Raw genomic sequence first — 57,671 nt, 5'->3', positions numbered from 1 at the left:
GGCAATGCGCGGCGCGCTGACGAGCAGCGAGATCGCGGCGGTGGTCAGCTATGTGCGCGGCGCGTGGGGGAATCGGGCGGCGCCGGTGTCGGAACGGGAGGTGAGGCGGTTGCGGGAGGCGATACATCGGTAGCGGCGTGCCGCACCGTTCGATGCCGACCGGATCAATACGGGTGGGCCGGCGCGAAGTTTGCAGCCCCTTGAGGACATCATCCGTGGGCCGCCGCACGTGCGTGCGAGCGCGCGCGCGAAGTCGGTTCAGGCGCGGGTGCGGCTTCGGCGGTCTGCGTGGTCGGCGCAACGGTCAGATGCAATCCCAACGCGGCGACAACCTTCATGATCGTTGCAAACTCCGCGTTCCCACCCTCCGACAACGCACGGTAGAGCGCTTCACGCTTCACACCGGACTCCCGCGCCAGCGCCGTCATGCCACGCGCCTTCGCGACGTTCCCGAGCGCGGCCTGGATCAGTCGAGGATCCCCGTCTTCGAACGCCTGCGCCAGATAGTGACGAATCGCTTCCTCATCCTTCAGGTACTTCGAGCCATCGAATTCGGCCAGTTCGCTGATTTTCATATTCAATCCTCCAGTTCGGCGGCGATTTGCTTCGCCGTCTTGATGTCCTTCTTCTGCGTCGACTTGTCCCCGCCACACAACACCACGACGATGATCTTTCCGCGCCGCACGAAGTAGGCCCGATACCCCGGCCCTACGTCGATCTTCATTTCATTGACGCCATCGCCGATGGTACGCCACTGGCCAAGGTTGCCGAGCTTTGCCCGCTCGAGGCGCAGGCTGATCGCGGCGCTGCCGACCGGGTCGCGAAGGCCGTCAAGCCATTTGTCGAATTGGGGGGTGGTCAGGACTTTGAACATGAATCGATTGTAACTCATGGGGGACAATTCGACTACTGCTCCGCGTTGCTCATCAGATCCGCAGGCACCGTGGACGCGCACTGGGCACGGCGCCGGGCATCGCAATCATTCGACGCTTGTCCGGTCCGACCGATCAGGTTCCGAAGTTATCGCTACCGGCTCGCAACAGCCTGCGCTTCCGGCGCCTGCCACCCACCGCCGAGCGCCTTGAACGCCGCGACCGCCGCGCGCGCCGATTCGGTTCGTGCCTGCACGCGCTCGTCCGATGCGCGCAGCAGGCTTTCATCGGCCTGCAACACTTCGATCAGGCTCACGACGCCTTTCTGGTACGCCGCAAATGACGCCGCCCTCGCGCGGCCAAGCGAATTGACGCCGTCGGCCAGAACGGCCGCCTGCTCGTCACGCTTGACGAGCGCCGAGAACGCGTTCTCGACGTCCTCGGTCGCATGCAATGCCGCGAGCCGATACGCGGCCAGCATTTCGGCATCCTGCCCTTTCGCCTGCGCGATTTGCGCATTGATCCGGCCGAAGTCGAACAGACGCCAGCGCAGGCCGAGCACGCCCGCCGCCTGGTTCGCGCCGCCGGCAAACAGATTGCCCGCGCCCATCGTGGTCGCGCTGCCGATCAGTCCGCTCAGCGAGAACTTCGGGTAATACTCGGCGATGGCCACGCCGATGCGGGCGTTCGATGCCGCCACACGCCGCTCGGCGACGATCAGGTCGGGTCGGCGCCGGAGCAGTTCACCGGGCGTGCCCGTCGCCGCGATCCGCGGCGCGACCGGAACTTCGCCGCCGGCGAGCAATGCCGCGCGATGCGTGCCGGGCTGTGCGCCGAGCATCACGTCGAGCGCATTCATCGCCGCGTCCAGCGCCGCTTCGAGCACCGGCACCGTGGCGCGAACCTGCGCGAGCGCGCCCTCGGCCTGCCTGACCTGAAGTTCCGCCGCGAGGCCCTTTCCATAGAGCAGATTGATGGTCGACAGCAGGTCCTGCTCGGTCTGCACCTGGTGCCGTGCGACTTCGAGGCGGCCCTGCAACCCGCGAATCGTGATGTAGGTGTCGGCGGTTTGCGCGGCGACCGCGAGCCGCGTCGCGACCGCCGCCGCTTCGGAGGCCTGATAATCGGCGAGCGCCGCTTCGCGGCCGCGGCGCAATCCGCCGAATACGTCCAGCTCCCAGCTCGCGTTGAAATCGGCCTCATAGTCGTTACCGTGACGGTCGAAACCGGGCGTCGCATTCAACACGCGCCCCAACGGTGTCTCGACCGACTGGTAGACGCGCGCCGCCTGGCCGCTCACGTTACCCGACGGCAGCAGCGCGGCATTCGCCGCACCGAGCCCCGCGCGCGCTTGCTCGACGCGCGCCGCGGCCTGGGCCAGATCGAGGTTCTGCGCGAGCGCGAGCGAGACGAATCGCGTCAGTTGAGGATCGCCGAAACCCGCCCACCACGTCGCGAGGTCGACGTCGGCAGCCGCGTGGCGCTGCTCCACGGCGCCCTGCCCCTGGAACCGCTCCGGCATCGCCACTTCCGGCCGCACATAGTCGGGACCGACGGCGCACCCCGCCGACAAGATGGCGGCCAGCGCCGCGGCAACGATGGGTTTGGGTAGCATGTGGGCATTAGCAAGAATCCGGTTGTGACTATAATACCAAATAGTCACTCGTTGTCCATTCCTGTCTGTTGCAGCCCATGAAAAAAATCGACCCTTCCCCGGCGCCCGCGCGCGGCCCGGCCGACCACGACGTCCGCGACCAGATCGTGGCCGCCGCCACCGAGCACTTCAGCCGGTACGGCTATGAAAAGACGACCGTGTCGGACCTCGCGAAGGCGATCGGCTTCTCGAAGGCCTATATCTACAAGTTCTTCGAGTCGAAACAGGCGATCGGGGAAATGATCTGCGCGAACTGCCTGCACGAGATCGAAACGGACGTGCGCGCGGCCGTCGCCGAGGCCGAGCTGCCCACCGAAAAGCTGCGCCGGATGTTCAAGGTCTTTACCGAAGCGAGCCTTCGGCTGTTCTTCCGCGACCGCAAGCTGTACGACATCGCCGCGTCGGCCGCCACCGGAAACTGGCCGTCGGTGCAGGCCTACGAGGCGCGCGTGCAGAAGCTGCTGCAGGACGTGCTGCAGGAAGGCCGGCAAAACGGCGAGTTCGAACGCAAGACGCCGCTGGACGAAACCGCGATGGCGATCTATCTGGTGATGCGCCCGTACCTGAATCCGCTGCTGCTGCAGTACAACCTCGACACCACCGACGCCGCGCCCGCTCAACTGTCCAGCCTCGTTCTCCGCAGCCTCGCGCCCTGATGCGTCACCACATGTGACCATTGACTATATTGGTCACTAGATACACAATGAAAGCCCCGATCACTTCGTCACTGGGTCTTTCATGGTTCGGCGTCGCCTCGCTCTCTTCGCAGTCGCTTCCGCACTGCCCCTCGCGCTAGCCGCCTGTAGCGGAAAAGCGCCTTCCGATCCGCGCACGGAGGCGCCGCTCGTGCGTACCGCCATCGTGCAGGCGGCCGTTCCCGCGTCCCGCGCGTTTACCGGAATCGTCGCCGCACGCGTGCAGAGCGACCTCGGCTTCCGGGTGCCCGGCAAGGTGCTGGAGCGGCTCGTCGATACCGGGCAAACCGTCCGGCGCGGCCAGCCGCTGATGCGGATCGATCCCGTCGACCTGAAGCTGGCGGCGCGCGCACGCGACGAAGCGGTGGCCGCCGCACGGGCACGCGCGCGGCAGACCGCCGAGGACGAAGCGCGCTACCGCGACCTGCGCGGCACCGGCGCGATATCGGCATCGGCCTATGACCAGGTCAAGGCGGCAGCCGATGCGGCGAAGGCGCAGCTGAGCGCCGCCGAGGCCGACGCCGACGTCGCGCGCAATGCGACCGGCTATGCGGACCTCGTCGCGGACGGCGACGGCGTCGTGATGGAAACGCTCGCGGAACCCGGCCAGGTCGTCAGCGCCGGCCAGCCGGTGGTGCGACTCGCGCACGCGGGCAGCCGCGAGGCCGTGATCCAGCTGCCCGAAACCCTGCGCCCGGCGGTCGGGTCGGTCGCGCAGGCCGGACTGTTCGGCAAGCCGGACGTCAGCGTCCCCGCGACGCTGCGCCAGCTTTCCGATACCGCGGATCCGGGAACCCGCACTTTCGAAGCGCGCTACGTGCTGCAGGGCACGCTGGCGAACGCACCGCTGGGCGCGACCGTCACGATCCGCCTGCCGGACGACGCGCGCACCGCATCGCAAGGCGGCCTGCAGGTGCCGATCGGCGCGCTGCTGGACGCGGGCAAAGGGCCCGGCGTGTGGATCGTCGCCGGCGAACCGGCCAAGGTGGCGTGGCGGCCGGTCAAGGTCGAGCATCTCGACGACGACAGCGCGCGCGTGTCCGGTGCGCTGAAGCAAGGCGAACGCGTCGTCGCGCTCGGCGCGCAGCTGCTGCGCGAAGGCGAGCCGGTCCGCGTGTCCGCGCAGGCCATCGCGGTCGCGGACGAAGGAGTACGGCCGTGAGCGAACGCCGCTTCAACCTGTCGGCGCTCGCCGTGCGCGAGCGTGCGATCACGCTGTTCCTGATCTGCCTGATTTCGCTCGCGGGGCTCGTATCGTTCTTCAAGCTGGGCCGCGCGGAAGACCCGGCATTCACGATCAAGGTGATGACCATCGTCACCGCGTGGCCGGGCGCCACCGCGCAGGAAATGCACGATCAGGTCGCCGAAAAGATCGAAAAGCGCATGCAGGAGCTGCGCTGGTACGACCGCACCGAGACCTATACGCGTCCCGGCCTGGCGATCACGACGCTGACGCTGCTCGACAGCACGCCGCCATCGGAGGTACAGGAGCAGTTCTACCAGGCGCGCAAGAAGATCGGCGACGAGGCGAACGATCTGCCGGCCGGCGTGATCGGCCCGATGGTCAACGACGAATACGCGGACGTGACGTTCGGGCTGTTCGCGCTGAAGGCCAGGGGCGAACCGCAGCGCCTGCTGGTGCGCGACGCCGAAACGCTGCGCCAGCGGCTGCTGCACGTGCCCGGCGTGAAGAAGGTCGACATCATCGGCGAGCAGCCCGAGCGCATCTACGTCCAGCTGTCGCACGAGCGGCTCGCGACGCTCGGCGTGAGCCCGCAGGAAGTGTTCGCCGCGCTCAACGGCCAGAACGCGCTGACGCCGGCCGGCTCCGTCGAGACGCGCGGGCCGGAGATCTTCATTCGCGTCGACGGCGCGTTCGACAAGCTGCAGAAGATTCGCGACACGCCGATCGTCTCACGGGGCCGCACGCTGAAACTGTCGGACATCGCCACCGTCGAGCGCGGCTACGAAGATCCGTCGACGTTCGTGATCCGCAACAACGGCGAACCCGCGCTGCTGCTGGGCATCGTGATGCGCGACGGCTGGAACGGGCTCGACCTCGGCCGCGCGCTGGACCGCGAAGTCGGCGCGATCAATGCGGGGCTGCCGCTCGGCATGAGCCTGACCAAGGTCACCGATCAATCCGTGAACATCAGCTCGGCCGTCGACGAGTTCATGGTCAAGTTCTTCGCCGCGCTGCTCGTCGTCATGCTGGTGAGCTTCGTCAGCATGGGCTGGCGCGTGGGCCTCGTCGTCGCCGCGGCCGTGCCGCTGACGCTGGCCGCGGTATTCGTCGTGATGGCCGCCACCGGCAAGAACTTCGACCGCATCACGCTCGGCTCGCTGATCCTCGCGCTCGGCCTGCTGGTCGACGACGCCATCATTGCCATCGAAATGATGGTCGTGAAGATGGAGGAAGGCTACGATCGCGTGGCCGCGTCGGCCTACGCGTGGAGCCACACGGCCGCGCCGATGCTGGCCGGCACGCTGGTGACCGCGGTCGGCTTCATGCCGAACGGCTTCGCGCGCTCCACCGCCGGTGAATACACCAGCAACATGTTCTGGATCGTCGGGATCGCGCTGATCGCATCGTGGGTCGTCGCGGTGGCGTTCACGCCGTACCTCGGTGTGAAGATGCTGCCCGAGTTCAAGAAGATCGAAGGCGGTCACGATGCAATCTACGATACGCCGCGCTACAACCGCTTCCGCCGGTTGCTGACCCGCGTGATTGCACGCAAATGGCTGGTTGCCGGGTCCGTCGTCGGCCTGTTTGTACTCGCCATTCTCGGGATGGCCGTCGTCAAGAAGCAGTTCTTCCCGATCTCCGATCGCCCCGAGGTCCTCGTCGAGGTGCAGATGCCGTACGGGACGTCGATTTCGCAGACGAGCGCCGCCGCGTCGAAGGTCGAAGCGTGGCTCGCCAGGCAGAAGGAAGCGAGGATCGTCACCACGTACGTCGGCCAGGGCGCGCCGCGCTTCTATCTGGCGATGGGACCGGAGCTGCCCGATCCGTCGTTCGCGAAGATCGTGGTACGCACGGACAGCCAGGACGAGCGCGACGCGTTGAAAGCGCGGCTGCGTCGCGCCGTCGCCGACGGCCTCACGCCCGAAGCGCGCGTGCGCGTCACGCAGCTCGTGTTCGGCCCGTATTCGCCGTTCCCGGTGGCGTATCGGATCACCGGCCCCGACCCCGACAGGTTGCGCGGCATCGCGGCCGAGGTGCGGCACCTGATGACCGGCAGCCCGATGATGCGCACCGTCAACGCCGACTGGGGCACGCGCGCGCCGACGCTGCACTTCACGTTGCAGCAGGATCGCCTGCAGGCCGTCGGGTTGACGTCCAGCGCGGTCGCGCAGCAGTTGCAGTTCCTGCTCACCGGTGTGCCCGTCACCGCGGTGCGCGAGGATATCCGGACCGTGCAGGTGATCGCGCGTTCGGGCGGCGACGCGCGGCTCGACCCGGCGCGGCTCGACGACTTCACGCTCGCCGGCGCGAACGGGCAGCGCATTCCGCTGTCGCAGGTCGGCAAGGTCGACGTGCGGATGGAGGAACCGATCATGCGCTGGCGCGATCGCGTGCCGACGATCACGGTGCGCGGCGACATCGCCGACGGCTTGCAGCCGCCGGACGTATCGGCCGCAATCACGAAGCAGCTGCAGCCGATCATGGCCAGGTTGCCGAGCGGTTATCGAATCGAGGAAGCGGGCTCCATCGAGGAATCGGGCAAGGCGACGACGGCGATGCTGCCGCTGTTCCCGATCATGCTGGCGATCACGCTCGTCATCATCATCTTCCAGGTGCGCTCGATCTCGGCGATGGTGATGGTGTTCTTGACGAGCCCGCTCGGGCTGATCGGCGTGGTGCCCACGCTGATCCTGTTCCGGCAGCCGTTCGGCATCAACGCGCTGGTCGGCCTGATTGCACTATCGGGGATCCTGATGCGCAACACGCTGATCCTGATCGGGCAGATCCATCAGAACGAACAGGCGGGACTGGATCCGTTCCATGCGGTCGTCGAAGCGACCGTGCAGCGGGCGCGCCCGGTGATCCTGACCGCCATGGCCGCCGTGCTCGCGTTCATTCCGCTCACGCATTCGGTGTTCTGGGGCACACTCGCGTACACGCTGATCGGCGGCACGTTCGCCGGAACCGTCCTCACGCTGGTGTTCCTGCCGGCGATGTACGCGATCTGGTACAGGATCCGGCCGGGCCATTCCGCCGGTGCGCGCCACGGCCGGCATGAACCGGCATTGCCTGCCGAACCAGCACTTCAGACCGCGCTGGATGCGCGTAATTGACCCCCCATTCATCGCATCGAAGGAAACAGCCATGTCGAACTCCATCGTTGTCGTCGTGACCGGCGTGTCGTCGGGCATCGGGCGCGCCGCCGCGGAAAAATTCGCCAGACGCGGGTGTCGCGTATTCGGCACCGTGCGCAGCATCGCCCGGACGGCACCCGTCGCCGGCGTCGAGCTGATCGAGATGGACGTGCGCGACGATGCGTCCGTTCGCGCCGGAATCCAGACGATCATCGAGCGAGCCGCGCGTATCGACGTGCTCGTCAACAACGCGGGCACGAGCCTGATCGGCGCGGTGGAAGAAACGTCGGTGGACGAAGCGGCCGCCCTGTTCGACACCAACGTCTTCAGCATCGTGCGCACCGTGCAGGCGGTGCTGCCTCACATGCGCGCACGGCGCAGCGGACGCATCGTCAACGTGAGTTCGGTGCTCGGCTTCTTGCCGGCACCGTACATGGGGCTCTATTCGGCGTCCAAGCATGCGGTCGAAGGGCTGACCGAAACGCTCGATCACGAGGTGCGCCAGTTCGGCATCCGCGCGACGCTGGTCGAACCGTCGTTTACGCGCACCAGTCTCGACGTCAATGCGCCGCGCGCGAACGCGAAGATCGCCGACTACGACCGCGAACGCGCGCTGGCGTCGCAGGCTGTCGTCGACGGCGTGCAAGCCGCGCCCGAACCCGACGGCGTCGCCGCCACCATCGTGGACGCGGCGCTCGGCGCGTGGCGGATGCGGCGCACGCCGAACGGCGAGGCATCGCTATTGCGCCAATTGCGGCGCTTCATGCCGGCCGGCCCGGTCGATTCGAGCCTGCGGAAGAAATTCGGGCTCGGGTGACGGGACGATAGATGACGCGATATCGGCGGCAAGCGCGATGCCCGTCGATCAGCCTCGCAGCACCGCCACCGCCTTGATCTCGACGATATAGCCGGGCGAGCCGCCCAGCATGTGCGCGCCGACCGCCGTCCATGCCGGCTTCGGATGCGCGCCGAGATAGCGGTCGCGCACCTGCATGAAGAGCGGCAGGTCGCGCATGTCGGTATGGAACGTGGTCAGGTCGACCACGTCGTCGAACGATGTGCCGGCCGCTTCCAGTACCTGCTTCAGGTTCTCGAACGCCTGCACGATCTGCGCTTCGCGGCCTTCGACCAGCTGCATCGCCGCGTCGCGGCCGATCTGGCCGGACACGTACAGCGTGTCGCCGACCCGAAGGCCCGGCGCGTAGCCGATTTTCTCGTACACCGCTTCCATTCCCGCCGGAACGACGGCTTTGCGATCACGCATGGATGTCTCCGTAGCCGGCGTCGGCGCGCCGGCCGTGTGGTTGTCGATGAGGGTTGTCGATGAAGTCTGTCGATGAACGATGGCAAGCGGCGCGCCGCTCAACCCGTATCGCCGCCCGCGACCGGCAGCACCGTGCCGGTGATGTAGCTTGCCTCGTCGGACGCGAGGAACAGGATCGGCGCGATCTGCTCGTCGAGGCTGCCGTAGCGCTTGAAATACGACGAGTCAGTCACCTGCTGCACGGCCTCGCCCATCCACGCCTGTTCCTGCTCGGTGTCGCCCGCCGCATTGCGCGGCACGCGGCGCGGCGGCGCTTGCGTGCCGCCGGGCGCGGTGGCCACGACGCGAATGTTGTGTTCCGCGTACTCCATCGCGAGCGCCGACGTCAATGCATTGACGCCGCCTTTCGCCGCCGAGTACGGCACGCGGCGGATCCCGCGCGTCGCGTTCGACGACACGTTGACGATCGTGCCGCCGCCGCGCGCGAGCAGGTGCGGCAGCACCGCGTGACAGGCATAGAGTGTCGGCATCAGCGAGCGGCGGATTTCCGCGTCGATCTGCGCCGGCTCGAATTCGGCGAACGGGCGCATGCGAATCGCGCCGCCGACGCCGTTGATCAGGATGTCGATGCCGCCGAACACCTGCGCCGCGTACGCGATCGCCGCGTGCGCGCCTTCGTAGGTTTCGAGATCGGCGACGAAGCCGGCCGTCTCGCCGCCGGTCGCCTCGGCCGCCACCTCGGCGACGAAGTCTGCACGATCGACGAACAGCACCCTGCCGCCCTCGGCCGCCGCGCGCAGCGCGACGCCTCGGCCGATGCCCTGTGCCGCGCCGGTGACGACGACGACCTTGCCGGAGAATCGTTGCATGGTCATGCCGCCTTTGCCGTGACGTTGGGGGTGAACTTCTCGTAGTGGAAGCTGTTCGGCTTCACGCCTTCGTCGTCGAAGTACTTGCGCACCGCGTCGACCATCGGCGGCGGCCCGCACAGGTACACGTCGACATCGCCGTCGTTCAGCGCATCGGCCGGGATGTGCTGCGTGACCCAGCCCTTGCGCGGATGGCTCGACGCGGCATCCGCGACGACCGTCGAAAAGCTGAAGTTCGGCAGTTTCGCCGCAACCGCTTCGATCGCGTCGACCAGCACGAGATCGAGATCGCGCGTCACGCCGTAGATCAGGTGCACCTTCTGCTGCGAGCCGCTGCGCGCCAGCACTTCGAGCATCGACAGGAACGGCGCGAGGCCCGTGCCGCCGGCGAGGAACAGCAGCGGCCGCTGCACGTCGCGCAGGTAGAAGCTGCCGAGCGGGCCGTGCAACTGCAGCGTGTCGCCCGGCTGCGCCGATTCGAGCCACGTGCTCATCACGCCGCCGGGAATCTTCTTGATCAGGAAGCTGACCTTTGCGTCGGCCGGTGCCGACGAGAACGAATACGAGCGGTGCTGGCCGCTCGCGGGCACGTCGATGTTCACGTACTGCCCCGGCAGGAACACGGGTGCGGCCGCGCCGACGTCGAGTTCGAGCACGACGGCCGCATCGTTGTGCTGCTCGACCTTCGTGACCGTCGCGGCAAAGCCGCTCTGGCCGGTCTTGCACGCGACCGACGAGGTCGGCACCGCGATCACGCAATCGCTCTGCGGCACCATCTGGCACGTCAGTACGAGGCCGCCGTCCTTCTCGTCCTCGGTGAGCGCGTCGTCGATGTAGTCGTCGCCGAGGTCGTAGCTGCCGCTTTCGGCGCGGCACTTGCAGGTGCCGCATACGCCGTCGGAGCAATCCATCGGCAGGTTGATCTTCGCGCGGAAGGCCGCGTCGAGAACCTTCTCGCCGGCCTTGCAATCGATGAAGCGGGTTACCCCGTCCTCGAAATTCAGTGCAATCTTGTAGCTGGACATGGCGTCACCTCCACTTCCTTTCATGACATGGCAACGAGCGTCAGACGTGATACACGTCGAGCACCTGCCGGATGTAGTCGTTCTTCAGCACGATCTTCTTGTGCGAAATCAGCAGCGCATCGCCAGCCCGGCGCAACGTGACGAACATCGTGCCGAAGAAGTGATCGGTCACGCGGTAGCGATGGTTCAGCGTGTGAAAGTTGTAGCGCACGTCCACTTCGTCATCGCGCTCGGCCAGCACCTCGACGTTCGTCACGTTGTGGCTGGTACGCGGCTCGGGCGTCGACGCGCCGCTGCGCTCGGTCTTGATCCGGAACACGCGATCCTCGAGGCCGCCGCGGTCCGGGTAATACATCAGCGAGATCTGGCTCTGGTGATCGTCGGTCGGTCGGTCGTCGTCGTCCCATGCGGGCATCCAGTACGTGACGTCTTCCGTGTAGCAGGTCAGCCACTCGTCCCACTGACGATCGTCGAGCAGGCGCGCTTCGCGATACAGCGCCGCGCAAATGGTCCGGTAATCGAAGCTCATGCCGCCACCTCCCCGCGTTCCTTCTTCAGCGCATCGCGCATCACGTTCACCCAATGTTCGTGCTGGCACACGAACAGCCCTTCGTCCTCGCTGCGCTCGCCCGAGATGCGCGGGTTCAGCCCCATCTTCTTCGCGTTATCGTCCGGCCCGTGTACCCACAGCGGCGCGCCGCGCGACAGGTCGTTCCACATCGCCGTGATGCCCGCATAGCCGGCCTGGCACGCGCGGAATTCTTCCAGGTCGTCGGCCGTGCCCATGCCCGTCACGTTGAAGAAATCCTCGTACTGGCGAATCCGCGTCGTGCGATCGGTTTCGCTCTCGCCCTTCGGCGCGAAGCAGAAGATGCTGACTTCGGTCTTGTCGACATCGAGCGGCCGCACCACGCGGATCTGCGTGCTGAACTGGTCCATCAGGAACACGTTCGGGTACACGCACAGGTTGCGCGTCTGGTTCACGATGAAATCGGCCTGCACGTCGCCGACGCGCGCCTTGATTTCGTCACGATGCTGGTACACGGGCCGCACTTCCGGATTCATCGTCTTGGTCCACAGCAGGATGTGGCCGTTGTCGAACCCGTACACGCCCGCGACCGACTTGCTCCAGCTGTTCGCGTCGACAGCCTTGGTGCCGTCTTCCTTGCGGCGGCCCATCGTCGCCGCGTAGTTCCAGTGCACGGTGCTGACGTGGTAGCCGTCGCAGCCGTTCTCCATCTGCATCTTCCAGTTGCCTTCGTAGATGTAGGACGAGTTGCCGCGCAGCACTTCGAGCCCGTTCGGCGCCTGGTCGACGATCTGGTCGATGATCACGCGCGCTTCGCCGAGGTAGTCCTCGAGCGGCAGCACGTCGGCGTTGAGGCTGCCGAACAGGAACCCGCGATAGTTCGCGAAGCGTGCGACCTTCTTCAGGTCGTGCGAACCATGCGTGTTGAACTGCACCGGATACTCGGTCGTCTTCTCGTCCTTCACCTTCAGCAGCTTGCCGGTGTTCGAGAAGGTCCAGCCGTGGAACGGGCAGGTAAAGCTGCCCTTGTTGCCGTGCTTGCGGCGGCACAGCATCGCGCCCTTGTGCGCGCACGCATTGATGACCGCATGCAGCTCGCCGGTCTTGTCGCGCGTGATCACGATCGGCTGGCGGCCGATCCACGTCGTGTAGTAGTCGTTGTTGGCCGGAATCTGGCTTTCGTGCGCTAGGTACACCCAGTTGCTCTCGAAGATGTGCTTCATCTCGAGCTCGTACAGTGCCACGTTCGTGAAGATGTCGCGGCGGCAACGGAAAATTCCGTTCTCCTTGTCATCCTGCACGGCGGTTTCCAGCAGGTGATCCAGCTCGTTGGTGTGGTCGATCGTGGCGGACATGTTGACTCCTCCCATGCGCGTGCCGCGTCCTGCAAGCACGCTCGCATCGGTTTCGGTTGAATCTCGGGGGACCGGCCGGCAGCGGCGGCGCATGCGCGCCACCCTGCCGCCGGCGGTTATACCGTGGCGGAAGCGCGCAGGCGTTCGACGATCTGGTTGTCCTTGCCCTGCACGAGCGGCGTCAGCACGAAGTTGAACTCGATGTCCTGGTACGCATCGGCCTTCATGCCGAGCGCCGTGCCGCCGGTCTTTTCGACCACGGGCGGAATCAGCTCCTCGCGCGTCGCATACGCGAAGTCATCCCAGATCAGCGGATCGCCGGCGATGTTGAACTGCGTCGTCAGCTTGCGGTGATCGTGGCTGTCGACGAAGAAGTGCACGTGCGCGGGGCGGTTGCCGTGACGGCCGAGGCCGTTCAGCAGTTGCTGCGTCGCGCCGTGCGGCGGGCAACCGTAGCCGACCGGCATCAGCGTGCGGAATTCATACTTGCCGTCGGCGCCCGTCTTCACCGCGCCGCGCAGGTTGAAGTCGCTCTGCTTGCCGGTCGGGTCGAAGTGCGAATAGAAGCCGTGCGAATTCGCGTGCCAGCATTCGACCAACGCGCCGGCCACCGGCTTGCCGTCGAGATCCTTGACCGTGCCGTGGATCACCAGCGGGCCCGCGCCTTCGTCCGCGTCGAGGTCGATCTTCGCGACGCCGTCGCGCACCGGTGCGCCCGCGACGTACAGCGGCCCCTCGATCGTGCGCGGCGTGCCGCCGTCGACGCCGAGTGCCTTGTCCTCGGCATCCATCCGGATGTCGAGATATTTCTCGAGACCGAGGCCGGCCGCGAGCAGCGCGGCTTCGCCATCCTGACCAAGCTTGTTTAGATAGTTCACGCCGGCCCACACTTCGTCGGGCGTGATGTCGAGATCGTCGATCGCCTTGAACAGGTCGCCGAGCAGGCGCAGCACGACCTGCTGCGTACGTGCGTTGCCGCCCTTCGCACCGTTCCCGCCCGCGTTCGACGCAGCCTTCAGCAGATCCTGCACTTCCCGGGTTTCGAAAACCTTGACGCTCATGATGGTGTCTCCATGTGTATTTGGGGGATGACGGTCTTTGCCCGACTCGATTACCGCGCGACTTTCGTCAGCCTGTCGCACGTAGGACGGACACGTCGATCGTGCGCTTCATCGCTTCCGGGCGTTCCGGACCGTAGGCCCTCCCCGCGACGGTCGTGCCTTTACCGATACCGGTCACGTCGCCGCCGCGGGTTTCGATGCGTTCGATGGTCGCGGAGAACATGGGGCGCGCTGCGTGGGGGCTGTTCATGGAACGGATTTATACGCGGCGGGGAAATGGAGCGTCCAATACTTTTGATTGCGCTTTTTGATACCTGACGGGTATTGAAATCGCGCTTACAACGCGAAATATTGCGGCGCGCCATACCTTTCTTGGCTAGGTATGCGGGCTGGAAGGCTTGATGGAGCGTGGCCGCGGGTATTCGCGCCATCGCGTGGTTGCGGGTGCGATGTGGCCGCCTGCGGCATCGGGAAATCGGCTTGAAACCGGCGCTCTACCGGGAGAATCAGGGTTTTCCTGAGGGGAAAACGAGCGGCGGTGCCGGCTCGGCTTCCGGCTTGGGCGACGAAGAACGATCGGGACGCTTCGCGCGAGCCACTCGAGGCCGCTCAGTTCACGTTGAAATGCACGCGTACGTCCTGTCGGCTCTCGACGGGGCGGCCGTTTTCCATCGCGGGGAAAAAGCGCCACCGGCGCAGCGTCTCGAGCAGGATCTGATTGAGCCGGGGATTCGCTGTCGGTTTGACGAGGTCGATGTCGAACGTGCCGTCCGCGTGAACGAGAAAGCGCGCCACCGCGACGGCTTGATAGCCGTCTTCACGCAGATCGTCCGGCAGCACGGGCAGCGGCTGCGAGATCAACCTTGCCTGCGCGTTTCCCGCTGCGGCCGAATGCGTTGCAGCGGATGCCGCATTCGGCGCAGACGCGAGCCGCGCTTCGTCGGTCGATGCTTTGGCGGACTGTGCCTGATCCGGCCGCGCCGGTTGCCGAGCGGGCGGCACGTCATGCGACGGTGTCGCTTCAGCCTGTTTCGCAGGCGTGGCGGGCCGAACCGGCAACGCCTTCGATACAGGGTTCCGCGCAGGTGCTGCCTTCGGCGCCACATGCACAGGCTGCGGCGCATTCGGCGCCGGCGGGGGCAGTTCGACCAGTTGCATCTGAATCGCCTTCGGCGCCTGTCGAACCGGCGCATCGCCGGAAAACAGCCGCGTCGAGCTCAGGAGAAATGCGCACCAGATTGCGCCGGCGACCACGACGGTGCCCGCGAACCGATACCCGGACGGGTCGAGCTGCGAACCTGCTTCGAGCGGGTCCCTAGTCACGATGAACCGCGACGAGAAAATGCTCGGCCCCGGCGCGCCGGGCTTCGAGCATCGCCTGCACGACGATGCCATGCGTCGCGCCGTCGTCCGCCGCGATCACGATGTCGTGGTTCCGTCCGAGCAGACGCGCGACGGCATCGTTGACGCGGTCGAGCGGCACCGGTTGCTGATTGATGAAGATCTGGTTCGTGCGGTTCACGGATAGCGTCAATGGCCGCTCCGCCTGCAACTGCTGCGCGCGTCCGCGGGGCAGATCGATCCCCAGCGCGTCGAGACGCTGCATCGCGAGCGAAGTCAGCATGAACGTCGCGAGCAGGAAGAACATCACGTCGATCATCGGAATGATCTCGATACGACCGCGCTTCGACGCACGCGAGCGGCGCAGCTTCATGACGAAGCTCCCGCGTGCTCGCGCGCGAGCCTCAGTTCCACGAGCCGTTCGTTCGCATGCGATTCGAGATCGTCCATCAGCCTGTCCACGCGCCGCGAAAAGTAGTTGAACGCGAACAGCGAAACGAGCGCGATGACGAGGCCGATCGCGGTCGCGACGAGCGCTTGCGCGATGCCGCCCGACACACCGGCAGGGCTCACGAGCCCGTCTCCGCCGATGAGCCGGAACGAATGCATCATCCCGACGATCGTGCCGAGCAGGCCGAGCAGCGGTGCCGCCGTCACGATCGTCTCGAGCAGCCACAGGCCGCGGCTCATGTCCCGCTCGATCTGCTGGGCGGCAGCCTCGAGCTTCGCCTCGACATGCCAGAGCGGCGTCGCACCGTGATCCAGAATCACTGCGAGCCGTTGCATGACGTGCCGGTCCGGCAACGTGGACGCAGCGCCGACCCGACCGCTCGCATGGCGCCAGAACACATACGCGCGGTCGAGCATGATCGTGAGCGCGACAACCGCGAGCACGCTGAGCGGATAAACGACCCAGCCGCCGATGCGCACCGCATCGGCGAGACTTGTCTATTCATTCATCGTGTCACCTCGTTCAAGTCGGGGAATCAGAAGTGCTTGGTCAGCCCGGCATAGATCGCGCGCCGCGGCCCGAATTGCGGCGCGCCGACGCCGATGCCCGAGCCGTCCCGCAGTTGATAGACACGGCCGAACGTGTTGACGAGCGCGACGCGCGCATCGAATTTGCCCACGATCGGTTCCTCGAAGTGCTCGAGCACGCCGAGATTGACCTGTGCGTACCATGGCAGGCGATCGGTATTCGCGAAGCCGCTCCGCAGGCCGCTTCCGACGATCCCGTCGGCGCTGAAGGTCGTCTTGCCGAGCGTATACGCCCCGCCGAACGACGCCGTGATGCGCTGATCGTGATCGAGGTAGACCCAATGGTTCGCGATGTAAGCGAGCTCGTCGGGGCCGAAGTTGAATTGCGCGGATTCGATGTTCTTGCCCTGCGCGCGGCTATACGCGACGTTCAGATAGGCGGAAACGTTGCCCTGCTTGTAGCTCGACGTGAATTCGAGGCCGTACACGCGACCGTACTGGTAGTTGAACGGCGTGTAGATCAGCGCGTTGCCGAACTGGCCTTCATCGAGCAGATCGGACACCTTCTTGTAGTACGCGTCAAGTCCGACCGTGAGTGCCGGGGTGAGCCGCTGCGCGATGCCGACGTCGAAATAGTGGCTGCGCTCGGGCTTGACCGGATCGTTCTGCGTGTTCGGGCTCTGGTTCGTCGTTCCATTGAAGGTGCCGATCGTCGAATCGGACACCAGTTCGAACGCCGGCGGCGTGAAATAACGCGCGTAGCCGGCGTGCAGCGTCGTCGATTCGGTCGGCCGATAGACGAGGCCGATGCGCGGGCTCAACTGGCCGGCCTGCACGTATTCGTTCATGCGATCGATACGCAGTCCGTAGTTCAGCGTCAGCTTCGGCGTGATCTTCCACTCGTCCTGCGCATAGAGGCTGACCAGATAGCCGGACTTGTCGTGCGAATCCGAAATCGTGGTCGGCTGATCCGACAGCGGATTGCCGTTGCCGTCCACAGGAAACACGGCGACGTTGTCGTTGAAGACCGCGTGCTCGCGCTCGAACATCAGGCCGGCGCGCAACGTATGGCTGTCGTTCAGGCGATAGGTGAAGTCGGCCTGTACGCCGTTCGCCCGGTTGCTGTGGAAATCGTCGGACGCGACGCCGTTGAAAATCAGATCGCCGACCGGATCAGGATTGAATTTCGTGCGCGTGTAGCGCGTGAACAGCGCGACCTGATAGTCGAGTGCACCGCCATTCGTGCCTTGCAACGCGAACACCGCGAAGTTGTTCAGTTCCGCCTGCGTCTCGTTGAGCGCGGCCGAGTCGAACGTCGAGTTCCCGTTGAGCGTAAATGCGGGCGCGACGCCGGGGGTGTTCGGGATCTCGAAGCGGTTGCTCGTTGCGCCGAACATCAGGCTCGCGCGCGTGAGCGGATTCAGCAGATACGAGATGTAGCCGAACGCGTTGCCTTGCCGCGTGTGATCGTGCAGCGGATTCCCGTTCGACGTCGGCGCCTCGATGCCGAGATTGTTCTCGCCGAGCGTGCCGGAAAAGTAATAGCTGAGCGGGCCGCTCGAACCGAATACGTCGGCGCTCGTCTGGATCGTCTGATGGCTGCCGCCGTAGACGTCGATCGTGCCGCCGTTACCGGTGTCGCCGGACTTCGTGCGGATGTCGACGACGCCGGCCGTCCGATAGCCGTATTGCGCAGGCAGTGCACCGGTGACGAAGTTCACCTGGTCGACGATCCGCGTGTCGAGCGACTGGCCGAACCCGCTGATCGGCTCGGGGATGATGATGCCGTTCAGCCGGTATTGCAGGTTCGCGTGATCGCCGCGCACGTGCAATTGACCGTACGAATCGTAGGCCACCCCCGGCGCCTGGAGCAGCACCTGGTTGAGCGGCGTGTTCTCACCTTGGGGCAGCGTGTCGATGTCGGCCTGCGAGAACCGGTAGACGCTGGCGCCGACGTCCGGCAGCAGCCCGTTGCGCGCGCGATCGAGCCGTTTCGCGTTGACCGTCACGTCGAGCGTACCGGTGTCCTTGCCGAGTTTGACGTCGAGCGGCGCGGGCGTTTCGCCTTGTGCGACCGTCGCGATGCTCGTGCCGGTCGCATAACCGGCGGCGTCGACGACTGCCGCATAGGTACCGGGCGCGACGTTGTCGAACCGGAAGTGGCCGTCGGCGCCAGACTGCACGTGCGCCACTGCGTGGCCATCGGCGTCCTGGAGCGCGACGCGGGCGTGGGCGAGCGCGTGCCCTTGCGCATCAGCGACGGTGCCGGCGAGCGTGGTGCCGGCGTCGGCAGCAAACGTCTCGGCCTGGAGGACCGCGGTGAACGCCAGGACGGCAGCCCGGGACAGTAGCAAGCGATGGAGATTCATGGTGCGCTTCGGGATGGGGTCGTTTGTTCCCGTGAGAGCACGATGAAGCGTTACGCTGAAGAATTGGATACGATATAACGTATCGTTTTCAGCGTATTACTTCTCGCTTACGGGAGGCTTTTTGCCGGCGTAAGCATATGAAACGACCGCGTCGCGCCGGAATTTCGCGATGATATAACATTGCATTCGTCGCGCACAATGCCCCCTTTTGTTGCGGATGGACGCGCTCTGGCGAGTGCAGTGGACGGCACGGAAGCACCGGCTGGTATTCATGATGGGCCGCGAGTATGCTGACCGGAAGCGCCTCACGTGCTCCGGTTTCGTGACCTGTGACAGTGCAGTTCTCCGTCGGGCGCAATCCCCCCGTCGAAGCGTGCTTCGATGGCGCGCAGACAGGTGTCCGTCGATCGTCTCGCGCGGCCAGGCAGACATAGGAGACAAGCATGAGTACGTGCAACGAAGCTCATCATGCCCGCCATGACCATCAGCACGGCCCGGGCTGCGGACATACCGCAATCAAGCATGGCGACCACGTCGACTATCTGCACGATGGCCATTTGCATCATCCGCACGGCGATCATGTCGACGAACACAAGGTCGAGGTCAGTGCAAACAATCCGGACCAGTGCACGTCGAATTGCGGCGGCCACGAACCGGGCCACGTCCACGGTCCCGGCTGCGGACACGAGGCGGTACCGCACGGCGATCACGTCGACTACCTGGTCGACGGGCATCTGCATCACCCGCATGGCGATCACTGCGACGATCACGGTCCGGTGGAACTCGCGTGAGCAGGATCGTCGATTGACGGGCGAGCTGCGCCGGTTTCATGTCACGGGTGGTGACCGACTGCCTTCGGCCATGAGCGGACATTTGCGGCGGGCTGGCGAACGTCTGTTGGCGAGCGACGAGCTGCCCATTTTGCAAAGCGACGACCGACGATTCGGCGAACTGACCTACGCTCGGCGGTGATTTCCGCTTGAGCGGGTTTAAGTTTCACTGCTGTGACGCCCCACTCATCTTCTATCTAGTTCGGCTTCACGCCAAGTCTCGCCCATGCCATGGGATGAATAAATACTTCCGAGTTGGCCCGAATTTGCCCGTCACCAGGTGCGTTGATATCCATATATGCCCAAATCTGACTATTAAAAGACGCCAGCTTTAGACCCACCACACCTATTGAGTAAAGTGCTTTTATAAGTTCAACACGGAACGCATGAGTGTTATCATTATTTATAAATGCAAATCCGGCCCGAATTACCGGGTCGACGGCATGTTCACCGTCGAAACACTTGGCAACAGCAAACTCATTGATACGATCTTTGTGGATTTGAGATAGCCTAAATTTAGATGGCATTTGCTCTATCAGCGGCAAATATTCCAAGAAATCCGGGAAATGAGAAGTCCATTCGAAACTTAGTGCATTCATTCGTGTTGTCGAATATTCTATTTCCGCATTTCTAACTGTCTGAACTGTAACCTGCCCCTTACCCTCTGAGCGCTTTAAGCATTCGTTTATAAATGAGATCGCGTCTCTCGGGCGGTAGTGAGTTCGCTCTAGCAGATAATCAACGAACACCTCTTTTCCAATCGTTTTTGGAAACAAATCTACTAACTCAATTGGTGATAAAGTATATTGCTCCCGCACCAACCGTATAATTCGCTCATTGAGCATCTTTATCAAAAGATTCTTTTCCCACCGAAGTTGCAAAAAAAGCGCAGCGTACTTTTCTTCTTGGAACCCTGCATCGCGGGTCCTTTCAAACACCGTTTGAACGAGATCTTGACGCAAAGCCACAATTATTTTTACATTCACAACACTTCGAAATGTCTTCACACACTCAATCAAAGCGCGAATTAGCCTGTATCGGAGATCGTCATCAACCCAGTTTTCATCAAGTCGATCAATAACAAGATAATATTTTTGCTGGGGGTCTGTAAATATTTCTTCGTTCATTAACGCGATCACGTCGGCAAGCGCTTTAATTTGAATCGAATTTATAACGGTCTGCGCCTTGTTAACAACCTCCGTCTTACGCTCATCCATCCTTTTGAGGCTACCGCTCACATCCGCCTTCAATGCGCCGATTTCTGCCCCAAGTTTCGACGTAATTTCCCCCTCAAGCTTTTCGGTAACTTCCTTCACCCGATATTCGGTCTCTTGCCAAAAAGTATCGCCCCATGTAGACAAGTAGTTAAAAGCGCGTTCCTTGGCCTGATCTTTTCGCTTCAGCGTGGGAATAAACCCCGCGATCCAGCTACGCGTCTTCTCTTCGTTAGTAAGATGGCAACGTCGCTTTAGTAGCTCAACGGCAAAAACATGCTTCCAAAGCAATCCGTAGAAAATATCCAGCTTAACCCCAGCTTTTTCTAGGGTAACAAGAATATCGGAATTTGAAAGATAATTAAGGGAAAGGTTTTCTGGGGATACTACGATGACGTTAGTTATATTTTCAATCAAATGATTGATCAGTGCAGTCTTCCCTGATCCCGTCCGTCCGACAATTATGCGGTGTGGAGACCGGCAGTCTTTCAGCGTCTCGAAGTCTCCCGTATCCACGAAACAGGACGACAAAAAATCGCCATCTGACTCGGCGTCAAGCTCCCCGATTGATGCACCGCGGCGAAGCCGAAAGTGAAAACCGTGATTGGTCTCTATCATTTCAGTTCGAGTTTTTGTGTCGTTTTATCACTTCGCTTGGCGCATGGTGCGACTCTGCAAACGAAGGCTTTCAGCGTACAGAATATCGGAAAATGTGTAACGAACAAACTACCACGATCTGAAAAACGAAAAGGAGTCAGCTTCGGTGACGGAGGGGAGGTGCTGCGTCGCGCACGAGGGCACCTCAGTTCGTTTCGCTGAGTATGCCAAGCTTGGCTTCCATCCGCAAAGCTTTTCCACTCGGTGCGGATCCATCCGATATTCGCTGGCGCCACCGTTCGACGGAATAGAGCTAATTCTTAAACAGGAGTTGTCAAGCCCCCCGCGGGGGGCGTAGTCGGGATGGTAAGGTCCGTTTTTGGTGAGGCCGAGACATTCGGAGAAACTCACCGACGTGCCGCAAAGGGTCGGTAACTGCCGCTCCGAAGAAGTGTGAGCGCACGTTTGCACGCTGAGCCGTCGGATACGGCGCACATCGCGCTGCACGAGTCATATCCGCCGTGTCACCAGACCACATGCGGCAACAACCCGCCCAACAACTGTCCAATTTCCGCACACCCAATCGCGAACGCCCCCCACTCCACGCGCCCTCCGCGCGTGGGAACAAACCCGGATACCCCCGTTTCGCCCGCCCGCCTACCCTCGCGCGCATGCCGGTCGATGCCCACGCAACAAAACCGACCCGGCCGATCCGAATTCACCAGGAGCGCACATGGATAGCAGCAGCACCCCCGCATTGTTCGACACCGACATCTGGCGCGGCAAGACCTTCAACGGCCAGTGGCACGCAAGCCCGCAATCAGCCGACGTGATCGAACCGGCGACCGGCAACACCCTCGGCCGCATCGGCGTCGCCGACAGCGCGGCCATCGCAGAAGCATCGGCTACCGCGCATCGCGCGCAGCCCGCATGGTTCGCCCTCCCCTACGACGACCGCGCAGCAGTCCTGCGCCGCGCGGCGACAGTCGCCGAAACGCACTTCGACGCGATCGTCGACTGGCTCGTGCGCGAAAGCGGCTCGACGCGCGCGAAGGCGTCGTTCGAAACGTCGGTCACGATCAAGGCGCTGCACGAAGCGGCCGGCCTGCCGTCGCGCGCAGCCGGCGAAGTGCTGCCGTCGGCGGCCGGCCGGCTGTCGCTCGCGCGCCGCCGTCCGCGCGGCGTAGTCGGCGTGATCTCGCCGTTCAATTTCCCGCTGTACCTCGCGATACGTGCGGTCGCGCCGGCGCTCGCACTCGGCAACGCGGTCGTACTGAAGCCCGATCCGCGCACCGCCGTGTGCGGCGGCGTCGCGATCGCCCGCGTGTTCGAACTCGCCGGCTTGCCCGAAGGCTTGCTGCACGTGCTGCCCGGCGACGGCGCAGCCGGCGCGGCGCTGGTCGCCGATCCGCACGTCGCGATGATCCAGTTCACCGGCTCCACCGCGGCCGGGCGCAAGGTCGGCGAAGCGGCGGGCCGCCACCTGAAGAAGGTATCGCTCGAACTCGGCGGCAAGAATTCGCTGATCGTGCTCGACGATGCCGACCTCGACCGCGCGGTCGCCAACACCGCGTGGGGCGCGTATCTGCATCAAGGGCAGATCTGCATGGCGACCGGCCGCGTGCTCGTGCAGCGCGCGATTCACGACCGCTTCGTCGCGAAGCTCGTCGAGACGGCGCGAAGCCTGCGCGTCGGCGACCCGGCCACCGGCGACGTCGGCCTCGGCCCGCTGATCAACGCCGCGCAACGCGACCATGCGGCGAGCGTGGTCGACGCGGCCCGCCGCGCGGGCGCGCGCGTCGAGACGGGCGGCGGCCATCGCGGCCTGTTCTTCGAGCCGACCGTGCTGAGCGGTGTCGCGCCGGGCAATCCGGCATTCGACGAGGAAATCTTCGGGCCGGTCGCGATCGTCGTGCCATTCGATACCGACGAAGACGCGATCGCGCTCGCGAACAAGACCGAATACGGGCTGTCGATGGCGATCCTGTCGGCCGACGTCGGCCGCGCACTGAGGATCGGCGAGCGCTTGAACACGGGGCTGCTGCACATCAACGACCAGACGGTCAACGACGAAGTGATCAACCCGTTCGGCGGCGTGGGCGCCTCGGGCAACGGTTCGAGCATCGGCGGTGCGGCAAACTGGGAGGAATTCACGCAGTGGCAGTGGCTGACGATCAAGGGCGAAGCGCCGCTGTATCCGATTTGACGAGGAGACCGACCATGTACACCGAAAACGATACGCGCGCCGTCACCGCGGCCGTCGCGCGCGCCGCCGGCGCGCCCTTCTCGATCGAAGCGGCCCGCATCCGCGCGCCGCGCGGCGACGAGGTGCTGGTGCGCGTCGTCGCGACCGGCTTGTGCCATACCGACCTGATCGTGCGCGACCAGTACTATCCGGTGCCGCTGCCGGCCGTGCTCGGTCACGAAGGCGCCGGCGTGGTCGAGGCGGTCGGCCCGAATGTGAAGACGCTCGCCGCCGGCGATCACGTCGTGCTGACCTACGGTGCGTGCGGCCATTGCGCGTCGTGCGTGGGCGGTCACGGCGCGTACTGCCGGCAGTTCTTCGCGCTGAATTTCGGCGGCGCCGACGCCGACGGGCAGACGGCCATCCGGGACGAAGCCGGACAACCGCTGAACGATCATTTCTTCGCGCAGTCGTCGTTCGCGAGCTACGCGCTCGCACGCGAGAACAACGCGATCAAGGTGCCGAAGGAAGCGCCGCTCGAACTGCTCGGCCCGCTCGGCTGCGGGATCCAGACCGGCGCGGGCGCCGTAATCAATTCGCTCGCGGTGCGCACCGGCAGCAGCTTCGCGAGCTTCGGCGCGGGCGCGGTCGGCATGAGCGCCGTGATGGCCGCGCGCATCGCCGGCGCGACGACGATCATCGCCGTCGACATCGTGCCGTCGCGGCTCGCGCTCGCGCTGGAGCTCGGCGCGACGCATGCAATCAACAGCCGGGAAGTCGACGTCGTCGACGCGATCCGTGAGATCACCGGCGGCGGCGTCGACTTCGCGCTCGAGTCGACCGGGCTGCCGGCCGTGCTGTCGCAAGGGATCGACGCGCTCGGCTCGCGCGGAACGATGGGCGTGGTCGGCGCGCCGAAGCTCGGCACCAAGGCCGAATTCGACGTCAACAGCCTGCTGCTCGGCGGCCATACGATCCGCGGCATCGTCGAAGGCGACAGCGTGCCGCAGACGTTCATCCCGCAGCTCGTGCAACTGTACCTGCAAGGGCGGTTCCCGTTCGACCGGCTGGTGAAGTTCTATCCGCTCGAGCAGATCAACCAAGCCGCCGAGGACAGCAGCAAAGGCATCACGCTCAAGCCGATCCTGCGTTTGCCGCATTGAACGCAAAAGGCGCCGCCGGCGGCACGCCGACGCAAATCGGCCGCGCGCGGCGGCGCCTCTTCTCGTGAAAATGCCCTGCTTTGGGGACCGGGCTATATTACGCATTCGCGCGACACGCCAGCCCGGCACGTCCGGCCCGGCCCTTCGACCCAAACTGGAGCGCAGCGTGAATACAGCCCCCGAATCCCTTTCACGGCCGGTCGACCTCGACCGCCTCCGCGCCCGCTTCGCGGCGGGCGAGCCGCTGCCGGAAGCGGCGTTGCCGGCCAGCGTCGCGCGCTCGTGGCTGCGTTCGCGCGACGCCGGGCTGCGGCCATGGCAAACCGCCCGCTATGAAATGCAGCGCGAGCACGACGAATCGCGCGCGGACCGGCGGCTCTACCGCTGCGTCGCGCAGGAGATCGAGCCGCTGTGGGCCGCATTCGGCGGCAGCGAATGGACGATCATGTGCGTCAATCCGCACGGCACGATCATCCATGCGCGCCGCAGCCCGCAATGCGACGACGCGCTGCTGACGCCGATCGTCGCCGGGCGCCGGATCGTCGAACCGAACATCGGCACGACCGCGCCGAGCTGCGTGATTCACGACGGCGCCGAAGCCGTCGTCGCGGGCGCGCAGCACTATCTCGACGAGCTGTCGCGGGTGTTCTGCCTCGCGGTGCCGCTGGTGGGCTTCAACGGCGAAGTGATCGGCGCGCTCGATATCACCGGCATCGGCAGGCGCAACGTCGTGCAGCTGCGCGAGCCGTTCCGGCACGCGTCGCTGTCCGCCGAGCAGCGGCTTTATGCGATGCTGCGCGACTGCCATCTGCTGCAGGTGCAATTCGATCCGCGCTGGCTCGGCACGCCGCTCGCCGGCGTCATCGCGCTCGACGCAGCGGGCCGGGTGCGCGCTGTAAGCCGGCTGGCGCGTCAGATGCTCGACCTCGCGGCCGTCGGGACGGTGGCCCCGTACGATCTCCGGCAACTGTTTCCCGGCGCGACGCCTGCGCAGCGGCGCCGTTTGCTGACACCGGCCCGCACGCCGCAGCGGATCGCGCGCGACGATGGTAGCCACGTATGGGTACGCACCGTGCGTGCGCCGCTCGATCATGCGGCGACGGCGCGTCACGCCGATGTGCTCGAAGAAGCCGCCGATGTATGCCATGCGGTGCCGGCCGCCGGCCCACAGGCAAGCCTGCACGAACAGTCGCTCGATGCGATCCGGCGGGCGCTCGACGAGCACGACGGCAATGTGTCGGCGGCCGCGCGGCAGCTCGGCATTTCACGCACGACGCTGTACGCGAAACTGCGGCAGCGCGAAGCGGCGGGGATCGGGCGCGACGGGGCGCATTGACGGTTCGGCAGGATGCGGGCCGTGGGCGATGGCCCGGTGCCACTGCCCGCCACACGTGCCGCTGCAACGCGAGCCACGCGAGCCCGGCCGCGAACGCTGCCGACCACGCCGTCGATGGCGTCGATCCACGGCAGCACGGAGTCGCCCGCGATCACCGCATGCGGGTGCGGCGACACCATGACGATCCCGCAGCGTGTCGGCGGACGGCACCGCAGCGGCGGCCCCTACTCCCGCCATGTCGCCTCCGCGAGCTTCGCCACCAGTTCGTCGTACACCACGCGGATACGCCGGGGCATCGGGCCGCGCCGCGGCCGATAGACGTGCAGCTTCCACGGCTCGGGTTCGAGACTCGGCAACAGGCGCACCAAGCGCCCCTTCCGGACATACTGCCGGACCAGGTACTCCGAGCACTGGCCGAACCCGGCTCCGGCACACACGGCCTCGATCTCCACCTCGGTGTCGTCCGTCAGATAGGCCGGCGACGACGGAACGAAGTGTTGCTCTCCCCGAAAGATCCACGGCCACGCGCGACCGCTCGCGCGGTCGATCAGGCACGTCACCGGCATCGCTTCGAGTGCCTTGCGGTTTTTCGGCTCGCCCAGCCGCTCGATCAGCGACGGCGCGCCCACGACCCACATCGGCAGCGGCCCGACCATGCGCGCGACGAAGCGGTTGTCGCCGATCGCGCCGACGCGCACGCCGATGTCGATCTGCTCGTCGACCACCGGCGACGGCACGTCGGACAGCCGCAGATCGGGCACGAGCCCCGGATACTGCTGCATGAGGCCGGTGAGGATCGGCTGCACGTAATGCCGCCCCATGCCTGACGGCGCGGTGATCCTGACGATGCCGACCGGCTCGTCGACCTGGCCGGCCGCGGGCCCGAACAGCCCGTCGACGGCGGAAAGCGCCGCCTGCGCGTCACGCGCGAACGACTGGCCGAATGCGGTAATCCGGATGCTGCGGGTCGTCCGGTGAAACAACGTTTCGCCGAGCATCTCCTCCAGCTCGCGCACCGCGCGCGTCACGACCTGCGGCGATACGCCGAGACGCGCCGCCGCCTCGCGGAACGTGGGGGCCGCGGCAGCCGCGGCAAAGATCTTGAGGAGATCGAGTCGATTGAGCATGGCGAACCCTTCTGACGCACCGGAAACTGCGCACTTAATTCCTGAATCAGGAATTCTGAATGCGTAATTGTTCCATTTTATTGCGACGATCGAGCGCCCACAATGGGCACCAGACGTCGCATTGACGTGGACGGTCAACCACTCTGGAGAAACGCATCATGAACGCAAGCACTCAACCTGCCCAACTCGAAGGCCGCATCGCCGTGGTGACGGGCGCCAGTTCCGGCATCGGCCGCGCATCGGCGATCGAACTCGCGCGACGCGGCGCGAAGGTCGTCGTCAGCGCCCGGCGCAAGACGGAACTCGATCGACTGGTCGACGAGATCGCGACGGCCGGCGGCGAAGCCCGCGCATTCGCGGCGGACGTCGCTAACGAAGACGATCTGCGCAAGCTCTTCGACTTCGCGGTATCGACTTACGGCCGCCTCGACATCGCGTTCAACAATGCCGGCACGGAAGGCGTGTTCGCGCCGCTGCTCGAGCAGAACGCGGAAAGTTTCGACAAGGTGTTCGAGCCGAACGTGCGCGGCGTCTTCAACTCGATGAAGTTCGCGGCCGAAATCATGCTGCGCCAGGGGTCGGGCAGCATCATCAACAACGCGTCGATGGGCGGCCTGATCGGCTTCGAGAACGCGTCGGTCTATATCGCGAGCAAGCACGCGGTAATCGGGATGACGAAGACGGCGTCGATCGAGTGGTTCAAGCGCGGCGTCCGCGTCAACGCGCTGTGCCCCGGCCTGATCGAAACGCCGTTCCATCACCGCGGCATCTGGCCGTCGGACGAAGCGCAACAGGCGTTCGCCGCGTCGACACCGGCAGGACGGTGGGGTTCCGCCGAGGAAATGGCGACGATCGTCGCATTCCTCGCGTCGGACGACTCAAGCTACGTGTCGGGGCATGCACTCGTGGCCGACGGCGGCTATTCGGTGGCATGATCCACGGGGCGCGAGCCGCGCAGCGGCTTCAAGGTGCGGGGGCCGCGACCGCCGCTTCCCGTTTCGCGTGCAGCCGCAACGCGGCCCACGCGATCCCGGCCGCGAAGATCGCGACCACGCCGCCGAAGGTGCCGATCCACGGCAGCCCGAAGTCGCCCGCGATATGGTTGCCGAGCAGCGCGCCGGCGCCGATCCCGACGTTGTACAGCCCGGAGTAGATCGACACGGCCAGGTCGGTCGCCTCCGGCGCCAGCTTCAGCACCCACGCCTGCATCGCCAGCCCGAAACAGACGATCGCGCCGCCCCACACCAGCGTATGCACCGACAGCGTGACGATGTTCAGCGCGCACGGGAACAGGATCAGCAGGCAGCCTGACAGCGCCACGATCGACGCCAGCAGGAAATCGTCGGGCCGGTGCGGATAGACGCGATTGAAGCAGACCGCGGCCGGCAGGCCGGCGACGCCGAACAGGATCAGTACGTACGTGATCCGGCTGTTGCTCGCGTGGTTGATGCTCTGCACGAACGGTTCGATGTACGTGTACGACGTGAAGTGCGCGGACACGACCAGCACGGTGATCGCGTACAGCGCGACCAGCGCGGGCTTGCGCAGAAATACGCCGATGCTGCTCAGCGATCCGGCGCCCTGGCTCGGCAGCAACGGCAGCGTGGCGCGCAGCAACAGCAGCGCGACGCCCGCCGCGCCCGCGATGATCAGGAACGTGACGCGCCAGCCGAACGCCTCGCCGATCACGCGGCCGAGCGGAATCCCGGCCACCATCGCGATCGCCGAGCCCATCGCGATCAGGCTGAGCGCACGGCTTTTACGGTCGCTCGGCGCGAGCCGTACCGCGAGCGGGATCGAAATCGACCAGAACACCGCATGCGCGCACGCGATGCCGAGCCGGCCGATCATCAGCACGGTGAAGTTCCACGCGAAGCCGGTCACGACATGACTGCCGATGAACACCAGCAGCGCCACGCTCAACAGCTTGCGGCGCTCGACGTGCCGCGTGACGAAGGTCAGCGGCAACGAGACGACCGCGACGGCCCACGCGTAGATCGTCAGCATCAGGCCGACGGCGGTCGGCTGCATCTGCAGGCTGTCGCCGATCGCGCTCAACAGCGCGACGGGTACGAATTCGGTGGTGTTGAAGATGAAGGCGGAGAGCGCAAGGGCCAGAACGCCCCACCACGATTGTTCGGAACTGACGGCGTCGGGGGTTGCCATACGGGGATTCGACGAAGGTTGGGCGCGCGCGGGCGGCCCGCCCGGCGCATCGGCGCGATTGTACCAGCGCCGTTCGACACGCTGCCGCCGGGCGCGGCGCGTGCGGCATGTGCGGCGCGGGACATGGCGGTGACACGGCCGCGCACCGATAATGTAACGAATGGGTTTTTGCCGACGATTTGCCCGAACGCTACCGGACCAGGAGATTCACATGCGCATTGAAACGTCATTTCTGTTCGATCTCGACGGCACGCTCGTCGACAGCGTCTATCAGCACGTGCTCGCGTGGAAGGAGGCGCTCGATGCGGAAGGCATCGAACTGTCGGTGTGGCGCATCCACCGCAAGATCGGGATGAGCGGCGGCCTGTTCCTGAATCAGCTGCTGCGCGAGACGGCCGGCGACATCGACGCGGAGCGCGTCGAGCGGCTCGCGCGGCTGCATGCGGCCGCCTACCAGCGGCTGCGCGCGCAGGTGCGGCCGCTGCCCGGTGCACGCGAGTTGCTGGCCGCGCTGACGAATGCCGGCATTCGCTGGGCCATCGCGACCAGCGGGCGGATGGAAACCGCGGCGATCAATCTGGAAGCGCTTGGCGTCGATCCGGCGAAGAACGTGGTCGTCACGCGCGACCAGGTGAAGTATGCGAAGCCGGACCCCGACCTGTTCCTGACCGCGGCCGCTCAGTTGAATGTGCCGATCGAACACACGGTGGTGGTCGGCGACAGCATCTGGGACATGCTCGCCGCGGCCCGCTGCCGCGCACTCGGCGTCGGGCTGCTGTCGGGCGGGTATGGCAGCGACGAACTGGAACGCGCGGGCGCGCTGCGCGTGTATGACGATCCGGCCGATCTGCTGTGGCATCTGGACGAGATTGCGGCGCGGCCGTAGGTGCCGGCCGGCCTGTCGACGGTGACAACGGGTCTACACGACGGGCCGTGCAGCACACAACTGTCCGGCAGCTTGCGTGGGCGACAAGCTCGACGTGAAAGGTGCGCGCCCAAGCGAAATACATCGTGGCGCTCTGCGCGGCGGCATCGGGCACTACGCGCACCGCCCTCCGATAGCGCAGCCGCCGTTCAGCTGTCGAATTAAGCCTGGGCGAAATATGCAGGTCACCAGAAAAAATTCAATCGTGATCGCGCTCGTTTTGGCGCTGGCGATTCCGTTTCTTACGTTGCGAAAATCATACGAGGGCTGCGAAAGCTTTACTCAGGCTCTTAACGGAGGAACGAAAGAGTTCGGTGGCGAGAAATACAAAATCGGGCTGTGTGGGGCACGTCGCTCGTTTGGCGACGGCGACGAAATTCGGATCCAGGTGATAGGACCGGCAGGAGATGTGCTGGCGGAGCGGTATTTCGCGGTGCGCACGATTAACGATGCAGCCCCTCGGGAACTAGAGTACGGCGACGACAATATTTTCTACTACGACCAATCGAAGTCGTCTCGGTTGCGCTTCATCGCCATGCCGCCTTCCAGGATGGACGGGTGGACGGCGCGAGTACCTTTGCTGCAACGACTGATCGCGTTATTTTCATGACGAGCAGCATGCGATCGTCAGGATTCACGTCGATCTCGTAGCGCCAAACATGAAGGGTGCGCGGATCGCTCGTCGATTCTTCCCAGCGCGGGCCGACATGCAAAGACGAAGGCCCGTCGCCGCAAGCGCCACGCCGGTCAGTCGTCATCCACGCGCTTGTCGATCAGATAGCGGCCGCGCTCGACACCCGCGCGCAGCGCCTCCACCTCGGTCAGCCATTCGGGGCCGGCCGGCTCGGGAACATACAGCTCGATGCGTGCGCCGTCCACATACACCTGCACCTCGTCGCGCCATGCGCCGCTTTCGTCGCGCCGCGCCCAGACGAGAATCTCGTGACCGCGATATGGGTCCCGAACCTGCGCATCCTGTTGATGTTGCACGGTGGCCTCCTGTCCTTATCTGCGATTCCGATGCAAAAAATGCGCGCCGCATGGTCGCCGCGCACGCCGTAGGCCTTGTGCGCACGCGCCGTGCCCGGCCGGCACGCGGCTTGCGTCCCCTTGGTGCATCGAATCGCCGCCGCGCCGCCACGCGCGTGCGGGAAGGAGTGCACATCATGATCGGCCATCTCGAACTGCTTGGACGCCTGCTGCTGGCCGCACTGCTCGGCAGCGTCATCGGGCTCGAACGCGAGCGCCTGAACTGGGCCGCCGGGCTGCGCACGCACATGCTCGTGTGCGTGGGCTCCGCGCTCGTGATGCTGGTGTCGACATTCGGCTTCGAGGACGTGCGCGGGCAAAACGGCGTCGTGCTCGATCCGTCGCGGGTCGCGGCGCAGGTGGTGTCGGGCATCGGCTTTCTCGGCGCCGGCTCGATCCTGCTGCGCGGCGAAGTCGTGCGCGGACTGACGACGGCTGCGAGCCTGTGGGCGGTGGCCGGCGTCGGCCTTGCCACGGGCGGCGGCATGTACCTGGCGTCGATCGGCGCGACGGCGATCGTGCTCGCGATCCTCGCGGGCGTGAAGCCGCTCGAACGCCGCTTCATCGCCCAGCGCCAGCAGCGCACGCTGCAGCTCGTGGCCGAGCGCGGCGGCCTCACGCTCGGCACGCTGCACGAAGCGCTCGGCCCCGGCCGCGTGCGCGTGAAACGGTTCATCGTCCAGCAGTCGGACGACGATCCCGACACCGACGACATTTCGGTGTCCTTCTCGCGCACGAGCGGACCGGAATTCGCCGCGATCTGCGAGACGCTGCAGAACATCGCCGGCGTACGAACCTGCCAACCCGACAACGCGTCAAGGAGCCTCGCGTGACCCGCACCGACCTGCTCTCCTATCTCGTGACGAGCCAGCTGGCCACGCGCATGCGGTCGAGCGCATGGCTCACCCCTCGCCAGCTCGTGAACGCGCAGCGCGCATGGCTCGCGTGCCATCACGCCGAATGCGGATGGCTCGAGCGGATCCGGATCGCGAACGCGTCGGCGACGATCGCGCAAGGCATCTACGACATCGCGATCGCGTCAGGCGCCCCCGACAGCGGCAAGCGCGTGCGGCTCGATGCCGATTCACCGGAACTGCAGGCGCTGCGTGAGCGTTGCGACGCGCTGCTGCAGCGGATCGACGGCGGCCGGGACGTCGACGCGCGATGATCGAGACGGATCGCAAGACACTCGCCGGCGAGCCGGCGATCGACGGCGCCCAGCCCCGCGGCGCATCGCGGCACGGCCTGCTCGAACGCGGTCGCAACTGCGACGCGATCCGTCACGCGGACCGCTTCACGATGCTCGTCGACGGCGACGCATACTTCTCGACACTGCGCGCCGCGCTGCTGCGCGCGCGCCATACGGTGTTCATCGTCGGCTGGGACGTCGACAGCCGGATGCGACTCGCGCGCGGCGGCCCCGACGACACGCTGCCCGACACGCTCGCGGCATTCCTGCATGCGCTTGCCGAAGCACGCCACAACCTGCGCATCTACGTGCTCGCGTGGGACTTCGCGATGATCTACGCGCTGGAGCGCGACTGGCCGCCCGTGTACCGCGCCGGCTGGCACGCGCATCGCGGGATCGTGTTCCGGCTCGACGGCACGCATCCGCGCGGCGCGTCGCATCACCAGAAGCTCGTCGTGATCGACGACCGGCTCGCGTTCGTCGGCGGCCTGGACCTGACGCGTGCGCGCCGGGACACGCCCGCGCACGCAGCCGGCGACCCGCGCCGCCATGACGAGGACGGGATGCCGTACGCACCGTTCCACGACGTGCAGGCGATGTTCGACGGCGACGCGGCCGCCGCGATCGGCGAGCAGGCCCGCGCGCGCTGGCTGCAGGCATGCGGGCGCCGGATCGCGATCCGCGCGCAGCGCCATCTCGACCGGCCGGACGGCGACGATCCCTGGCCGCCCGGGACACGCGTCGACGTGCGCGACGTGCGGCTCGGCATCGCCTATACGGCCCCGCGCCACAGCGGCCGCGCGCCGGTGCGGCAGGTGCGCGCGCTCGTCGAGGACACGATCCGCGCCGCACGCCGGCACCTGTATGTCGAGAACCAGTACTTCACCGCGGCAGTGGTGCGCGAGACGCTCTCCGCGCGCCTCGCCGACGCGCACGGGCCGGACGTGACGGTTGTCGCACCGCGCGTGCAGAGCGGCTGGCTGCAGGAAGCGACGATGGGCGTGCTGCGCGCGCGGCTGCACGCGACGCTTGTAGCGGCCGACCGCTTCGGTCGCTACCGGCTGCTGTATCCGCACGTCGACGGGCTCGGCGACGCATGCGTGAACGTGCACAGCAAGCTCGCGATCGTCGACGACGAATGCATCGTGATCGGCAGTGCGAACCTGAACAACCGTTCGATGCTGCTCGACACCGAATGCTGCATCGCGCTCGTCGCGGCCGGCGATACACGCATTCGCGCGTCGATCGCCGGCATGCGTGCACGGCTGCTGGCCGAGCATCTCGGTACGGCGCCCGCGGTCGTGGCCGATGCACTGGCGGGCGCCGAACGACCGAATGCCGTGCTCGACCGGCTGCGCGCGAAGCCCGGCCGCACGCTGCGCACGCTCGATCCGGCCGTCGCGCCGCAGCTCGACGCGCTCGTGCCGGTCAGCGCGCGGCTCGACCCGGAGCAGCCGATCGAACCGGACCGCTTCGTCCGCGAATTCGTGCCGCGCGACCGCCATCGCCCGCTCACCGCGCGCTTTTTCGTGCTCGGCACGGCCGTGCTGCTCGTCGCCGCACTCGCGCTCGCGTGGCGCTTCACGCCGCTCGGCGAACGCGTCAACGTCGCGTCGCTGTCGCATGCGGCAGCCGGCGTCGCGCAACTGCCTGCCGCACCGGTGCTGCTGCTGGCCGGCTACGTGATCGCCGCGACCTTCGCGGTGCCGATCACGCTGCTGATCGCGGTGACGGGGCTCGTGTTCGGCGCGTGGCCGGGCTTCGCCTATGCGGCGATCGGCACGATGGCGGCCGCCGCCGCGACCTACGGGCTCGGCCGCTGGCTCGGGCGCGACGCGGTGCGCCGGCTGGCCGGCGCGCGCGCGAACCGGCTGAGCGAACACATCGGCCGGCGCGGCGTGCTCGCGATGGCCGTGCTGCGATTGCTGCCGATCGCGCCGTTCGCGGTCGTGAACCTCGTCGCCGGTGCGTCGCACATCGGCTTGCGCGACTTCCTGGTCGGCACGGCGATCGGGATGCTGCCCGGCATTGTGCTGACCGTCACGTTCGCGCACCAGTTGACGGCCGCGCTCGGTCATCCGCGGCCCGCGGCGTTTGCGTGGCTCGCCGCGATCGGCCTCGCGCTGGTCGGCGTGTCGATCCTGCTCGTCAGGGTGCTGCGACGATGGCGCTGAGCTCACACGCGGCGCCGCCGCCGGAAATCGCCGTCGCCGACGGCGCGCCCGCCGCCGCGCCGGGCGGGCGCGACTTGCGGATCGCGACCTACAACATTCGTGGCGGCTACGGCGCATGGCCGGCGCGCGCGGCCGACCGGATCGCCGCGGTGATCGATGAACTCGACGCGGACGTGATCGCCCTGCAGGAAGTACCGCTCGGCGGCACGCGCGCACCCGACGTGCTCGCCCACCTGCGCGACGCGACCGGCATGCATGCGGTCGCCGGCCCGACGATCGACACGCCGGAGCGCCGCTACGGCAACGCGGTGCTGTCGCGCTGCCCGATCCGCGCGGCGCGCACGCTCGACCTGTCGTTCCACCAGCGCGAGCCGCGCGGCGCGCTCGACGCCGACATCGATTGCGACGCGGGCACGATCCGCGTGGTCGCGACCCATCTCGGGCTGTCGGCAAGCGAACGCAGCGCGCAGGTGCAGCGGCTGCTCGCGGCCTTCGACACGGGCGCGATGCCGGTGATCCTGCTGGGCGACATCAACGAGTGGTTCGTGCGCGGCCGTGCACTGCAAGCGCTCGTCACGCGGTTCCGGCGCGCACCGGCGCCGCGCACGTTCCCGACCGTATGCCCGGTGTTCTCGCTGGACCGGATCTGGATCCACCCGGGCGAGTGGCTGATCGACGTGGTCGTGCACCGCAGCGTGCGGGCACGGCATGCTTCCGACCACTATCCGCTGGTCGCGCGGATGCGCGCGCCGCCCTCGACGCCCGCGGCGGGTACGTTGCTTGCGCAGTGAGTCCTTTTACGATTCGGCGGAGTCACCATGCAAACCGACGCCCTCGACGGAAAGGATCTCGATTACTGGTGCGCCCGCGCGCTGTGCGCGGATGACGAAGACACGCTGCGCTTCACGGCCGTCGCGCCGACCGTCGTCGTGACGGCCGCCTGCGACGCGTTCCGGCACGTCGATGCGCCATTCGCGCCGTCGACGTCGTGGGCCGACGCGTGCACGGTGCTCGACCGTGTCGACGACCTGCGGATCACCCGCCACGGCAACGACGTCGAGTGCGACGCGACCTTCGTCGACGGGCCGTCGACGTGCGGTGCCCACGGCCACGATGCGCGCGTGGCGCTGCTGCGCGCGTTCGTGCGTGCGCGCTTCGGCGACACGGTCGATGCGCCGCCGCCGTTCTCGCACCGGATCGAACACGGCGCCGTGGTGCGCTACGACCCCGGCGCACCGCTGCCCGAGCCGGACGACGATCGCGCCGCAGGCGACAGCACGGATATCCGCTCGATACCGCGGATGTGAGTACGCGCGGCTGCCATGCGCATGTAAAAACGACAGTCCCCATTCACCGGGATCCGGCCCGCCCCTTGCTGCACGGAACGCCACGCGGCAGGCACGCGCGTTGCGGCGCACCGGGATCACCGATCGCCGCTACCCGCCCGCGCCACGCCATGGACTCCACGCCGACCTTCGCTCCGCACCTCTATTTCTGCGACGCCCGCCTCGTCGGGCCGCTCGACGCGTGGCCTCAGACGTTCGCGCACATCGCGGGCATGGGCTTCGATCATGTGCTCGTCGGCGCCTTCTGGGCTGCGAGCGCCGCCGGCTTTCCGCGCCACGTGGCCGATTTCCGGCGGCCGGCGCAGTCGTACGAGACGCGCGCGAGCGCGCTCGAAACCTTCTCGCGGCTCGCGCAACTGGCGAAGGGCCACGGGCTGCGCCTGCTGCTCGAAGTCGTGCCCGACCGCATCGCACGCGACAACCCGCTGCGCGCCGAGCATCCGGACTGGTACGTCGAGCGCACGCACGACGACGCGCTGATCGACCCGCGCGGCACCGCGCACGCGCTGGATCTCGCGCACGCGAACGTCGGCGACGAAGCGGCGCGCGACGCGCTGTCGGCATGGTGGTGCGCGCACCTCGCCACGTTCGCCGATGCGGGCGCGGCCGGTTTCCTGATCGATGCGCCGCATCATCTGCCGGCCGGCTGGTGGCCGGGCTGGCGGGCGGCGCTGCGCCGCGCGCGCCCCGACGTCGCGGTGCTCGCGGGCGTGCCCGGCCATGCGCGCGACGCGCTCGCGCAGCTCGAGGCTGCCGGGTTCGACGCGGTGTTTTCGTCGGTGCGCTGGTGGGACCTGCACGCGCCGTGGTTCGCGGACGAACACCGGCTGCTGCGGCGCATCGGCTCGCCGATCGCCTTCCCCGATGCACCGGACGGCCCGCGTCTCGCCGACGACTGGTCCGACGCATCGGACGACACCGTCGCCCGCGCGTATCGCCGCGCGCTGTGGACGGCCGCGGCCGTCGGCACCGGCTGGCTCGTACCGATGGGCTTCGAGCGCGGCGTCACGGTGCCGCTGATGGCGCGCGACGCCGATGCCGGGCGCTACCGCGCCGCGTTCGACCACGGCCGTTTCGACCTGTCGGGCGCGCTCGCCGATGCCAACGCATGGCGCCGTGCGACGCCCGTCGCCGCGGCGCGCGGCGAGATCGCGCAACTGAGCGCGCCGGGCGCAGCCGCGACCGTGCTGCTGCGCGGCACGGGCCCGTCGCTCGAACACGACGAAGCCGCGCTGCTGATCGCGCTGAATCCCGCGCTCGACGCGCCGGCGCCGGTCGACCCCGCAACGATCCTGCCGGGCGTGCCCGGCGGCTTCACGCGTGTCGTCACGCAAGACGGTGCGCAAACGCATCCGCCGGCCGCGCTCGCACCGTTCACGCTCGAACCCGGCGCCTACGCGCTGCTGCACGCGTGGCGTGCGCCCGCTGTCACGACCCGTCCCGACGCGTCGCGCGAGCGCGGCGCGCTGTCCGCCGCGCTCGCGGCCGACCGGATCGCGATCGAGCGCGTCGAGCCGTCGGTCGACGGCGGCCGCTTCGCGGTCAAGCGCGTGATCGGCGAACCGCTCGTCGTGCGGGCGTCGATCTTCACGGACGGCCATGCGCACCTCGCGGCCGCGCTCCAGTGGCGCGCGGAAGATGAAGACACCTGGCGCGAAGTGCCGTTCGAAGCCGAGCCGAACGACCGCTGGCACGCGCGCGTCACGCTCGACCGGCTCGGCCGGCATGAATTCCGCGTGATCGCATGGCGCGACGACTGGGCGTCGCTCGTCGACGACGTCACGAAGAAGCACGCAGCCGGCCAGGACGTGACGCTCGAACTGCGCGAGGCGCAGTTGCTGCTCGCGGCCGCGCTCAAGCGCGCCGAGCCGGCCGACCCGCGCGCGGTCCCGCGGATGGAGCGCCTCGTCGCCGAATTCACGGATGCGCCGGCCGATGCGCGACTCGCGCTGCTCGGCGCCCCGCCGCTCGCCGACGCGTTCGCGGCGCTGCGCTACCGCCCGTTCGTCACGCATGACGACACGGCCTACCCGGTCGACGTCGAGCGCCGCGCGGCGCGCTTCTCGAGCTGGTACGAGATGTTTCCGCGCTCGGCCAGCGACGATCCGCACCGGCACGGCACGTTCGACGACGTGATCGCGCATTTGCCGCGCATCCGCGACATGGGTTTCGACGTGCTGTACTTCCCGCCGATCCACCCGATCGGCACGGCCGCGCGCAAGGGACGCAACAACAGCCTGAACGCCGGCCCCGACGATGTCGGCAGCCCGTATGCGATCGGTTCGCCCGACGGCGGCCACACGGCCGTGCATCCGCAGCTCGGCACGCTCGACTCGTTTCGCGCGCTCGTCGCTGCCGCACGCCTCCACGGGCTCGAGATCGCGCTCGATTTCGCGATCCAGTGCTCGCCCGACCATCCATGGCTCGCCGCGCATCCCGGCTGGTTCGCGTGGCGGCCCGACGGCTCGCTGCGCTTCGCGGAGAATCCGCCGAAGCGCTACCAGGACATCGTGAACCCCGATTTCTACGCGCCGGACGCGCTGCCCGGCCTGTGGCTCGCGCTGCGCGACGCGGTGCTGTTCTGGGTCGATGCGGGCGTGCGGATCTTCCGCGTCGACAACCCGCACACGAAGCCGCTGCCGTTCTGGGCGTGGATGATCGACGACGTGCGCGGCCGGCATCCGGACGTCGTGTTCCTGTCCGAGGCGTTCACGCGGCCGGGGATGATGTATCGCCTCGCGAAGGTCGGCTTCTCGCAGTCGTACACGTACTTCACGTGGCGCGAGTCGAAGCGCGACTTCATCGACTACCTGACCGAGCTGACGACCGGCCCCGCGCGCGAGTTCTTCCGGCCGAACTTCTTCGTCAACACGCCCGACATCAACCCGCGCCACCTGCAGAACGCGCCGCGCTCGCAGTTCGTGATCCGCGCGGCGCTCGCGGCGACGCTGGCCGGCTCGTGGGGCCTGTACTCGGGTTTCGAACTCGGCGAATCGGCGCCGCTGCCGGACAGCGAGGAATATGCGAACGCCGAGAAATACGAGCTGCGCGCGCGCGACTGGAGCAAGGCCGCGCATATCGGCGCCGAAGTCGCGCGGCTGAACCGTGCGCGGCGCGATCACGCGGCGCTGCAGACGCACCTCGGCCTCACGTTCGTCGACGCGGACAACGATTCGGTGCTCGTGTTCATGAAGGCGACGCCGGCGTTCGACAGCGTGGTCCTCGTCGCGATCAGCCTCGACCCGTGGCATCCGCAGGCCGCGAACTTCACGCTCGACGCGGCGCTGTGGCGCGGCCTCGGGCTCGTCGACGGCGAACCGCTCGACGCACTCGAACAGGACGCCGCGCATGCGCAGACCTGGCGCGGCCATCGCCAGTACGTGTCGCTCGATCCGCACGTGCGGCCTTACGCAATCTGGCGGCTCATGCCGTCGCCGGACGCCGCGCGGGCGGCGGCGCCCGCACCGGACGACGCCCGACATGCCTCGGGAGCCCACGGATGATGAAACGCGAAGATTCCCTCGACGACGTGCGCCGCGCGCAGTTTCCGTCGCTCGCGCCGGCCGGCACGCCGCGCCGGCGCCGCGCGCGCCGCCGCGAACCTGCGCTCTGCGCGGACGATCCGCTGTGGTACAAGGACGCGATCATCTACCAGGTGCACGTGAAGTCGTTCTACGACTCGAACAACGACGGCATCGGCGACTTCCCCGGCCTGATCGCGAAGCTCGACTACATCGCCGAACTCGGCGTCGACACGATCTGGCTGCTGCCGTTCTACCCGTCGCCGCGCCGCGACGACGGCTACGACATCGCCGACTACCGCGACGTGCATCCCGACTACGGCACGCTCGCCGACGTGCGGCGCTTCATCCGCGAAGCGCATGCGCGCGGCATCCGCGTGATCGCCGAGCTGGTGATCAACCACACGTCGGACCAGCATCCATGGTTCCAGCGCGCGCGCCGTGCGAAGCCGGGCTCCACGCATCGCGACTACTACGTGTGGTCCGATACCGACACGAAATACGCGGGTACGCGAATCATCTTCCTCGATACGGAGACGTCCAACTGGACTCACGATCCGGTGGCCGGCCAGTATTACTGGCACCGCTTCTACTCGCACCAGCCCGACCTGAACTTCGACAATCCGGCCGTGGTGCGCGAAGTGATCCAGGTGATGCGCTTCTGGCTCGATCTCGGCATCGACGGGCTGCGGCTCGACGCGGTGCCGTATCTCGTCGAGCGCGAAGGCACGAACAACGAGAACCTGCCCGAGACGCATGCGATCCTGAAGCGGATCCGCGCGACGATCGACGCCGAGTACCCGAACCGGATGCTGCTCGCGGAAGCGAACCAGTGGCCGGAAGACGTGCAGGAATACTTCGGCAACGAGGACGAATGCCACATGGCGTTCCACTTCCCGCTGATGCCGCGCATCTACATGTCGATCGCGAGCGAGGACCGCTTCCCGATCCTCGACATCATGCGGCAGACGCCGGCGCTCGCGCCGAGCAACCAGTGGGCCGTGTTCCTGCGCAATCACGACGAGCTGACGCTCGAGATGGTCACCGATTCGGAGCGCGACCTGCTGTGGCAGACCTATGCGAGCGACCGGCGCGCGCGGCTGAACCTCGGCATCCGGCGCCGGCTCGCGCCGCTGATGGAGCGCGACCGGCGCCGCATCGAGCTGATCAATTCGCTGCTGCTGTCGATGCCCGGCACGCCGGTGATCTACTACGGCGACGAGCTCGGGATGGGCGACAACATCCACCTCGGCGATCGCGACGGCGTGCGCACGCCGATGCAGTGGTCGTCGGACCGTAACGGCGGCTTCTCGCGCGCCGACCCCGAACTGCTGGTGCTGCCGCCGGTGATGGGCTCGCTGTACGGCTATGACGCGATCAACGTCGAGGCGCAGACGCGCGACCCGCATTCGCTGCTGAACTGGACGCGGCGCATCCTCGCGACGCGCCGCGCGTCGCAGGCGTTCGGGCGCGGCACGATCCGCTTCCTGCGCCCGGAGAACCGCAAGGTGCTCGCCTACCTGCGCGAGCTCGACGGCCACGAGCCGGTGCTGTGCGTCGCGAACCTGTCGCGCGCGTCGCAGGCGGTCGAACTCGACCTGTCCGAATTCGCGGGCCGCGTGCCGATCGAGATGACGTCCGATTCGCCGTTTCCGCCGATCGGCCAGCTCCCGTATCTGCTCACCTTCCCGCCATACGGGTTCCTGTGGTTCGTGCTCGCCGAGCATGGCCGCGAACCGTCTTGGCGGCAGCCGCATGCGGAGCCGCTGCCCGAATACGTGACGCTCGTGATGCGGCGCGGCGATACGCGGCCGGACGTGTCGCAACTGCATGCGCTCGCGCACGACGCGCTCGCGTCGTGGCTCGCACGGCGGCGCTGGTTCGCGTCGAAGGATCGCGCGATCGGCGACGCGTGGCTGAACGTCGTCACGCCGATTCCGGACGAGCCGTTCCAGTACGCGGAAGCGTGGGTGTCCGCAAGCGACGGCGACGTCGAACGCTATGTCGTGCCGCTCGCGGCCGCGTGGGGCGGCGAGACGTCCCATCCGCTGTTCGCGCAGCTCGCGCTCGCGCGCGTGCGGCGCGGCCACACGGTCGGCTACCTGACCGACGCGTTCGCGCTGCCGGCATTCGCGCGCGGGATGCTGCGCAAGCTGCGCGACGGCGCGACGGTGCCGACCGCCGACGGCGGCCGGCTCACCTTCCTGCCGGAAGACGCGCTCGCCGCGCTCGATCCCGGCGACGATGCGGAAGTACGCTGGCTCGCGGCCGAGCAGAGCAACAGCTCGCTCGTGATCGGTGACACGATCGTGCTGAAGCTGGTGCGCAAGGTCGCGCACGGCATTCATCCGGAAGCGGAAATGAGCCGACACCTGACGCGCATCGGCTATGCGAACACCGCGACGCTGGCCGGCGAAGTCGTGCACGTCGATCCGGACGGCACGCCGCACACGGTCGCGATCCTGCAGCGCTACGTCGACAACCAGGGCGACGCGTGGACACGCTCGTTCGACTTCCTGCGGCGGGCGGTCGACGAGCTCGCGTTGCCGGCCGCGGACGACGACGAAGCGGCCGACGCGGCCGACGAACCCGACGCGCTGCTCGGCTATGCAGCGTTCGCGGGCATCGTCGGCACGCGGCTCGGCCAGTTGCACGTCGCGCTCGCGCAGCCGTCCGGCGATCCCGCGTTCGCACCGGAGCAGGCGACGCCCGACCACGTCGACGGCTGGTGCGCGGACGCGATCGCGTCGTTCGAGCGCGCGCTCGACGTGCTGCACACGCGGCTCGATGCGCTCGACCCCGCGATGCGCGCAGCGGCCGACACGCTGCTCGCGTCGCGCGACGCCGCCGTAGTGGCGCTCGGCGAACTCGTGCCGCGCACGCTCGACGCGCAATGCATGCGGATTCACGGCGATTTCCATCTCGGCCAGGTGCTCGACGTGCAGGGCGACGCGCTGCTGATCGACTTCGAGGGCGAACCGGCGCGCCCGCTCGAGCACCGCCGCGCGAAGTCGCATCCGCTGCGCGACGTGGCCGGCCTGCTGCGCTCGCTGTCGTATGTCAGCGCGACCGCGCAGTTCGCGATCGAGAAGGCGCCGCCGCAGGCGGCCGGCCGCAAGCGCGCGCTGTTCGACCGCTTCGGGCAGGCCGCCGCCGACCGCTTCGTCGAGTGCTATCGTGCGGCCGCCGACCTCGCACCCGCGCGCTTCGTCGATCCGCGCTATGCCGATCGCCTGCTCGCGCTGTTCCTGATCGACAAGGCGTCGTACGAGCTGTGCTACGAAGCGGCGAACCGGCCCGACTGGCTGAGCGTGCCGGTCGGCGGCCTCGCGGCGCTGGTCGAGCGCCTGCTCGGCGACAACGGCCTGCCCGAAGACGGAGGAACCCCATGACCGACACGCTGTTCGAACGCGCCGATATCGACGCGCTGCTCGCCGGCCGCCATCCCGATCCGTTCGCCTGCCTCGGCCCGCACGGGCAGGACGACCGGCTCGTCGTGCGCGCGCTGCTGCCGGGCGCCGAACGCGTGCGTGCGCTGTCGCCCGACGGCGACGAACTCGGCGCGCTCGCATGCGTCGATCGCGCCGGCTGCTTCGCCGGGACGATCGCGCACGACGGCGGCGTGCCGCATTACCTGCTCGCGGTCGACTGGCCGGACGCGCGGCAGGTGATCGACGACGCGTACGCGTTCGGCACGCTGCTCGACGAAGCGGCGCTCGGGCGCTTCTCGGCCGGCGACCCGAGCGCCGTGCTCGACTGCCTCGGCGCGACGCCGATGCGCATCGACGGCGCCGACGGCGTGCGTTTCGCGATCTGGGCGCCGACCGCGCAGCGCGTGTCGGTGGTCGGCGACTTCAACGCGTGGGACGGTCGCCGCCATCCGATGCGGCTGCGGCGGCCATCGGGCGTATGGGAGCTGTTCGTGCCGGGCATCGGTGCGGGCGAGTGCTACAAGTACGAGCTGCGCGCGGCCGACGGGCGCGTGCTGCCGCACAAGGCCGATCCGTGCGCACGCGCGACCGAGGCGCCGCCGCGCACGGCGTCGGTGGTCGCCGACGTCGCGGCGCTCGACGCCTTCGCGTGGCACGACGACGGCTGGATGCACGCACGGCCTCGCGTCGACCGCTACCGCGTGCCGTGGTCGATCTATGAAGTGCATCCGGAGTCGTGGCAGCGCGTGCCCGAGGAGATGAACCGCAGCGCGACGTGGGACGAGATGGCCGAGCGGCTGATTCCGTACGTGAAGGGGATGGGTTTCACGCACGTCGAGTTCATGCCGATCGCCGAATACCCGTTCGGCGGCTCGTGGGGCTACCAGCCGCTCGCGCAGTTCGCGCCGTCCGCGCGCTTCGGCCCGGTCGACGGTTTCGCGCGGTTCGTCGATCGCGCGCATGCAGCCGGCATCGGCGTGATCGTCGACTGGGTGCCCGCGCACTTCCCGAACGATGCGCACGGGCTCGCGCAATTCGACGGCAGCGCGCTGTACGAGCACGCCGATCCGCGCGAAGGGATGCACCCCGACTGGAACACCTGCGTGTTCAACGTCGGGCGCACCGAGGTCGGTGCGTTCCTCGTCGCGTCGGCGCTCGCGTGGGCGCGCCGCTATCACGTCGACGGCATCCGCGTCGACGCGGTCGCGTCGATGCTGTACCGCGACTATTCGCGCAAGGAAGGCGAATGGGTGCCGAACGTGCACGGCGGCCGCGAAAACCTCGAATCGGTCGCGTTCCTGCGCCTGCTGAACGACACGCTGCACGGTGCGGCCGCGCCGGCCGGCGTCGTCACCGTCGCGGAGGAGTCGACCGCGTGGCCTGGCGTCACCGCACCGACCGGTGACGGCGGCCTCGGCTTCGACTTCAAGTGGAACATGGGGTGGATGCACGACACGCTCGCATACCTGCACGAGGATCCGATCCACCGCCGCTATCACCACGACCGGATGACGTTCGGGCTCGTCTACGCATTCTCGGAGCGCTTCGTGCTGCCGCTGTCGCACGACGAGGTCGTGCACGGCAAGGGCTCGCTCGTCGCGAAGATGCCGGGCGACGCGTGGCAGCGGCTCGCGACGCTGCGCGCGTACTTCGGCTTCATGTGGGCGCACCCCGGCAAGAAGCTGCTGTTCATGGGCAGCGAATTCGCGCAATGGGCCGAGTTCGCGCACGATGCGACGCCGCACTGGGACCTGCTCGACGCACCGGCCCATCGCGGCGTGCAGCGGCTCGTGCGCGACCTGAACCGCACGTATGCGGCGGAACCGGCACTGCATGCGCTCGACTGCCACGCGGCCGGATTCTCCTGGCTGATCGGCGACGACCGCGACAACAGCGTGTTCGCGTTCGCGCGCCGCGACGATGCCGGGCACCTGGTCGTGGCCGTCTGCAACTTCACGCCGGTGCCGCGCGCCGGCTACCGTCTCGGGCTGCCCGCGCCCGGCCACTGGCGCGAACTGATGAACACCGATGCCGCGCCGTACGGCGGCACCAACGCCGGCAACGACGGCGCCGTGTGGGCCGAGGCCGTGCCCGCGCACGGCGAGGCGTGGTCGGCGCTGCTGCGCCTGCCGCCGCTCGCGACGCTATGGCTGACGCCCGCTTGATTTCCTGTGCCCTCGACACGGAGGTTCGCCCCATGCCGACCGCCCTGCCCGCCCGTCTCGAATCCGGCCGCTGCTATCCGCTCGGCGCGACCTGGGACGGCCTCGGGACCAACTTCGCGGTGTTCTCCGCGCACGCGCAGCGCATCCAGCTGTGCGTGTTCGATCCGACCGGCCGCAAGGAACTCGCGCGCCTGGACCTGCCCGAATGCACCGACGAGGTGTGGCACGGCTACCTGCCCAACGCGCATCCGGGCACCGTGTACGGGTTTCGCGCGGACGGCCCGTACCAGCCGCAGCACGGCCACCGCTTCAATCCGACCAAGCTGCTGCTCGACCCGTATGCACGCAAGCTGGTCGGCCAGTTCCGCTGGTCGGACGCGCTGTTCGGCTATCGCGTCCATTCGAATCGCGCGGACCTGTCGATGGACCGCCGCGATTCGGCGCCGGCGATGCCGAAAGCCGTGGTCGTCGACGAAGCGTTCGACTGGAGCAACGACCGCCGCCCGGACGTGCCGTGGCGCAACACGGTGATCTACGAGACCCACGTACGCGGCGCGTCGATGCGGCGCGCCGGGTTGCGCGTGCCGGAGCGCGGCACGTTCGCGTCGCTCGCGCATCCCGCGTTCGTCGATCACCTGCTGTCGATCGGCGTGACGACGGTCGAGCTGCTGCCGATCCACGCGTTCCTGCAACAGCGCGAGCAGGTGAAACGCGGGCTGCGCAACTACTGGGGCTATGACACGGCCGCGTTCTTCGCGCCGGAGCCGTCGTATCTCACGACGCGGCGGCTCGACGAAATGCGCATCGCGGTCCGCCAGCTCCATGCGGCCGGCATCGAGGTCGTGCTCGACGTGGTCTACAACCACACGTGCGAAGGCAATCAGCTCGGGCCCACGCTGTCGTGGCGCGGCCTCGACAACGCGAGCTACTACCGGCTGCGGCCCGACGATCCGCGTTACCACGTCGACGAAACCGGCTGCGGCAACACACTGAACCTGTCGCATCCGCGCGTCGTGCAGATGGTGATGGACTCGCTGCGCTACTGGGCGACCGCGTTCAACATCGACGGCTTCCGCTTCGATCTCGGCGTGACGCTCGGCCGCGAGGATCACGGCTTCGAGCCCGGCGCGGGGTTCTTCGATGCGTTGCGGCAGGACCCCGTGCTCGCGCAGCGCAAGCTGATCACCGAACCGTGGGATCTCGGCCCCGGCGGCTATCAGCTCGGCCGCCATCCGCCCGGCTTCGCCGAATGGAACGACCGGTTTCGCGACACCGTACGGCGCTTCTGGCGCGGCGATGCCGGACAGCGCCCGGAACTGGCCGCGCGGCTGTCGGGCTCGGCCGACCTGTTCAATCACGGCCGGCGCCGCACGTGGGCATCGATCAATTTCATCACCGCGCACGACGGCTTCACGCTCGCCGACCTCGTGTCGTATGCGGGCAAGCACAACGAGGCGAACGGCGAGGACAACCGCGACGGCCACGACGACAACTGCAGCGCGAACTGGGGCGTCGAAGGGCCGACCGACGACGCGAAGATCCGTGCGGTGCGTGCGCGCGTCGCACGCTCGATGCTCGCGACGCTGTTTACCGCGCTCGGCACGCCGATGCTCGTGGCCGGCGACGAATTCGGCCGCACGCAGCAAGGCAACAACAACGCGTATTGCCAGGATAACGAACTGTCGTGGCTCGACTGGGACCAGGCCCGCAGCGACGACGGCGTGGCGATGACGCGCTTCGTGTCGCGGCTCGCGGCACTGCGGCGCATGTATCCGGTGATGTCGGCGCCGCGCTATCCGTCGGGCGACCGCGACGGCGCGCCGGGCATGCGCGAGATCGACTGGTTCGACGAACGCGGCGACGCGCTCACCGTGCCCGCGTGGGAAGACGGCGAACGCCGCGCGCTGACGATGCGGCGCGTCGGCACCGGCCGCACCGGGCGCACCGAGGCCTTGCTCGTGATGCTGAACGCGTCGGCCGGCACCATCACGTTCATGCCGCCCGCGCCCGTGCTCGATTACCGGATCCTGCTCGACACCGCGACGCCCGACTCGGGCCCGCGCTCGTGGCCGGAAGCCGGTCTCGACGTCGCCGCGCACGCGGCCGCGATCGCGGTCGCGGCCGTGCCGCCCGATCCGCCTTCGTGAGGACCGCCATGACATCCCGTTCCGACCATCCACCCGGCTCGCAGGCTTTCGAATCGTCGTTCGGCGCCACCTGCGTCGATGCCGACCACACGCGCTTCCGGCTGTGGGCGCCCGCGAGCCGCGCGGCCGCGGTCGAGCTGCACGACGACAGCGAACACGTGATCCCGATGACACCCGTCGGCGACGGCTGGTTCGAGACGGTCGCGCCGTGCGGCCCCGGCGCGCTGTATCGCTACCGGCTCGACGGCGGTCTCGTCGTGCCCGATCCCGCGTCGCGCTTCCAGCCCGGCGGCGTGGACGGCCCGAGCCAGGTCGTCGATCCGGCCGCCTATCGCTGGCGCCACGACGCATGGCGCGGCCGCCCGTGGCACGAGACGGTGCTGTACGAGCTGCACGTCGGCGCCTGCGGCGGCTACGCGAGCGTCGAGCGGCGGCTGCCGTCGATCGCCGCGCTCGGCGTGACCGCGGTCGAGCTGATGCCCGTCAATGCGTTTCCCGGCGCGCGCAACTGGGGTTACGACGGCGTGCTGCCGTTCGCGCCCGACACCTCGTACGGGCGGCCCGAGGAACTGAAGGCCCTCGTCGATACCGCGCACGGGCTCGGCCTGCAGGTGTTCCTCGACGTCGTGTACAACCATTTCGGCCCCGAAGGCAACCTGCTGCCGCGCTACGCGCCCGCCTTCTTCCGCACGGACCGGCAGACGGCATGGGGGCCGGCGATCGACTTCTCGTGCCCGCAGACGAGCGCGTTCTTCATCGACAACGCGCTGTACTGGCTCGACGAATTTCGCTTCGACGGCCTGCGCATCGACGCCGCGCACGCGATCGACGACGACGCGTGGCTGCGCGAACTCGCGCGCCGCGTGCGCGCGTACGCGGGCGACGCACGCCACATTCACCTCGTGCTCGAGAACGAGCGCAACGCGGCGAGCCTGCTCGGCCCCGGCGGCTTCGACGCGCAGTGGAACGACGACTTCCACAACAGCGCACACGTGCTGCTGACGGGCGAGCGCGACGGCTATTACCGCGCGTACGCCGACGCGCCGCTGCACCATTTCGCCCGCACGCTCGGCGAAGGATTCGCGTACCAGGGCGAACCATCGCCGCTGCACGACGGCGCCGCGCGCGGCGAGCCGAGTGCGCACCTGCCGCCCACGGCGTTCGTCACGTTCCTGCAGAACCACGACCAGGTCGGCAACCGCGCATTCGGCGAACGGCTGCGCGCACTCGCGAACGACGACGCGGTACGCGCCGCCACCGCGCTGATGCTGCTCGCGCCGTCGATCCCGCTGCTGTTCATGGGCGAGGAAGACGGCAGCACGCAGCCGTTCCAGTTCTTCACCGACTATCGCGGCTTGCTGGCCGATGCCGTGCGCGAAGGCCGGCGCCGCGAATTCGCGGCGTTTCCCGCATTCGCCGATCCCGCGCATCGCGACCTGATTCCCGATCCGAACGACATCGCGACGTTCGTCCGCTCGTCGCTGCACCATCCGCCCGACGACACCTGGGCCGACGCGGCCGCCTGGCAGCGCTTCTACCGCAGCGCACTGGCCGTGCGCGCGGCGCTCGTGATGCCGCAGCTGCCGGGCGCGCATGCACTCGGCGTGGAGCGGCTCGCGGGCGGCGGCGACCCGCAGGGGCTCGTCGCGCGCTGGCGCCTCGGCGACGGCAGCACGCTGACGATCGCGCTGAACCTCGGCTCGCACGATGCCGTGCTGTCCGAATTGCCGGTCGGCAAGCTCGTGTTCGAGACGCCGCCGCGCGCCCGCGACCGGCTGCCCGACCTGCGGCTGCCGCCACGTGCGTGCATCGTGTGGCGCGACGGTGCGGTCAACCACGATGCGCGGCACCACCGCGCGAACGGGCAGGGTCGATCATGACGACCGACGTCTCGATCGCGGTACTCGCGCAGGCGGCCGGCCTGGAAACCGACTGGATCGACGCAGGCGGCGTCGCGCGGCGGGTGGACGACGACGCGCTCGCCGCGCTCGTCGACGCGCTCGGCTGGCCGTGCGGCACGGCGGCTCAGCGCGTCGACAGTGCCGCCGCACTCGCCGACGAGAACGCGGCGCCGCCGCGCATCGTGACCGGCGACGCCGGGCAGCCGCTGCCGCTGCCGGCTGCCGTCGCGCCGCCGGGCGCGCGCTTCCGGATCACGCTCGAAGCCGGCGGCCACGTCGACGGGCGGGTGGACACGCACGGCGCGCTGCCGCCGCTTGCGATACCCGGTTATCACGCGCTCGACGTCGGCGATCAGCGCATCGGGCTGACGATCGCGCCGCCGCGCACGCGCCCGTTCGACACGCGTGCGGCCGGTGCGGACAACCGCTGGGGCATCGCGGCGCAGCTCTACAGCCTGCGCCGCACCGGCGACGGCGGCGCCGGCGACTATACGGCGCTCGCACGGCTGGCCGCCCACGCGGCGCGGCACGGCGCGCAAGCCGTGGCCGTCAGCCCGACGCACGCCGGCTATCCGGCGCTGCCCGCGCACGACAGCCCGTATTCGCCGTCGTCGCGGCGCTGGCACAACGTCGCGTATCTCGACTGCGACGCGGTGCCGGGCGCCGAGGCCGCCTACCCCGAATCCGGTGCGCCGCCCGATACGCCGCTGATCGACTGGCCGCACGTGCTGCCGATGAAACTGCGCCGCTTGCGCGCGTGCTTCGACGCGTGGCATGCCGGCGCCACGCCCGAGCGCGACGCGTTCCAGCGGTTTCGCGCGGCGGGCGGTGCGGCGCTCGACGCGCACGCGCGCTTCGATGCGCTGCAGGCGTTCTGTCTCGAACACGGGCTCGGTGCGGACTGGCGGCAGTGGCCGGCACCGTGGCGCACGCCGGGATCGGCCGAAGTCGATGCGTTCGCGCACGCGCATGCCGACACGATCGTGTTCCACGCCTTCCTGCAGTGGTGCGCGTCGCGCGCGCTCGGCGACGCGCAGCACGCGGCGCGCGGCGTCGGCATGGCGACCGGGCTGATCGCCGATCTCGCGGTCGGCTCCGATCGCGCAGGCAGCGACGCGTGGGCGCATGGCGCGACGCTGCTGCGCGGCGTGTCGCTCGGCGCGCCTCCGGACCAGTTCAACGCGGCCGGCCAGGCGTGGGGCGTGACGACCTGGACACCCGCGGCGCTGCGCGCCGACGGTTTCGTGCCGTTCATCGAACTGTTGCGCGCCACGTTCGCGCATGCGGGCGGCATCCGCATCGATCACGTGCTCGGTTTCGCACGGATGTGGATCGTGCCGGACGGCGGCGCGCCGCGCGACGGCGCGTACCTGCGCTATCCGCTCGACGACCTCGTGCGGCTCGTCGCGCTCGAGGCGGCCCGCCATCGCGCGATCGCGATCGGCGAGGACCTCGGCACCGTGCCGGCCGGATTCCGCGAACGGCTCGGCGCACAGGGGATCGCGGGCATGCGCGCGCTATGGTTCGAGCGCGAGGCGGACGGCACGTTCCGGCCGCCGTCCGCGTGGGATCGCGACGCCATCGCGACGACGTCGACGCACGATCTGCCGACCGTCGCCGGCTGGTGGCGCGGTGTCGACCTGGCATGGCGGCGGGTCGCGGCCGCTGCCGCGGCAGGTGCCGCGCAGCGGGACGGCGCAACGGATGCGCGCGACATCGCCGCACCGGCGCCGGACGACGCGAGCGCACACGACTCCGACGAGATCGTGCAACGCACGGTGCCCGGGCCTGACGCCGCCGACGCCGCGCAACCGCCCGCCTGCCCCCCCGACCTGCTCGCCGCGCACGCGGAACGCGCGACCGAACGCGCCGCGTTATGGCGCGCGCTGCAGCAAGCGGGCTGCGCACCGGCCGACAAGGCGACCCCGCCGACCGACGCGCCGCCGGTCGGCGCGATCCTCGCCTACGTCGCGCGCAGCGCGTCGCCGCTCGCCATCGTGCCGCTCGAGGACCTGCTCGCGCTGGACGCACAGCCGAACCTGCCGGGCCCGCCGTGCGGCCATCCGAACTGGCGGCAGCGGCTGCCGCGCACGATCGACACGCTGTTCGACGCCGACGTGCGCGAACGCATCGCGGCCGTCGTGCACGCGCGCCGTTCGCGGGAGCGCGGCACATGACGCCGCGCGCGACGCTGCGCCTGCAGCTTCATGCGGGCTTCACGTTCGACGACGCAGCCGCGCATGCCGACTACTTCGCACGGCTCGGCGTGAGCCACCTTTACCTGTCGCCGGTCGCGACAGCCGAACCGGGCTCGCGGCACGGCTACGACACCGTCGACTACGACGTACTCAATCCCGAACTCGGCGGAGAAGCCGGTTTCGTCCGGCTCGTCGACGCGCTGCGTGCCCGCGGCCTCGGCGTGATCGTCGACATCGTGCCGAACCACATGGGCGTCGGCGGATCGTCGAACGGCTGGTGGAACGACCTGCTCGAATGGGGCCCCGCGAGCCCGTACGCGCGCTACTTCGATATCGACTGGCACCCGCCCGACCCGGCACTCGACGGCAAGGTGCTGCTGCCGTGTCTCGGCGTGCCCTATGCCGACGCGCTCGCGGCCGGCGACATCACGCTCGGCGCCGACCCGGCCAGCGGACGCTTCTTCGTCGCGTGCCCCGGACGGCGGTTGCCGGTGGCGGCCGCCACCTACGCGGACATCCTGCGCATCGCGAACCGCGCGGACCTGAACGCGCTCGCCGAGCGCTTCGATGCCGCGCCGCCACGCGACAGTGCGCGGCTGGCCGCCGCGCACGCGGCGCTGCGTGATCACGCGGCCGCGCACGGCCCGCACGCGCTCGACGCCGTGCTGCGCGGCGCCGACCCGCGCATCGCGCGTTCGCGTACCTGCCTGCACCGGCTGCTCGAACGCCAGCACTACCGGCTCGCGTGGTGGCGCACGGCCGCCGACGAACTGAACTGGCGGCGCTTCTTCGACATCGCGACGCTCGCAGCCGTGCGCGTCGACGACGACGCCGTATTCGACGCCGTTCATGCGCTGCCGCTGCGCCTGCATGCGGCCGGGCTCGTCGACGGCGTGCGGGTCGATCACGTCGACGGCCTCGCCGATCCGCGCGCGTACTGCCGGCGGCTGCACGAGCGACTCGCCGCGCAGGGCCGGGCGCAGCCGTATGTGGTCGTCGAGAAGATCCTCGCGCCCGGCGAGACGCTGCGGGCCGACTGGGCCGTGGAAGGGACGACCGGCTACGACTTCATGAACGATGTCGGCGCGCTGCTGCACGACCCGGCCGGCGCCGCCCCGCTCGCCGCGCACTGGGCCGCCGTGTCGGGGTCGTCGCGCATGTTCGCGCAGGAAGCGCTCGACGGCAAGCGGCGCGTGCTGATGCGCCAGCTCGCCGTCGAGCATGCGCGCGTGGCGCGACTGCTGCATGCGATTGCACGGGCGTCGCCCGCCACCCGGGACGTCAGCCGGATCGCGATTCAGCGCGTGATGGGCGAACTCGCGGTACGGCTGCCCGTGTACCGCATGTATCCGGCACCGCGCGACGAGCCGGCCGATGCCGACCGTCGCGTGCTCGCACAGGCCTATGAAGGCGCGCGCGCGGCCATCGATCCGGCCGACCGGTTCGCGCTCGATCGTGTCGCCGCCTGGCTGGGCCTGCCGGTCGTGCGCGTGCCGCGCGCAGCCCCCGACGCGCTGGTCGCGGCGCGCATCGCATTCGCGCAGCTCACCGCACCGCTCGCCGCGAAAGGCGTCGAGGATACGGCCCACTATCGCTACGGCCGGCTGCTGTCGCGCAACGAGGTCGGCGCCGATGCCGGCGACTTCAGCCTGTCGCGCGGCGCGTTCCATGCGCGGAACCGGCACCGCGCGCGCACCGTGCCGCACGGGCTCCTCGCGACGGCCACGCACGACCACAAGCGCGGGGAGGACGCACGTGCGCGGCTCGCGGTGCTCAGCGAGATGCCCGACGCGTGGCGCGCGGTATCGCTCGACTGGTCGGCGCTGAACCTGCCGCATCGCGGCCGCGCGCATCGCGACCTCGCGTGGGCGCCGGGACCGGCCGCCGAGGCGATGCTGTATCAGACGCTCGTCGGTTGCTGGCCGCCGGCGCTCGCGCCCGACGATGCCGCCGGGCTCGTCGCACTCGCCGCGCGCGTGGTGCAGTGGCAGACGAAGGCCCTGCGCGAAGCGAAGCAGCATACCGACTGGCTGGCGCCCGCGATCGATTACGAGCAGGACTGCGCGGCATTCGTCCGCGCGATCCTGACGCCGCGCGGTGCCGGCGATTTCGCGCACCGGCTGCATGCGTTCGTCGCGCGGATCGCGCCGGCCGGTGTCGTCAACAGCCTGGCGCAAACGACGCTGCGGATCGCCTCGCCCGGCGTGCCAGACCTGTATCAGGGAACCGAATCCTGGGATCACTCGCTCGTCGATCCGGACAACCGGTGCGACGTGCCGTTTGCGGCGCTGGCGGCCGAACGGGTCGACGAACCGGTCGCGTCGTATCTGTCGACATGGCCCGACGGGCGCGTGAAGCGAGCGCTGGTCGAGCGGATGCTCGCACTGCGTGCGCGGTGGCCGACGACGTTTGCGGATGGCGCATATGTGCCGCTGCGGGTGCACGGCCGCCTCGCGCGCCACGTGGTGGCATTCGCGCGGTGCGACGATGCGGCTACGGTGGTGGTCGTGGCGACGCGGCTCGCGTGCCGGTTGCTGGGCGAAGCGCCCGGGTTGCCGCGCGTGGAGCCCGCGCAGTGGGGCGATACGGCGGTCGCGCGGCCGCGCGGCAGCGCCGGACCGTGGACGGACGCGTTGGATCCGCGGGCCGCCGTCGATGCGCCGGGAGGCAGGCTGGCGCTCGATCGCTGCCTGGACGGGTTGCCCGTCGCCGTGTTCGTGGCGGCGCGAACGACGAATCGGGGTCCCTTAGAATACGATCGCGCCCCGTAGTCCAATCCAATCGAGGCCCTCGTCACCTTGGGGGCCGCTGCGTCCAATAATGGGGCTGGACGTAACTTCCCATGACTGTCGCCTCCACGCTGCGGTCAGTGGCGCGAAGATAATCAAATTTGTACAAAACAGGCCGCGCATAATCGTTTTTGTACATCCGAAATCGATTACGCACAAAACACGCGTTTGTATTCGATTTTGAGCAGAGGCTCAGCAACGTCCTCGCGAAAGAAATGCCCGTTCTGCAACAACCCGGTATTTGGCCCGCTATCGTCGATGCGGTTTCTGCGGCATTTCGCGACGGTGAATCGGTCGATGTCGCGATTGCCGATCGTTACCGGCCCGAACGGCCTGCGGGCCAGTAAACGCCCGACCTCACGACCACTCCTCCGGCGGCGTCGCCCCGCTGTCGTCCTCCCACAGCGGCTTGCCCTTCCCGTCGCCATCGCGCGCCGCCACCGGCCCGCTTGCTCCGCGCGCCGTCGACCGCCGCGTGTCGCGCGAGGTCGCCGTGGTCGCACGCGCCCGCGTGCGCGTCGGCGTCACGGTGCGTTGCCCATCCCTGCGGCGCGTGTCGGTCGCGCCTGCGTCGTTCGCCTGTCGTGCATTCGAAGCCGCGTTCATCCTTTCTCTCCCGTGTCATCAGAAAATGGCCGACCGATTGCCGCAATTTCGGTGCCGAATCCGGGCAAGCATCTTGCTGCGTCATGTCGTCCCGAATTGATGCCCGGAGGTGACGATGCCGACCGACCGCAACCCGCCGCCCGCCACGCGCCGTCGGCTCGGCGAATGGATGGCGCGCGAAGAAGCCCACATGGTCGCGTTCCGCGAGAAGATCGCGGCCGACGCCCGCGCGCATGCGGGCGACCGGCTGCGCACGCCCGCCGTGCAGGCACTCGCGCGGCTGTTCGACGACGACGCCGTGCTGCGCATGAGCCTGACCCGCGCGATCGACGAAGCAATCGAATCGGGACACCGGCTCGGCTACACGTCGATCGGCGAGTTGATGACCGTGATCGATCATCTGATGACCTACACGCCGCCGTTCAGCGAGGAAAGCCTGATCGTGTGCCCGCTGAACGCGTTCTTCGACTGGCCGATGTGCATGCCGTCGGGCCACGCGGTGTTTCGCGACGCGGCCGTCAACGCGCAATTGAAGCGCGTGCTGAACGTATGGTGCGATTTCCTCGGCGGCCCGCATTCGCGCGCGCATCTCGACACGTCGGCGCCCGACGGCTGGTTCTGCGACGAAGCGCGCAAGCGCCTCGGGCTGTCGCAGTTCCAGTATCGCGAAGACCAGCCGCACTGGGGCTTCGATTCGTGGAACGACTTCTTCACGCGGCGCTTTCGTGACGGCGCGCGCCCGGTCGCGGCGCCCGACGATCCGCACGTGATCGTCAGCGCGTGCGAGGCCGCGCCTTATCACACCGAGTCGAACGTCAAGCTGCGCGACACGTTCTGGATCAAGGCGCAGCCGTATTCGCTGCGCGACCTCTTCACGCCCGCACGGCTGTCGCTCGCCGAGCGCTTCGTCGGCGGCGACGTGTACCAGGCTTACCTGAGCGCGTACAACTACCATCGCTGGCATGCGCCGGTGCGCGGCGTCGTCACGCATGCGTACCGCGTCGACGGCACCTACTACTCGGTCGCCGAAGCGGAAGGCCCGGACCCGGCCGGCCTGAACGATTCGCAGGGCTACACGACGGCCGTCGCCACGCGCGCGGTGGTCGCGATCGCCTGCGACGATCCCGGCATCGGCACCGTGGCAGCCGTGTTCGTCGGGATGGGCGACGTGTCGTCGTGCGTGGTCGAGGTCGTGCCGGGACAACGCGTCGACAAGGGCGACGAAATCGGCTACTTCCAGTTCGGCGGATCGACGTACTGCCTGCTGTTCGAGGCCGGCGTGATCGACCGCTTCCTGCATGCGCCGCCGTTCGACGGCCGGACACCCGTCGTCCAGGTCAACGCGTCCGTCGCGATCGCGCGGTAAGCGCCGCGCGAGGGCGCGTCACGCATCGGTCACGTCGTTCAGGTCGCTAGCGTCGATCGTGTCGGGTTCGGGCACGTCATGCCGCTGCACGCACCGCAGCACCGACAGCCCGCCGGCCGTCAGCACGGGCCGATGCTCGCCCGACGCGTCGTCGCGCTGCATCACGATCAGGTGTTGTTCGACGAGTGCGACGACGTCGTCGCGGTCGATCTGGATCTGCTCCGGTGCGTGATGCACCAGGAACAGCGCGGCAAATTCGTGGGCGGTCAGCATGCTCGTTTCCCCGTTGGCGGCTGCGTGCGACGCGCCGACCGCGACGCGCTGCAAAGTTTTCAACGACATGTAATGCCGGACGGGCCGCGGAGCGCGGCCGCGTCAAGGCTTGCGCGGATGAAACAGGCCGGCGCGCGCACGGCCGGCCGGCGCGCGGAAATAGCCGCTGTGCAGCACCACGTCGCCGCCATTGCCGTTGGCCAGCACGTCCGCGCACGCGGCCTCGATGCGCGCGCGGCCGCGTTCGAACGCGTCGCGCAGGTCGGCCTCCAGCGCGGATTGCGCGCCGAAATGATCTTCCAGCGATTCGACCGTGATCGCACAGGTTTGCGGCGCGCCGTCGACCTCGACGACGAAGCGCAACTGCAGCGCCGCGCCGTCGAATACGGGCGGCGCGTCGGTCAGCGTCACGCGGCGTGGGGAATCGGCCGGCATGGGCTCAGGCGCCCCGCGCCGCGAGGCGGTCGACCAGCGCGCCGTTGAACGCCGGCAGGTCGGCCGGCTTGCGGCTCGTGATCAGGTTGCCGTCGCGCACGACTTCCTCGTCGACCCACTTGCCGCCCGCGTGACGGATATCGTCCTGCAGGCTCGGCCAGCTCGTCATCGTGCGGCCCTCCACGAGCCCGGCCGACACGAGCAGCCAGCCACCGTGGCAGATCGCCGCGATCGGCTTGCCGGCGCCGACGGCCGCCGTCACGAATTCGCGCGCGGCCGGCAGCATCCGGATCGCGTCGCCGTTCACGACGCCGCCGGGCAGCACGACCGCGTCGTAGTCGCCTTCGCGCGCATCGTCGAACGTGCGGTCGACCTTCACCCGGCTGCCCTTGTCGACGTGCCGGAAACCCTGGATCTCGCCGCGCTTCTGCGAAATCACGTCGACCTGCGCGCCTTCGGCCGCAAGCGCGCGCTGCGGTTCGACGAGTTCGGCTTCCTCGAAACCGTCGACCGCGAGGATCGCTACCTTGCAATGATCCAGCCTGCCGCTCATGAATGCCTCCTTCGGTGTGTCGGCACAGGTCGTGCCATGGCGATTGCGCAGCAATCGGCGTGCCGGCACGGCCGCCCTATCGCGGCACCGCGGGGGGAACGACCCGCGATCACGCTCGCCTGCACGGGCATACGCGTGCGGCGTCGCCGCGCTGCAAAGATTTCAACGGGTCTGTAACCGGACGCGGCCGGTCGGGCCGGCGTGACTACTGCAGGCGACGCGCCGCGTCCAGCATCGAATCGGTCAGCTCGATCGTCAGCGTCAGGTTCTCGTCGGTGTCGGGCAACTGGTCGAGCGTCTGCTGCACGGCCTCGTGCAGCATCGCATGCACGCGCATCCGCGCGCCGTCGTCGAGATCGGCGTAATGCTCCATCGTGTCGCAGTCGAGCGCGAGCACGACCGAATGCCGCGCGGCCTCGGGCGGTGCTTCGTTCGCGAGCGCCCACGCCGCATGAAACATGATCCGGCCCGTTTCGACGTCGACGTGGACCGTCGTATCGAGATCGTCCGCGTCGGCCGCATCGCCGTCGACCGCTTCGTTCTCCAGCAAGATCCGGGAATTCGATTGCATGATGTCCTCCTGCGTGGTGGTGGCGCGCCCGTCCTGGCAACCGCGCCACCATCGCGCCGTGCCGGCCGCGCCGGCACGACACCGTCAATAACCGCTGGAACC

The 57,671-nt window shown here is 67.9% G+C and carries 48 protein-coding genes and 1 pseudogene (2 of these 49 only partly in view); 25 read left to right on the top strand and 24 right to left on the bottom strand.

What is annotated here, in order from left to right; genetic code table 11:
• Positions 1-133, top strand: the final stretch of a protein-coding gene (locus DIE03_RS17920; protein WP_124452589.1) for a cytochrome c. It extends 1,439 nt beyond the left edge of the window; only the last 133 of its 1,572 coding nucleotides appear in the window; its start codon lies beyond the left edge, outside the window; the stop codon is at positions 131-133.
• A 76-nt stretch (positions 134-209) separates the two neighbouring features.
• Here DIE03_RS17920 and DIE03_RS17915 read toward each other — a convergent pair whose 3' ends face one another.
• The 3 genes from DIE03_RS17915 to DIE03_RS17905 form a co-directional block, all read right to left on the bottom strand.
• A complete protein-coding gene (locus DIE03_RS17915) occupies positions 210-575 on the bottom strand; it encodes an addiction module antidote protein (protein ID WP_124452587.1) in 366 nt (121 codons plus the stop codon).
• A 2-nt stretch (positions 576-577) separates the two neighbouring features.
• Complete coding sequence (locus DIE03_RS17910) at positions 578-874, bottom strand: type II toxin-antitoxin system RelE/ParE family toxin (RefSeq protein ID WP_185658178.1); 297 nt, start codon at positions 872-874, stop codon at positions 578-580.
• Positions 875-1,026: 152 nt separating this feature from the next.
• Entirely contained in the window at positions 1,027-2,487 is a 1,461-nt protein-coding gene (locus DIE03_RS17905; protein WP_124452583.1) for an efflux transporter outer membrane subunit, read from the bottom strand.
• 77 nt (positions 2,488-2,564) lie between these two features.
• On the opposite strand from DIE03_RS17905, the gene DIE03_RS17900 reads away from it, so the two are divergent.
• The 4 genes from DIE03_RS17900 (at position 2,565) to DIE03_RS17885 (ending at position 8,358) form a co-directional block, all read left to right on the top strand.
• Entirely contained in the window at positions 2,565-3,182 is a 618-nt protein-coding gene (locus DIE03_RS17900; protein ID WP_124452581.1) for a TetR/AcrR family transcriptional regulator, read from the top strand.
• Between the two features lie 82 nt (positions 3,183-3,264).
• Positions 3,265-4,383 carry an efflux RND transporter periplasmic adaptor subunit gene (locus tag DIE03_RS17895; RefSeq protein WP_124452579.1) on the top strand — a complete coding sequence of 373 codons (1,119 nt, stop codon included), beginning with the start codon at positions 3,265-3,267 and terminating at the stop codon, positions 4,381-4,383.
• The gene (locus DIE03_RS17890) at positions 4,380-7,520 is read left to right on the top strand and encodes an efflux RND transporter permease subunit (RefSeq protein ID WP_124452577.1); all 3,141 of its coding nucleotides are present in this window, start codon (positions 4,380-4,382) and stop codon (positions 7,518-7,520) included. Before DIE03_RS17895 ends, DIE03_RS17890 begins: the two co-directional genes overlap by 4 nt.
• Before the next feature lie 31 nt (positions 7,521-7,551).
• On the top strand, positions 7,552-8,358 hold the full coding sequence (locus tag DIE03_RS17885) for an oxidoreductase (protein WP_124452575.1): 807 nt from the start codon (positions 7,552-7,554) through the stop codon (positions 8,356-8,358).
• Between the two features lie 48 nt (positions 8,359-8,406).
• On the opposite strand, the gene DIE03_RS17880 is transcribed toward DIE03_RS17885, so the two are convergent.
• The 11 genes and pseudogenes from DIE03_RS17880 to DIE03_RS17825 all read right to left on the bottom strand — a co-directional run bounded on the left by DIE03_RS17880 (position 8,407) and on the right by DIE03_RS17825 (position 18,332).
• Positions 8,407-8,805: a RidA family protein gene (locus tag DIE03_RS17880; protein ID WP_124452573.1), complete on the bottom strand. Its 399-nt coding sequence runs from the start codon at positions 8,803-8,805 to the stop codon at positions 8,407-8,409.
• Positions 8,806-8,903: 98 nt separating this feature from the next.
• Positions 8,904-9,680: a benzoate diol dehydrogenase BenD gene (gene benD / locus DIE03_RS17875; RefSeq protein WP_124452571.1), complete on the bottom strand. Its 777-nt coding sequence runs from the start codon at positions 9,678-9,680 to the stop codon at positions 8,904-8,906.
• Positions 9,677-10,699, bottom strand: coding sequence for a benzoate 1,2-dioxygenase electron transfer component BenC (benC, locus tag DIE03_RS17870; protein WP_124452569.1), 1,023 nt, complete (start codon positions 10,697-10,699; stop codon positions 9,677-9,679). Before benC ends, benD begins: the two co-directional genes overlap by 4 nt.
• A 40-nt stretch (positions 10,700-10,739) precedes the next feature.
• Positions 10,740-11,228: a benzoate 1,2-dioxygenase small subunit gene (gene benB / locus DIE03_RS17865; protein WP_124452567.1), complete on the bottom strand. Its 489-nt coding sequence runs from the start codon at positions 11,226-11,228 to the stop codon at positions 10,740-10,742.
• Entirely contained in the window at positions 11,225-12,583 is a 1,359-nt protein-coding gene (locus tag DIE03_RS17860; RefSeq protein ID WP_124452565.1) for a Rieske 2Fe-2S domain-containing protein, read from the bottom strand. The genes benB and DIE03_RS17860 overlap by 4 nt, the downstream gene beginning before the upstream one ends.
• Positions 12,584-12,699: 116 nt before the next feature.
• Complete coding sequence (catA, locus tag DIE03_RS17855; RefSeq protein ID WP_124452563.1) at positions 12,700-13,644, bottom strand: catechol 1,2-dioxygenase; 945 nt, start codon at positions 13,642-13,644, stop codon at positions 12,700-12,702.
• 94 nt (positions 13,645-13,738) lie between these two features.
• A pseudogene (locus DIE03_RS17850) lies at positions 13,739-13,867 on the bottom strand (muconate cycloisomerase); the annotation flags it as partial.
• Between the two features lie 386 nt (positions 13,868-14,253).
• Positions 14,254-14,967 (bottom strand): energy transducer TonB, encoded by a 714-nt coding sequence (locus DIE03_RS17840; RefSeq protein WP_260434905.1) that lies wholly within the window; start codon positions 14,965-14,967, stop codon positions 14,254-14,256.
• A complete protein-coding gene (locus tag DIE03_RS17835) occupies positions 14,960-15,358 on the bottom strand; it encodes a biopolymer transporter ExbD (RefSeq protein WP_124452559.1) in 399 nt (132 codons plus the stop codon). Before DIE03_RS17835 ends, DIE03_RS17840 begins: the two co-directional genes overlap by 8 nt.
• Positions 15,355-15,915 (bottom strand): MotA/TolQ/ExbB proton channel family protein, encoded by a 561-nt coding sequence (locus DIE03_RS17830; RefSeq protein ID WP_260434904.1) that lies wholly within the window; start codon positions 15,913-15,915, stop codon positions 15,355-15,357. Before DIE03_RS17830 ends, DIE03_RS17835 begins: the two co-directional genes overlap by 4 nt.
• Before the next feature lie 56 nt (positions 15,916-15,971).
• Entirely contained in the window at positions 15,972-18,332 is a 2,361-nt protein-coding gene (locus DIE03_RS17825; RefSeq protein ID WP_124452557.1) for a TonB-dependent receptor, read from the bottom strand.
• A 443-nt stretch (positions 18,333-18,775) separates the two neighbouring features.
• On the opposite strand from DIE03_RS17825, the gene DIE03_RS17820 reads away from it, so the two are divergent.
• Positions 18,776-19,123 (top strand): hypothetical protein, encoded by a 348-nt coding sequence (locus tag DIE03_RS17820; protein WP_124452555.1) that lies wholly within the window; start codon positions 18,776-18,778, stop codon positions 19,121-19,123.
• 236 nt (positions 19,124-19,359) lie between these two features.
• Here DIE03_RS17820 and DIE03_RS17810 read toward each other — a convergent pair whose 3' ends face one another.
• Positions 19,360-20,994: a P-loop ATPase, Sll1717 family gene (locus DIE03_RS17810; protein WP_260434903.1), complete on the bottom strand. Its 1,635-nt coding sequence runs from the start codon at positions 20,992-20,994 to the stop codon at positions 19,360-19,362.
• 712 nt (positions 20,995-21,706) lie between these two features.
• Here DIE03_RS17810 and DIE03_RS17805 point away from each other — a divergent pair.
• The 3 genes from DIE03_RS17805 (at position 21,707) to DIE03_RS17795 (ending at position 25,657) form a co-directional block, all read left to right on the top strand.
• On the top strand, positions 21,707-23,179 hold the full coding sequence (locus DIE03_RS17805; protein ID WP_124452552.1) for a benzaldehyde dehydrogenase: 1,473 nt from the start codon (positions 21,707-21,709) through the stop codon (positions 23,177-23,179).
• Positions 23,180-23,193: 14 nt separating this feature from the next.
• Entirely contained in the window at positions 23,194-24,321 is a 1,128-nt protein-coding gene (locus DIE03_RS17800) for an NAD(P)-dependent alcohol dehydrogenase (RefSeq protein WP_124452550.1), read from the top strand.
• Positions 24,322-24,391: 70 nt separating this feature from the next.
• Positions 24,392-25,657: a helix-turn-helix domain-containing protein gene (locus DIE03_RS17795; protein ID WP_260434910.1), complete on the top strand. Its 1,266-nt coding sequence runs from the start codon at positions 24,392-24,394 to the stop codon at positions 25,655-25,657.
• Between the two features lie 224 nt (positions 25,658-25,881).
• On the opposite strand, the gene DIE03_RS17790 is transcribed toward DIE03_RS17795, so the two are convergent.
• Positions 25,882-26,784 (bottom strand): LysR family transcriptional regulator, encoded by a 903-nt coding sequence (locus DIE03_RS17790; protein WP_124452778.1) that lies wholly within the window; start codon positions 26,782-26,784, stop codon positions 25,882-25,884.
• Between the two features lie 158 nt (positions 26,785-26,942).
• Between DIE03_RS17790 and DIE03_RS17785 the strand changes: the two genes are divergently transcribed.
• A complete protein-coding gene (locus DIE03_RS17785) occupies positions 26,943-27,719 on the top strand; it encodes an SDR family NAD(P)-dependent oxidoreductase (RefSeq protein ID WP_124452549.1) in 777 nt (258 codons plus the stop codon).
• Positions 27,720-27,747: 28 nt separating this feature from the next.
• On the opposite strand, the gene DIE03_RS17780 is transcribed toward DIE03_RS17785, so the two are convergent.
• Positions 27,748-28,950: a sugar transporter gene (locus DIE03_RS17780; protein ID WP_124452548.1), complete on the bottom strand. Its 1,203-nt coding sequence runs from the start codon at positions 28,948-28,950 to the stop codon at positions 27,748-27,750.
• 211 nt (positions 28,951-29,161) lie between these two features.
• On the opposite strand from DIE03_RS17780, the gene DIE03_RS17775 reads away from it, so the two are divergent.
• Both DIE03_RS17775 and DIE03_RS17770 read left to right on the top strand, forming a co-directional pair.
• Complete coding sequence (locus DIE03_RS17775; RefSeq protein ID WP_124452545.1) at positions 29,162-29,836, top strand: HAD family hydrolase; 675 nt, start codon at positions 29,162-29,164, stop codon at positions 29,834-29,836.
• A gap of 76 nt (positions 29,837-29,912) precedes the next feature.
• Positions 29,913-30,485: a hypothetical protein gene (locus DIE03_RS17770; protein ID WP_124452543.1), complete on the top strand. Its 573-nt coding sequence runs from the start codon at positions 29,913-29,915 to the stop codon at positions 30,483-30,485.
• A gap of 137 nt (positions 30,486-30,622) precedes the next feature.
• On the opposite strand, the gene DIE03_RS17765 is transcribed toward DIE03_RS17770, so the two are convergent.
• Entirely contained in the window at positions 30,623-30,865 is a 243-nt protein-coding gene (locus DIE03_RS17765; protein WP_124452541.1) for a DUF6566 family protein, read from the bottom strand.
• A 176-nt stretch (positions 30,866-31,041) separates the two neighbouring features.
• Here DIE03_RS17765 and DIE03_RS17760 point away from each other — a divergent pair, with 176 nt between their 5' ends.
• From DIE03_RS17760 to treY, 12 genes are all read left to right on the top strand, one after another.
• On the top strand, positions 31,042-31,737 hold the full coding sequence (locus DIE03_RS17760) for an MgtC/SapB family protein (protein ID WP_124452539.1): 696 nt from the start codon (positions 31,042-31,044) through the stop codon (positions 31,735-31,737).
• On the top strand, positions 31,734-32,072 hold the full coding sequence (locus tag DIE03_RS17755; RefSeq protein WP_124452537.1) for a hypothetical protein: 339 nt from the start codon (positions 31,734-31,736) through the stop codon (positions 32,070-32,072). The genes DIE03_RS17760 and DIE03_RS17755 overlap by 4 nt, the downstream gene beginning before the upstream one ends.
• Complete coding sequence (locus DIE03_RS17750) at positions 32,069-34,267, top strand: VTT domain-containing protein (RefSeq protein ID WP_124452535.1); 2,199 nt, start codon at positions 32,069-32,071, stop codon at positions 34,265-34,267. The genes DIE03_RS17755 and DIE03_RS17750 overlap by 4 nt, the downstream gene beginning before the upstream one ends.
• Positions 34,258-35,058, top strand: coding sequence for an endonuclease/exonuclease/phosphatase family protein (locus DIE03_RS17745; protein WP_124452533.1), 801 nt, complete (start codon positions 34,258-34,260; stop codon positions 35,056-35,058). Before DIE03_RS17750 ends, DIE03_RS17745 begins: the two co-directional genes overlap by 10 nt.
• 27 nt (positions 35,059-35,085) lie before the next feature.
• Positions 35,086-35,574 carry a phage protein NinX family protein gene (locus DIE03_RS17740; RefSeq protein ID WP_124452531.1) on the top strand — a complete coding sequence of 163 codons (489 nt, stop codon included), beginning with the start codon at positions 35,086-35,088 and terminating at the stop codon, positions 35,572-35,574.
• 149 nt (positions 35,575-35,723) lie between these two features.
• The gene (locus DIE03_RS17735) at positions 35,724-39,116 is read left to right on the top strand and encodes a maltotransferase domain-containing protein (protein WP_124452529.1); all 3,393 of its coding nucleotides are present in this window, start codon (positions 35,724-35,726) and stop codon (positions 39,114-39,116) included.
• Positions 39,116-42,526: a maltose alpha-D-glucosyltransferase gene (gene treS, locus DIE03_RS17730; RefSeq protein ID WP_124452776.1), complete on the top strand. Its 3,411-nt coding sequence runs from the start codon at positions 39,116-39,118 to the stop codon at positions 42,524-42,526. Before DIE03_RS17735 ends, treS begins: the two co-directional genes overlap by 1 nt.
• The gene (gene glgB / locus DIE03_RS17725; protein ID WP_124452527.1) at positions 42,523-44,730 is read left to right on the top strand and encodes a 1,4-alpha-glucan branching protein GlgB; all 2,208 of its coding nucleotides are present in this window, start codon (positions 42,523-42,525) and stop codon (positions 44,728-44,730) included. Before treS ends, glgB begins: the two co-directional genes overlap by 4 nt.
• Before the next feature lie 32 nt (positions 44,731-44,762).
• Positions 44,763-46,877 (top strand): glycogen debranching protein GlgX, encoded by a 2,115-nt coding sequence (gene glgX / locus DIE03_RS17720; protein WP_124452525.1) that lies wholly within the window; start codon positions 44,763-44,765, stop codon positions 46,875-46,877.
• Positions 46,878-46,885: 8 nt separating this feature from the next.
• The gene (gene treZ / locus DIE03_RS17715) at positions 46,886-48,757 is read left to right on the top strand and encodes a malto-oligosyltrehalose trehalohydrolase (protein ID WP_124452522.1); all 1,872 of its coding nucleotides are present in this window, start codon (positions 46,886-46,888) and stop codon (positions 48,755-48,757) included.
• Positions 48,754-50,955, top strand: a complete 2,202-nt coding sequence (gene malQ, locus DIE03_RS17710) for a 4-alpha-glucanotransferase (protein ID WP_124452520.1) — start codon at positions 48,754-48,756, stop codon at positions 50,953-50,955. The genes treZ and malQ overlap by 4 nt, the downstream gene beginning before the upstream one ends.
• Complete coding sequence (treY, locus tag DIE03_RS17705) at positions 50,952-53,747, top strand: malto-oligosyltrehalose synthase (protein WP_124452518.1); 2,796 nt, start codon at positions 50,952-50,954, stop codon at positions 53,745-53,747. Before malQ ends, treY begins: the two co-directional genes overlap by 4 nt.
• Positions 53,748-54,122: 375 nt before the next feature.
• Here the strand turns inward: treY and DIE03_RS17695 are convergent, their stop codons facing one another.
• The gene (locus DIE03_RS17695; RefSeq protein ID WP_124452514.1) at positions 54,123-54,371 is read right to left on the bottom strand and encodes a hypothetical protein; all 249 of its coding nucleotides are present in this window, start codon (positions 54,369-54,371) and stop codon (positions 54,123-54,125) included.
• Between the two features lie 115 nt (positions 54,372-54,486).
• Between DIE03_RS17695 and DIE03_RS17690 the strand changes: the two genes are divergently transcribed.
• Positions 54,487-55,737, top strand: a complete 1,251-nt coding sequence (locus DIE03_RS17690; RefSeq protein WP_124452512.1) for a phosphatidylserine decarboxylase family protein — start codon at positions 54,487-54,489, stop codon at positions 55,735-55,737.
• A gap of 18 nt (positions 55,738-55,755) precedes the next feature.
• Here DIE03_RS17690 and DIE03_RS17685 read toward each other — a convergent pair whose 3' ends face one another.
• The 5 genes from DIE03_RS17685 to DIE03_RS17665 all read right to left on the bottom strand — a co-directional run.
• The gene (locus DIE03_RS17685) at positions 55,756-56,010 is read right to left on the bottom strand and encodes a hypothetical protein (protein ID WP_124452510.1); all 255 of its coding nucleotides are present in this window, start codon (positions 56,008-56,010) and stop codon (positions 55,756-55,758) included.
• 102 nt (positions 56,011-56,112) lie between these two features.
• Positions 56,113-56,445 carry a DUF1488 domain-containing protein gene (locus DIE03_RS17680; protein WP_124452508.1) on the bottom strand — a complete coding sequence of 111 codons (333 nt, stop codon included), beginning with the start codon at positions 56,443-56,445 and terminating at the stop codon, positions 56,113-56,115.
• Between the two features lie 4 nt (positions 56,446-56,449).
• The gene (locus tag DIE03_RS17675) at positions 56,450-56,998 is read right to left on the bottom strand and encodes a type 1 glutamine amidotransferase domain-containing protein (RefSeq protein ID WP_124452507.1); all 549 of its coding nucleotides are present in this window, start codon (positions 56,996-56,998) and stop codon (positions 56,450-56,452) included.
• Between the two features lie 205 nt (positions 56,999-57,203).
• A complete protein-coding gene (locus DIE03_RS17670; RefSeq protein ID WP_124452505.1) occupies positions 57,204-57,569 on the bottom strand; it encodes a hypothetical protein in 366 nt (121 codons plus the stop codon).
• Positions 57,570-57,653: 84 nt separating this feature from the next.
• Positions 57,654-57,671: the end of a hypothetical protein gene (locus DIE03_RS17665; RefSeq protein ID WP_124452503.1), read on the bottom strand. It continues 426 nt past the right edge of the window; 18 of the gene's 444 nt are visible here — the last part of the coding sequence; its start codon lies beyond the right edge, outside the window — the gene reads right to left on this strand; it ends in the stop codon at positions 57,654-57,656.

The sequence above is a fragment of the Burkholderia sp. Bp8992 genome (assembly GCF_003853705.1).
Lineage (GTDB): Bacteria > Pseudomonadota > Gammaproteobacteria > Burkholderiales > Burkholderiaceae > Burkholderia.
This window is presented reverse-complemented; position numbering and strand designations above follow the sequence as displayed.

What these genes read in the sequence shown, in the direction of transcription:
- DIE03_RS17740 (WP_124452531.1), top strand. Translation starts at nt 35,086, where the DNA reads ATGCAAACCGACGCCCTCGACGGAAAGGATCTCGATTACTGGTGCGCC.
- benC (WP_124452569.1), bottom strand. Translation starts at nt 10,699, where the DNA reads ATGTCCAGCTACAAGATTGCACTGAATTTCGAGGACGGGGTAACCCGC.
- treY (WP_124452518.1), top strand. Translation starts at nt 50,952, where the DNA reads ATGACGCCGCGCGCGACGCTGCGCCTGCAGCTTCATGCGGGCTTCACG.
- DIE03_RS17690 (WP_124452512.1), top strand. Translation starts at nt 54,487, where the DNA reads ATGCCGACCGACCGCAACCCGCCGCCCGCCACGCGCCGTCGGCTCGGC.
- DIE03_RS17885 (WP_124452575.1), top strand. Translation starts at nt 7,552, where the DNA reads ATGTCGAACTCCATCGTTGTCGTCGTGACCGGCGTGTCGTCGGGCATC.
- glgB (WP_124452527.1), top strand. Translation starts at nt 42,523, where the DNA reads ATGACCGACACGCTGTTCGAACGCGCCGATATCGACGCGCTGCTCGCC.
- DIE03_RS17780 (WP_124452548.1), bottom strand. Translation starts at nt 28,950, where the DNA reads ATGGCAACCCCCGACGCCGTCAGTTCCGAACAATCGTGGTGGGGCGTT.
- catA (WP_124452563.1), bottom strand. Translation starts at nt 13,644, where the DNA reads ATGAGCGTCAAGGTTTTCGAAACCCGGGAAGTGCAGGATCTGCTGAAG.
- benB (WP_124452567.1), bottom strand. Translation starts at nt 11,228, where the DNA reads ATGAGCTTCGATTACCGGACCATTTGCGCGGCGCTGTATCGCGAAGCG.
- DIE03_RS17810 (WP_260434903.1), bottom strand. Translation starts at nt 20,994, where the DNA reads ATGATAGAGACCAATCACGGTTTTCACTTTCGGCTTCGCCGCGGTGCA.
- benD (WP_124452571.1), bottom strand. Translation starts at nt 9,680, where the DNA reads ATGACCATGCAACGATTCTCCGGCAAGGTCGTCGTCGTCACCGGCGCG.
- DIE03_RS17915 (WP_124452587.1), bottom strand. Translation starts at nt 575, where the DNA reads ATGAAAATCAGCGAACTGGCCGAATTCGATGGCTCGAAGTACCTGAAG.
- DIE03_RS17800 (WP_124452550.1), top strand. Translation starts at nt 23,194, where the DNA reads ATGTACACCGAAAACGATACGCGCGCCGTCACCGCGGCCGTCGCGCGC.
- DIE03_RS17825 (WP_124452557.1), bottom strand. Translation starts at nt 18,332, where the DNA reads ATGAATCTCCATCGCTTGCTACTGTCCCGGGCTGCCGTCCTGGCGTTC.
- DIE03_RS17860 (WP_124452565.1), bottom strand. Translation starts at nt 12,583, where the DNA reads ATGTCCGCCACGATCGACCACACCAACGAGCTGGATCACCTGCTGGAA.
- DIE03_RS17680 (WP_124452508.1), bottom strand. Translation starts at nt 56,445, where the DNA reads ATGCCGGCCGATTCCCCACGCCGCGTGACGCTGACCGACGCGCCGCCC.
- DIE03_RS17880 (WP_124452573.1), bottom strand. Translation starts at nt 8,805, where the DNA reads ATGCGTGATCGCAAAGCCGTCGTTCCGGCGGGAATGGAAGCGGTGTAC.
- DIE03_RS17895 (WP_124452579.1), top strand. Translation starts at nt 3,265, where the DNA reads ATGGTTCGGCGTCGCCTCGCTCTCTTCGCAGTCGCTTCCGCACTGCCC.
- DIE03_RS17795 (WP_260434910.1), top strand. Translation starts at nt 24,392, where the DNA reads ATGCCCTGCTTTGGGGACCGGGCTATATTACGCATTCGCGCGACACGC.
- glgX (WP_124452525.1), top strand. Translation starts at nt 44,763, where the DNA reads ATGCCGACCGCCCTGCCCGCCCGTCTCGAATCCGGCCGCTGCTATCCG.
- DIE03_RS17820 (WP_124452555.1), top strand. Translation starts at nt 18,776, where the DNA reads ATGAGTACGTGCAACGAAGCTCATCATGCCCGCCATGACCATCAGCAC.
- DIE03_RS17790 (WP_124452778.1), bottom strand. Translation starts at nt 26,784, where the DNA reads ATGCTCAATCGACTCGATCTCCTCAAGATCTTTGCCGCGGCTGCCGCG.
- DIE03_RS17685 (WP_124452510.1), bottom strand. Translation starts at nt 56,010, where the DNA reads ATGCTGACCGCCCACGAATTTGCCGCGCTGTTCCTGGTGCATCACGCA.
- DIE03_RS17735 (WP_124452529.1), top strand. Translation starts at nt 35,724, where the DNA reads ATGGACTCCACGCCGACCTTCGCTCCGCACCTCTATTTCTGCGACGCC.
- DIE03_RS17910 (WP_185658178.1), bottom strand. Translation starts at nt 874, where the DNA reads ATGTTCAAAGTCCTGACCACCCCCCAATTCGACAAATGGCTTGACGGC.
- DIE03_RS17835 (WP_124452559.1), bottom strand. Translation starts at nt 15,358, where the DNA reads ATGAAGCTGCGCCGCTCGCGTGCGTCGAAGCGCGGTCGTATCGAGATC.
- DIE03_RS17905 (WP_124452583.1), bottom strand. Translation starts at nt 2,487, where the DNA reads ATGCTACCCAAACCCATCGTTGCCGCGGCGCTGGCCGCCATCTTGTCG.
- DIE03_RS17670 (WP_124452505.1), bottom strand. Translation starts at nt 57,569, where the DNA reads ATGCAATCGAATTCCCGGATCTTGCTGGAGAACGAAGCGGTCGACGGC.
- malQ (WP_124452520.1), top strand. Translation starts at nt 48,754, where the DNA reads ATGACGACCGACGTCTCGATCGCGGTACTCGCGCAGGCGGCCGGCCTG.
- DIE03_RS17760 (WP_124452539.1), top strand. Translation starts at nt 31,042, where the DNA reads ATGATCGGCCATCTCGAACTGCTTGGACGCCTGCTGCTGGCCGCACTG.
- treZ (WP_124452522.1), top strand. Translation starts at nt 46,886, where the DNA reads ATGACATCCCGTTCCGACCATCCACCCGGCTCGCAGGCTTTCGAATCG.
- DIE03_RS17785 (WP_124452549.1), top strand. Translation starts at nt 26,943, where the DNA reads ATGAACGCAAGCACTCAACCTGCCCAACTCGAAGGCCGCATCGCCGTG.
- DIE03_RS17750 (WP_124452535.1), top strand. Translation starts at nt 32,069, where the DNA reads ATGATCGAGACGGATCGCAAGACACTCGCCGGCGAGCCGGCGATCGAC.
- treS (WP_124452776.1), top strand. Translation starts at nt 39,116, where the DNA reads ATGAAACGCGAAGATTCCCTCGACGACGTGCGCCGCGCGCAGTTTCCG.
- DIE03_RS17775 (WP_124452545.1), top strand. Translation starts at nt 29,162, where the DNA reads ATGCGCATTGAAACGTCATTTCTGTTCGATCTCGACGGCACGCTCGTC.
- DIE03_RS17900 (WP_124452581.1), top strand. Translation starts at nt 2,565, where the DNA reads ATGAAAAAAATCGACCCTTCCCCGGCGCCCGCGCGCGGCCCGGCCGAC.
- DIE03_RS17745 (WP_124452533.1), top strand. Translation starts at nt 34,258, where the DNA reads ATGGCGCTGAGCTCACACGCGGCGCCGCCGCCGGAAATCGCCGTCGCC.
- DIE03_RS17675 (WP_124452507.1), bottom strand. Translation starts at nt 56,998, where the DNA reads ATGAGCGGCAGGCTGGATCATTGCAAGGTAGCGATCCTCGCGGTCGAC.
- DIE03_RS17805 (WP_124452552.1), top strand. Translation starts at nt 21,707, where the DNA reads ATGGATAGCAGCAGCACCCCCGCATTGTTCGACACCGACATCTGGCGC.
- DIE03_RS17695 (WP_124452514.1), bottom strand. Translation starts at nt 54,371, where the DNA reads ATGAACGCGGCTTCGAATGCACGACAGGCGAACGACGCAGGCGCGACC.